Below are 57,671 nucleotides of genomic sequence, written 5' to 3' on the forward strand. Positions count from 1 at the left end.
GCAATACAGCACACCGCACCCAGCGTGCTCAGCAGCAGCCACTTCTCCCAAAGCTCGCTGATGATGTTATCGGCAAACACGGTATCGAACTGCGCCACCTTCAGCGTCTCATCCAGGCGTTGCAGGCGCGCATCATTCTGCCCATCGAGTGCGCCATAGTAGAGAATATGCAGCGGCGTCATCTGCACCACCTCGCCCTGATCGCCCAGCGTGGCGTTGATCTTGCACAGCCCGCCAATCACCTTGTCGCCAAATCGCGCACGCAGCGTATCGATATGGCGCATGCCATTGAGAATCGGCATGATCAGCGTCTCTGGCCCGACAGACGAGGCGATATCTTCGATCGCCTGCTCCAGACCAAAGCTTTTCACCGTCAGGATAATCAGGTCGAACTGACCCTCAAGTTTACCGGTTAGCGCCAGCTGTGGCTGAAGCACTTCCGTGCCACCCGGCGTTTTCAGCACCAGGCCCGTTTGCTGCAGTTGCTGAAAACGGCGCTCGCGCACCAGAAAAGTCACATCACGTCCTGCTTGCGCCAGACGTGCACCGAAATACCCGCCGGTGGCACCGGCGCCGACAACCAGAATGCGCATGGTTAGATTTCCCGTTGAGAGTGAAACCCTTACCATAAATCGCAGCGGCGAGGGTTTCCAGCCATCAAATGTTTAATTTTGCACAGATTGCGGCAGCAGCGCGTTGGGCAGGTCTTGATAACAGACCGGGCGCAGGAAGCGTTGAATCGCCGTGGCACCGACCGAGGTAGTACGGCTATCACTGGTTGCGGGGAAGGGGCCGCCATGCACCATGGCATAACCCACGTCCACGCCGGTTGGGAAACCATTCGCGAGAATGCGTCCAGCGCGTTGCTCCAGCAGCGGCAGCAAGCTGGCAGCCAGCCTCTGATCTTGCTGTTCCAAATGTAGCGTAATAGTGAGTTGCCCCTGCAGTGCCTGCAGCGCGGCGAACATTTCCTCCTGATCGGCACAGCGCACCAGCAACGATACCGGGCCAAATACCTCATTTTGCATGCGAGGTTCCTGGATAAAATCGCGTGCACTGGCGGTAAACAAATGCGGTTGTCCCTGATTCGGGCCCTGTTTTTCTTGCCCGTTCGCCAGCCGCTCAACACCCGCTAATGCACTCAGCACAGCAGTATGCTGTTCGCAGGCATCAGCGATGGCGGGCGTTAACATCGTCGCGCTGGGTTTTAATCGCAAGGCGTTGCTGGCGTGCTGCACAAAGCGGTCAAAGTCTTCGCCTTCACAGGCCAGCACCACGCCAGGATTGGTGCAGAACTGGCCGCAGCCCAGCGTCAGCGAATCGATAAACCCCTGCGCGAGTTTTTCTGCACGTTGTTGTAATGCGCCGGGCAGCAATAACATCGGGTTGATGCTGCTCATTTCGGCATAGAGCGGAACCGGGCGTGGACGCTGTTGTGCCTGCTGCAATAGCGCCAGGCCACCCTGGCGTGAACCGGTAAAGCCCACGGCACAGATTGCGGGATGTTGTACCAGCGCGCTGCCACTTTGCACTGAAGTGCCGTGCAGCATTGAAAATACGCCTGCTGGCAGTTCAGATTGCAGTACGGCCTGGCTGATGGCTCGTGCCACTAGTTCACTGGTTCCGGGATGTGCCGGATGGGCCTTCACCACCACCGGGCAGCCAGCGGCCAGTGCAGATGCGGTATCGCCACCGGCCACCGAAAACGCCAGCGGGAAATTACTGGCACCGAACACGGCCACCGGCCCCAGGGCAACCTGGCGTTGACGCAGATCAGGGCGAGGCAGGGGCCGGCGATCAGGCAGCGCGGGTTCGATAATGGCCCCCTGAAATGCACCTTGCTCTACCACATCGGCAAACAGATTAAGCTGGCCAATGGTGCGCCCGCGTTCGCCTTCAATGCGGGCGCGCGGTAAGGCTGTTTCCTGCATCGCGCGTTCTATCAGTTCATCACCCAGTGCCGCGATATTTTCGCCAATCTGGCGCAAGAAACGGGCACGCACGGCGAGGTCGCGCTGGCTGTAAGGGATAAAAGCTGCCGCAGCCAATCGGCAGGCCGCGTCGATTTGTTCCTCATCGGCTTCATAGAAGTCCGGGACCAACGCCTGATTTAATGTGGGATCGAAAGCCTTAAAAGCGTGGGCGCCGCCGCGCTGGCGTTGTGTACCAATAAAGAGTACTCCACTGAGCATCATGCATCCTCCTCTGTTAAAGATTCCACCAGGCAGCGAGTTGCACTATTCGGGCTGTGCAGGAAGATCGCCACGGCGGGTTGTGATTGAAGCTGAGGCCGCCGGGCGAGAGGGTGTCCATCCCAGCTCCAGCGATATCTTGTTAGCCATTTCCATTACCAAGCCTGAAAGACCTTCCAGACGTGCCAGCGGCAGACGCTCAGCTGCACCGGATACGCTGATCGCCGCGAAAACCTGGCCGTTAGCTGCGCGCACCGGTGCGCCGATGCAGTGCACATTCAGTTCGTTCTCTTGCAAGTCCAGCGCGTAGCCGCGTTCGCGAATACGCGCCAGTTCTGCTTCCAGCGCCTCGCCATCGGTAATGGTGTAAGCCGTGCGCTGTGGCAACGAATCGGCGATGATTTTGCGAATCAACCGGGGTGACTGCCAGGCCAGGAACGCCTTGCCCACGCTGGTGCAGTGCACCAATGCCGCTTCAATCCGGGTAATGGTGGTATTGCCGGTGCTGGTCATCTCCTGGCGTTCGACAAACGCCATCTGTGCACCATCGAAAATGCACATGTGCGTGCTTTCGCCGGTAATCAACTGCAGTTGCGCGGCATAAGGACGCGCATGGCTATCAAGATCCAGGTTTTGAATCACCAAATTTCCCAGCTGAAACAGCTTCATGCCCAGCTTGTAAGTTTCGCGTTTGCCGTTCTGTTCCAGCAGGCCAATATCACGCAATGACGACACCAACCGGTGCGTTGTCGCGCGCGGTAATCCGGTGCGTGTGGCAATTTCCGCCGGGGTTAAATTGGCGTCACGCTGTGAAAAACACTCCAGAATTTGCAGGACCTTGGTCAGGCTTTTAATCGATGCCTGATTCAGTTTCTCCGCCTCGGTTCCGCTATTTGTACTCATACCCACCTCTAGATCAGCAACAGTGAAGCGTGCTTCGTGCACTCGCTCAGTTCACAGTATTCCGATATTCCGGCTCTTATACTGAGACACTTGCGCCAGAATAGCGCCTTTTAGTGAGCCTGCCATCCTCAAGTTGATTGCTATTCGGTTTTAATCTCATAATGTGGGATATGCTTGTTAATATGTTTGCATTAATCCTCATTGTAAAGTGGGTGTCTGTTCGCCTTCCCAATCAACTCAATCATCATTAATGACTCTCAATGTGAAATTAATCGATATATTTCAAGTTGTTGAGATTTGAGGGTGGACAGGTGATAGTTAATGAGTTGAATGAAATTTGATCTTGATATGTGATCTTAATTCCACAATGAGAGATTTGGTGTTGATCAATATTTCATTGTCTCACATTAATTGATTACCGCGAGTCGTTCTCGCTTTAATCAGCGTCTTGAGAGACAGGAGCAGAAAATGAGTCAGCAGATTGCAAGCCAGGCTAAAGAACTGAAAGCTAAACTGCGCGGCGTCTTGCCGCCAATTACCATGCCCTTCAACGCCGAAGGTGAGTTGGTGCGTGGCGGCCTGAAACAGCAGATCGACTTCATCATCAACTCGGGTGCCAGTGCGATAGTGGTGGGCGGCAGTACAGGGGAAGGCCACACGCTCTCTGATGAAGAGTTTCGCCAGGCCATGACCGAAGCCTATGAGGCCAACAATGGCCGCGTGCCTTTCGTCGCCGGGTTGATTGTTAACAGCACCCGCCAGGCGATTGCACGCGTGAAAATGCTGGAAGGGATGAAGCTGGATGCGCTGCAGGTTACGCCAGTGCACTACCTGTTCAAGCCCGATGATGACGCCACCGTGCGTCATTTCCGCGAAATTTACGAAGCGACGCAAACGCCAATTCTGATTTACAACGTCATCCCCTGGAATTACCTGAGTCTCGATCTGATGAATCGCATCATGGATGAAGTCCCTGGCGTAGTGGGGATGAAACAGAGCGGGGGAGATCTGAAGTCCGTTTCTGATCTGCTGCTGCGCTGTCCAGAGAAGATTATCGTCAGCGGCGTGGATGCGCTGCTGTATCCCGGCTTTGCCATCGGTTGCCAGGGGGCTATCTCCGCATTGACCAGTGCGGTGCCCTCGGTGGTTGCCCGCATGTTTAAAGCGGTGGAAGAGAATGACCACGCCACGGCGCGCGACATCCATTTCCGTCTGAGCGATTTATGGAGCCAGTTACCGCATGACAATCTTCCTGCCTGCGTGAAATACATCCAAAGCTTGCAAGGGGTTCCGCTGTATCAGCCACGTCCACCGATGCATCCGGTCAGCGAGGCGCTCAAATCCAATATTAAAGCGGCGTTCGACCGTCTGATGCGCTGATTTGCACCCCCGCACAGCGGGACATTATAAAAAAATCACGCCACGACCCGCCGAAAACGGGCGTGGCGGAGGTGCAGAAAGATGAAATTTGACCACAACCCTACACTCGAACGTGATGCGGCCTCGGCACCACGGGAAATGCCACGTGAGGTGGTGCGACCAAAACACCATCTGCGCTGGGCAATCATAGGCATCATTATTCTGTTAACCATTACCAACTATCTCGATCGCGGCAATTTGTCGGTCGCGGCGCCGCAAATCATGCAGGATCTCGGTATCAGCCACGCAATGATGGGGGTCATTCTCTCAGCGTTCGTCTGGCCCTACGCGATTATGAACCTGCCTACCGGCTGGGCAGTGGACCGTTTTGGCGTCAAAGTCCTGTTGGCACTGGCCGCGGGATTATGGTCGCTGGTGGCGATTCTCACCGGCTTTGCCCGTAACGTCGGCACCTTTATTGGCCTGCGTATTGCGCTAGGCGTCAGTGAAGCGCCGCTGTTTCCCGGCGCGTTAAAAGCCACGGACACCTGGTTCCCGGACCGGGAAAAAGCCGCGGCAACCAGTGCTTATATTGCGGCAACGCAGGTGGGGTTAGCGCTGGCTCCGCCGATTTCAACCCTGTTAATGGCGGCCTTTGGTTGGCCGGCGATGTTTATCATTATGGGTTTGATCGGTTTCGTGGCCCTCATCGGCTGGCTGGTGCTGTATCGCGAACCTGAAAAACATCCGTGGTTGCATAAAGATGAGTTGCGCTATATCCGGGAAGGACAGGCCACGGCGCAACAGGCGGCAGACGCGCCACGTGTCACGGTACGCGAGTGGGGCGGGCTTTTCAGGCATGCTTCGGTCTGGTACATGGTGATCGGTGGTTTCTGTCTACAGTATGTTTTCTGGTTTTACATCGGTTGGTTGCCCACCTATCTGCAACAGGCGCAGGGTTTTACCCTGAGCCGCGCGGGCTGGCTCTCCGCGTTACCCTATATTGCCGGTGGCGTGGCGGTGTTGATCGGCGGGAGGTTCTCCGATCGTCTGGTGCGCAAAGGGTTCGATCCTTTTAACGCCCGTCGCTATACCATTGCCGGTGCCGCATTGCTGACGGCGGGCGCGATGTTTATCACCGCGTTGGTGGATGGGGCGGCGCTGGCGGTGATCATGCTGACCTTAGGGATGTTCACTTATAGCCTGTCGTCCGGTAACTACTGGACGCTGGCGGCAGAAGTGGTTACCACCAAAAAATGGGTGGCTTCCGTAGGCAGTATTCAGAATTTTGGCGGCTTTCTTGGCGGGGCGTTTGCGCCCGTGGTCACCGGGATTGTTGTGGATCATTTTGGCGGATTTGTGCCGGCTTTGATGCTGGCGGGATTTATGGCGCTGATATCGGCGGGCATGTATGGCCTGGCGTTGCGTCACCGTCTACCGGTCTGACTTTTCAGGAGTGACACCATGGATGCAACATCGCAACTCGCGACGGCGGAAGAGACCCGCGCGCGCCCGGAACTGACTCAACGCCAACTCAGGCTGACGCTGATCTCCTCACTGATTGGCACCGCGTTAGAGTGGTACGATTTTTATCTGTACGGCACGGCGGCGGCATTAATCTTTAATCACTTATTCTTTCCCTCACTGTCACCATTGAGCGGAACGCTGGCGGCTTTTGCCAGCTATGGCGTTGGCTTTCTGGTGCGTCCGATTGGCGGGCTGTTCTGGGGCTATATCGGTGATAAATATGGTCGGCGTCCGGTATTGATCGGCACCCTTATCCTGATGGGCGTCAGCACCACAGCAATTGGCCTGTTGCCGGGCTATGCCAGCATTGGCATTGCCGCGCCGCTGTTGTTGACCTTACTCCGTCTGCTGCAGGGCTTTGGAGCAGGGGCAGAATTCAGTTCGGCGATTACGCTGAATGCCGAGAAAGCACCTGCACATCGTCGTGGTTTTTACGCCAGTTGGTCGGGGGTGGGCATCGGCTGTGGCGTATTGCTGTCGGCCTCTGCGTTTGCCCTGGCGCAACAGCTGCCGCAGGAGGATTTCGTCAGCTGGGGATGGCGCATTCCCTTCCTGCTCAGCATTGTGGCGGTGTTTGTGGGTGGCGCAATACGCCTGTATGTCACGGAATCCCCGGTATTCCGCAAGCTGGCGGCAGAGCAGAAGCTGGAGCGGGCACCCTTTGTTTCGGTGTGGCAAAACCAGCGTCGTCATTTCTTTGTGGCGCTGGGTGCACGCATGGCGGAAAACACCGCCGGTTTCTTCCTGCAGGTGTGGACCATCTCTTATGTCACGCAATCGCTGCACGTCAGCAGTGCCATTCCGGTCGCAGGCGTACTGCTGGGGTCGGGAATAGGCTGTATCACTATCCCGCTGTTCGGTGCACTTTCGGACCGAATCGGCCGCAAACCGGTGTATATCGGGGGAGCATTGCTCTTTGGCCTGGGGATGTTCCCGTACTTTTGGCTGCTGAACAGCGGCAATCCCTGGCTGATCATCGGCGCAATGGTCGTGATGATCTCCCTCGCCAATTACTCGATGTTCTCGGTGCAGGCGGCATGGTTCGCCGAATTGTTTGATGGCAAAACCCGCGTGACTGCGATCTCGATGTCGCGCGAAATCTCCTCGATCTTTGCCGGCGGTTTGGCCCCGATCATCGCCAGTAGCTTGCTGCTCTGGTCCGGTGGCCACTATGGCGCGGTGGCGTCCTACATGATTGTTTTAAGCATCATCACCGTTGTTTCCGTGTGGCTGGGTCCGGAGACCCGCGGTTGCCGCCTCGACTAAACCTCAATCCTACGTCGGGAGTTCAGCATGCACTCACAACCATTGACCGCCCACGCGGCGGTCAGTCGCACCGCCACGCGCGGAGAAATGCGTAAAATCGTCACGGCCAGTGTGATGGGTACCATTATTGAGTACTACGACTTCACGCTCTACACCACCGCGACCGCGCTGGTGTTCAACAAAATTTTCTTTCCCGGTGAATCACCGCTGGTAGGCAGCCTGGCGGCCTTTGCGACTTATTTTGTTGGCTACTGCGCACGTCCTTTAGGTGGCGTGCTGTTCGGCCATTTTGGCGATCGCATTGGCCGTAAGTTCGCGTTAATGATGACGCTGATCATCATGGGCCTCGGCACCTTCCTGATTGGTTTGATCCCGCCTTACGCACAGATTGGCGTGTGGGCACCGATTGCGCTGGTGGTATTACGCTGTCTGCAAGGCATTGGCATTGGCGGTGAATATGGCGGCGGGATGACCATGGTGGTCGAACACGCCCCGCCTGAACGGCGTGGCTTTTACAGTTCACTGGTGCATATCGGCGTACCTGCGGGTTTTCTGTTGCCGATAATTTTTATCACCGTGCTCAATGTGGCGCTGGATGAGGCCGATTTTCTCAGCTGGGGTTGGCGTGTGCCGTTCCTGCTCAGCGTGGTGCTGTTAGGGGTAGGGATGTTTATTCGCAGCCAGATTGAGGAAACGCCGGCTTTCAAACGCATGAAGCGTGACGGAACACAGGCAAAAGTGCCGGTGCTGGAGGCGCTGCGCCATCACACCCGCGATGTGGTGCTGGGCATTGGTGCCAAAATTGCTGAAAGCGGACTGTTCAACATCTATGCGGTATTCGCCATTAGCTACTGCGTCAACGTGCTGGGCATGAAGAGTCAAATCATCCTGTACGGCATTCTGCTGGCCTGCTTGCTGGAGTGTTTCACCTTACCGCTGTTTGGTCGTATGGCCGATCGCTATGGTAAAAAACGCGTTTATATTGGCGGCATGATGGCGCAGGCCATACTGGCATGGCCTTTTATGCTGATGTTAGCCAGCGGGCAACTTCCCCTGATTTATCTCGCTATCGCACTGGGCTTAGCGCTAGGGCACGGCAGCACCTTTGGCGCTCAGGGAGCCTTCTTCTCGTCGCTGTTTCCGGCGCGGGTTCGCTATAGCGGTTTGTCCTTAGTCCAGCAGATCGGGCCGATTCTCGGCGGCGGATTATCACCGATGATCGCCACGGCGCTGCTGGTCAGCGGCGAGGGCTACGGCTGGGTAATTGGCTATATGGTGTTTATGGCACTGCTCTCGGCGTTCAGTGCCTGGCGGTTGCGGGATGCGAAGATGGAGTGAACAGATTGTGCGAAAAAGGCTCAAACTGTTCGTGTTTACTCGTACAATAGGTCTATGCTGTTGCGCAGCGGCGGGCAATGGTGCTCGCCCACTTTTTCAGTCGAACAGACTAAGGACGCATCATGCCCCGACCCCTACCTATCGAACGTTATCGCAACATCGGCATCTCCGCGCACATCGATGCCGGTAAAACCACCACCACTGAGCGCATCCTGTTTTACACCGGAATGAGCCATAAGTTAGGTGAAGTGCACGATGGCGCGGCAACCACCGACTGGATGGCACAGGAGCAGGAGCGTGGTATTACCATTACCTCGGCAGCGGTGAGCTGCTTCTGGCCGGGTATGGATGGCAGCTTTACGCCGCACCGCATCAATATCATCGACACCCCCGGACACGTGGATTTCACCATCGAAGTGGAGCGGTCCATGCGCGTGCTGGACGGTGCCGTGATGGTGTATGACGCCGTCGGTGGCGTGCAGCCACAGTCGGAAACCGTATGGCGTCAGGCCAACAAGTACCACGTGCCGCGCATTGCCTTCGTCAACAAGATGGACCGCCAGGGTGCGGACTTCTTCCGCGTGGTGCAGATGATGAAAGATCGCCTGCATGCCAATCCGGTGCCGATTGTGATTCCGATTGGCGCAGAAGATCACTTCAGCGGTGTGGTGGACCTCAACAAGATGCGCGCTATCTACTGGGATGATGCCAGCCAGGGCATGACCTTCAGCTACGCACCAATTCCAGAGGAGCTGCAGGCGCTGGCGGCCGAATGGCGTGAAAACATGGTGGCGGCAGCGGCGGAAGCCAGTGAAGCCTTAATGGATCGTTATCTGGAGCAGGGCGATCTCAGCGAAGAAGAGGTGATTGCGGGGCTGCGTCAGCGCACGCTGGTGGGTGAGATCCAGCCGATGCTGTGTGGCAGTGCCTTTAAGAACAAAGGCGTGCAGCGCATGCTGGATGCGGTGATTGAGCTGATGCCCTCACCACTCGATGTGCCACCGGTGGCCGGTGTGAATGAGAAGGGTGAGCACGATGAACGTCATGCGGATGATGATGAGCCGTTCTCTGCACTGGCGTTCAAACTGATGAGCGATCCCTACGTGGGCCAGCTCACCTTCGTGCGCGTCTATTCTGGCGTGCTGCGCAAGGGTGACAGCGTGTGGAATGCAGTGAAAGGGCGTAAAGAGCGTATCGGCCGAATTGTGCAGATGCAGGCCAACGATCGCATCGAAATCGAAGAAATTCGTGCCGGTGATATTGCTGCCTGTGTGGGATTAAAAGAGGTCACCACCGGTGAAACCCTGTGTGATCCCAATGCGGTGATCACCCTGGAACGCATGGAGTTCCCGGACCCGGTGATTTCATTGTCGATCGAGCCGAAAACCAAGAGCGATCAGGAAAAGATGGGCCTGGCGTTGCAGCGGTTAGCGGCAGAAGATCCGTCGTTCCGCCTGCACACTGATGAGGAGTCAGGCCAGACCATCATCTCGGGTATGGGCGAGTTACATCTGGAGATCATTGTTGACCGCATGAAGCGTGAGTTTGGCGTGGAAGCCAACATTGGTCGCCCGCAGGTCACCTATCGCGAAACCATCCGCAAAACGGTACGCGATGTGGAAGGCAAGTTTGTGCGTCAATCGGGCGGTAAAGGCCAGTATGGTCACGTGGTGTTGACGCTGGAACCGCAGGCTGCCGGTGCCGGTTTTACCTTTGAAGATGCCACCAAAGGCGGGGTGGTGCCGCGCGAGTTTATTCCTTCGGTGGAGAAGGGAATTCGTGAAGCGCTGAACAGTGGCGTGCTGGCGGGTTATCCGGTGGTGGATCTTAAAGCCACGCTGACGTTCGGTTCCTACCATGAGGTGGACTCCTCGGAAATGGCCTTCCGCATGGCGGCGATTTTTGGTTTTAAAGCCGCAGCTAAACAGGCCGATCCGGTGATTCTTGAACCGGTGATGCAGGTGGAAGTGGAAACGCCAGAGGAGTATGCAGGTGGTGTGATGGGTGACCTGTCATCGCGTCGCGGTACGCTGCAAGGCATGGACGAGCGCTTTGGTGCGCGTATCATCCGTGCCGAAGTGCCGCTGTCAGAGATGTTTGGCTACGCCACCACGCTGCGATCCATGTCTCAAGGTCGCGCGACCTACAGCATGGAGTTCGCGCATTACGCCGAAGCGCCACGCAATGTGGCCGAGGGGATTATTGCCGCGCGTGCGGTGTGATTTTTTGGGCGGCAGGGATGCCGCCACAAAATATCATTTCAGATATCGATCCGTAGGGTGCGCATTCATGCGCACAGGGTTTTAGGTCGCCATAAATGGCGACCCTACGAGCGTTGAAGCGTAATTTATTTCGTTTGTTTCCTTTAAACCATTTCATCACATCGATAGCCAATATTGTCGTTTTACATTTATTTATCCGAATTTTAATAATTCAGCGGGAAATATAAATCAAGCCGGTATGCGGCTATTTAAAATAACACCTGCAATCACCAAGGATAATATGAAAGCGAACGCAATTACTCTGGCTCTGGGTTTCGCCTGCCTGCTGGGCAATGCCGTTGCTGCCGATAAACCGGTTAGCGGCGGTAGTCTGACGGTCGGTGTCGAAACTGAACCCACCACCTTCAACCCGCAACTTAACGGGCAGGACAAAGCCGAAATCACGCTGCGCAACTTCTGGGAATCGCTGCTGGCCCGCCGTCCAGACGGCAGTTTTGTGCCGTGGCTGGCGGAGAGCTATCAAGCCAGCGAGGATGGTAAAACCTTGCGCTTCAATCTGCGCCGCGATGTGACGTTCTCCAACGGCGAAAAGCTGGATGCCAACGCCGTGGCCGAAAACTTTCGCCAAACTCAGGTGGCGCAGTACTGCGCCGGTACCAGCCTGTGCCTGATGGGATCGCACATCGACAAGATTGAAACGCCCGACGATCACACGGTGGTGATTACACTGAAATCGGTCTATTCACCGTTCCTCTCCTTCGCGGCGGGGCTGCAAATCCTTTCCCCCTCCAGTTGGAAATCATCGCAGCTAAAATCGGGTGGCACGGAGATTGCCGGTACCGGGCCGTTTATCCTGCAAAGTTACGAGAAGGGCCAGCAGGTTACTTTTGTGAAGAACCCGAATTACCACTGGGCACCGGCCACCGCGAAACATCAGGGACCGGCCTATCTCGATCGTGTCACCTATCGTTTCTTGCCGGAATCCTCGGTGCGCACCGGGGCGTTGCTCTCCGGTCAGGTGGATGCGATTGAAGGCATTTCCGGTAACGACGCGGGTGAATTCAAGGACAACCCTGATTTTACCTACCAGCACGCGCTCAATACTGGTACCCCGTACTCACTATTCCTCAACGTCGAATACGGCCCCACACAGGATGTCAAAGTGCGCCAGGCCTTGTTGCAGGGGCTGGAGATCGATCCGCTGCTGAAATCGGTGTATCGCGGCGAGCGTACCCGTGCCTGGGGCATCACGTCACCGATTGACCCGCTGTATAACAATGAGCTGGAAGGGAAGTACGGCAACAACCCTGCTGCCGCTAACAAACTGCTGGATGAAGCGGGTTGGCAAACCCGAGACAGTGAGGGCTATCGCACCAAAAACGGTGAGCGCTTGCGCATTGAGTTGATTCAGGCGCAGGCCACCGTACGCGACCAGCGAGATGTGTTGTTGCAGGCGATTCAGGCACAGGCGCGTCAACGGTTAGGAATCGATCTCAAACTCAACTATGTGGATTCCGGTACCTATGTGGACGTGCGTAAAAGCGGCAAGTTTGGCACCATCGCTAACTCCAACACACCGACCGACGGCGTGGATATTGAAAACCACTACCGCCCCATTGCGCAGGGCGGAGCGATTAATTACAGCCGCGTCAATGATGCCAGTATCAATGGGCTGTTGGATCAAGCCGCCGCGACGCTGGATTTGAAGCAGCGCCGCCAGTATTACAGTGAGTTGCAGCAACGCGCTTTACCGCAGTTGGCGTTGGCGGTTCCACTGTATGAACCGGAAGATCAGCTTGCCACCGCCAGTTACGTGCATGGTTATGGTTTCCGCAGTAATAAGCATATGCCGGAAAGCGTTTACGATGTGTGGTTGAGTCAACATTAATATCGCCAGGTGCGCATAAATGCGCACCCTACGAAAATCATACGAACGTATTGTAGGGTCGTCATTGATGACGACCTTTATTTAATTTTCGCTTATGCGATTCCCACAATGAACAAATCCATTGCCACTATTCTCGTTTTACTTTATTTCGGCGGATTTCAATAATTCCCTGCAGATAAATTCAGGAAACCCGCAGATGAGCCAATCTATTCAAATTGCTAAACCGGACGATGCAGACGAAATTTTTGCCCTGTTGCAACGCGCTTACGCATCGCTGGTGGCGTTGGATGTGCATTTCACCATCTCTCAAGGCAACGTCGAGCAGGTTCGTCGCGTCATTGAACAGGAGACGGTACTGGTGCTGCGCAAATGGAAACGGGCTGTGGCGACGGTGACCGTTCGTTTCCCCTGGCAGCAAGAAACCGATGCGCCCTCGTCGCTGCCGTTTATCCACTGGTTTGCCGTCGATCCAGACTACAAAGGTCAAGGCTATGGCCGCGAGATCATCAGCTATGCCGAAGAGACGCTGCTGAAAGAAACGCTTAAAGCGCCTGGCGTGTATCTGGCCACGGCGACTAAACATCCCTGGCTCAGTGAGCTTTACCTGCGTCGCGGCTATCAGCCGTTTTATCACCGCACCAATGCGTTGGGCGAAGCGCTGGTATTCCTGAAAAAGGAATTCAACACGCAGCCCATCGCCAACATTGCCTGATTCACATCATCAAAAACAACAGGGACATTATGAAAGCGAATTCAATCACGCTGGCGCTGGGGCTGGCGTGCCTGCTGAGTACGTTAAACACCTTCGCTGCAGAGCAACCGCGCAGTGGCGGGTCGCTGACCTATGGCGTAGAAACCGAACCAGCACCGTTAAACCCGCAGTTGAATGGGCAATCTAAAGCCGAAGTCACCCTGCGTAATGTCTGGGAATCACTACTGGCACGACGCACCGATGGCAGTTTTGTTCCCTGGCTGGCCACGGGCTATGAAGTGAGCCCGGATGGCAAAATTTATCGTTTCACGCTGCGTCGTGACGTCACTTTCTCCAACGGCGAGAAGCTGGATGCCAACGCGGTAGCGGAGAACTTTCGCCATGTACAGGACCCAAAATATTGCGCAGGAACCAGTATCTGTGGACTGAGTGCCCGCATTGCCAGCGTGGAGACGCCCGACAATAGCACGGTGGTGATTACCCTGAAGCAAGGTTACGCGCCTTTCCTCTCTTTTGCCGCAAAGTTGCAGATTCTGGCACCGGCCAGTTGGCACTCACCCCAGCTCAAGGCGGGCGGTAAAGAGATCGCGGGAACCGGGCCTTTCATCATCGAGAGTTACGAAAAGGGTCAGCAGCTGACACTGGTGCGCAATCCGCATTACCACTGGGCACCGGCCACCGCACATCACCAGGGCCCGGCGTATCTGGATCGCGTGACCTACCGCTTCCTGCCAGAGTCCTCGGTGCGCACCGGTGCATTGTTGTCTGGGCAGTTGGACGTGATTGAAGGCATCTCCGGCAACGATGCCAGCGCCTTCAAAGACAACCCGGATTTTACCTATCAACATGCCTTGAACACCGGCACACCCTATTCGTTGTTTCTGAATGTGGAATATGGCCCCACGCAAGATGTGAAGGTGCGCCAGGCGTTGTTACAGGGGCTGGATATCGATCCGTTGCTGAAGTCGGTGTATCGCGGCGAGCGTACCCGCGCATGGGGGATCACCTCACCGGTTGACCCACTTTACAACAACGATTTGGAAGGCCAGTACGGCAACAACCCCACGGCGGCGAATAAGCTGCTGGACGAGGCGGGATGGCAAACGCGAGACAGCGAAGGTTTTCGCATCAAAGACGGCCAGCGCCTGAGTATTGAAGTGATTCAAGCCCAGGCCACGGTGCGCGATCAGCGTGATGTGTTGTTGCAGGCGATTCAGGCCCAGGCACGGCAACGACTCGGCGTCGAGATCAAACTGCGTTATGTCGATTCCGGCACCTATGCCGAGGTGCGCAACAGCGGTCACTTTGGTTCGATCGCCAACTCCAATACGGAAACCGACGGCATCGATATTGAAAACCACTATCGCCCGGTTAATGCCGGTGGCGCGATTAACTACAGCCGGGTCAACAGCCCTGAAATCAACGGCTGGTTAGATCAGGCCGCCGCCACGCTGGATATCAATCAACGTCGCAAATTCTACAGCCAGCTTCAGCATTACGCGTTAGCAGAGCAGGCGCTGGCGATCCCGTTGTATGAGCCGGAAGACCAGATTGCCACCGCCCGCTATGTGCACGGCGCAGGTTTTCGCAGCTACAAACAGATGCCGGAAAACGCATACGACATCTGGCTAAGTGACCATTAATCAGGAGGCGAAGATGAGTCTGGAAAGCATCGTCACCCGCACACCGCGGCCTCGGAAGCCCGCTCTGTGGCGCAGTGAACTGTCGCGTCGTATTGTCGGTCGCCTGTTCGGCGGCGTATTGGTGCTATGGGCCGCCGTGTCGCTCGCGTTTCTTGGTGTGCATCTGGCACCCGGTGACATTGTCAGTTTGCTGATTGGTGAGCAGCTGCGAACCCCGGCAATTGAAGCCGCGATCCGTGCCGAGTGGGGGCTGAATGAACCGCTGTGGTGGCAATATTTGCACTACCTGTGGCGCGTGCTGCATGGCGACTTTGGGCGCTCCTACATGCTTAACACCGAGGTGAGCCATTTGTTGTCCACCCAACTGTGGCCCACCATCAAGTTAACCCTGGCAGCACTGGTGGTGAGCATTCTGTTTGCGGTCGCGATGGCAGTGGCAACCGCACATCGCCGCATCGGTCGTCGTGTCGCCAACAGCGTTGAGCTGCTGCTGGCTTCCACGCCGTCCTTTTGGATGGGCATCGTGCTGCTGTTTATCTTCAGTTTCACCTTGCGCTGGTTCCCGGTGGCCGGGGATCGCTCACTGTCATCACTGGTGCTCCCGGCGCTGGCTTTAGGCATGGCGCAGGGTGCGGTGATGGCGCAGTTGCTGCGGCGCGAACTGGAGCGGGCGCTGGATGCCCCCTTTACGTTGACACTGCGTGCGTGGGGCGTGGGGGAAACCACGATTCGCCTGCGTCATGCGCTGCGCCATGCGGCCTTACCGGCTGTGACGTTAACCGGCTGGCTGGTGGGTGGCCTGCTCAGCGGTGCGGTGATCACTGAACAAGTGTTTGGTCGTCCTGGTCTCGGTAAACTCACTGTGGATGCGGTGCTGGCGAAGGATCTACCGGTGGTGCTGGCGGTAGCCATCCTGTCAGCACTGATTTACGTGGTGATGAGCACCCTGGTCGATATCTTGTCGCTGTGGATCGATCCTCGCCTGCGTGGGGAGAGCAAATCATGATCGCTACACTGCAACGTCTGCCGACAGCACTGCCTGGCGCTGTGTGGCTGGCGATTCTCTATCTGCTTTTACTGGCGACAGCGGTAATCGCACCGGGCGTCCTCACTCATAACGATCCGCTTCTGGCCGATCCGGTTAATGCACAACTACCGCCATCGGCCGCGCACTGGCTCGGTACCGATCAACTGGGGCGTGATCTGCTTACGCGTGTGATTTACGGCAGCCGTTATTCCCTGTTAATCAGTGTGGCGGCGATGGCGCTGGCCGTGCTGTTTGGCACCCTGCTGGGGTTGATTGCTGCCCTGGCGCGCGGCGTGGTTGATGAATTGCTGAGCCGTGCGGTGGATGTGATTTCGGCTTTCCCCGATCTGCTGCTGGCACTGATGCTGATCGCCTTTACCGGGCCGGGTACCAATAACTTGATTATTGCCCTCGGTGTGGCCTCGGTGCCGCGTTTTGCCCGCGTGGTGCGAGCGCAAACCTACACCGTCATGACCTCTGGTTACGTTGAACAGGCGCGGACGTTTGGACTTTCAAGATTCACGTTAATCACCCGCCATATTCTGCCGCACGCCATTGCACAGGTTCCGGCCTTAGCCACGCTGGGTTTGGGTACTGCCATCATCGGCACCGCGGGTTTGAGCTTCCTCGGCATGGGGCCGCAGCCGCCGACCGCCGAATGGGGCCTGATGCTGGCCGAAGGGCGCAACTATCTGCGTAACGCCTGGTGGATTGCGGTGTGGCCAGGCGTGTTTATCACCCTGACGGTGATTGCCGTGAATACGCTTGGCCGGCACTGGCAGGCTCGTTTTGAAGGAAGAAACGCATGAGCCAGCCGTTTATTGATATCCAGAATCTCAGCATCCGTTTTGGGGCGCAGCAGGTGGTGAAGAATCTCTCTCTGCAAGTGTGGCCGGGTGAATCGGTGGCGTTGGTGGGCGAATCGGGATCGGGAAAAACCCTGACCGCCCGCAGTTTGCTGGGGTTACTGCCCGAAGGTGCGGTGCTCACCGCCGACCGTTTCAACATTGATGGTCGGGATATGCGTGATGCCAGGCGCGGTGACTGGCAGGCACTGCGCGGGCGTCGCATTGGCTATGTGCTGCAGGATGCGCTGGTCTCACTCGATCCATTGCGCCGTATCGGACATCAGCTAACCGATGCGTTACGTGCTGCCGGGCATCGCGAGGGATTGCAGGAAAAAAGTCTGGCATTACTGAAATCCGCCGGTATCCCCGATGCGGAAAGTCGGCTGGCGCGTTATCCGCATCAACTCTCTGGCGGCCAGCGGCAACGTGCACTGATCGCCACTGCGCTGGCGGGTAGCCCGACGCTGTTGATTGCCGATGAGCCCACCACCGCGCTGGATATGACGGTGCAGCGCCAGATCCTGCAACTGCTGGCACAACGCCGCCGTGACGGCCATGGCTTGCTGCTGATCAGTCACGATCTGGCGGTGGTGGCGGAACTGGCGGATCGCGTGCTGGTGATGCGTGATGGCGAAGTGATGGAGCAGGGACACAGCGGGCCGCTGCTGCAACGTCCGCAACATGCCTGGACGCAACGGCTGCTGCGGGCGGTGCCGACACCGGCTACACGCGGGCTGCGTCTGGGTGCCGCTGAACCGACGCCGTTACCGCCGCGCCCAACGCCGGGCCACGCGCCCCTGCTTGAGGGCATCAACCTGAACAAAGCCTACGGTGAACGTCTGGTGTTGAACAACATCAACTTCACTTTGCATGCGGGGGAAACCCTGGGTGTGGTCGGAGAGTCCGGATCGGGCAAAACCTCGCTGGTGAAAGTGGTGATGGGTTTGACGGAACCGGATAGCGGTACGTTACGGCTGGAAGGTGAGCGTTGGGATCGCCTGCCCGAGAAAGCGCGCCGTGCCCGTCGTGCCCGATTGCAGTTGATTGCGCAGGATCCGTTCAGCTCCTTCGACCCGCGCTACACGGTGGAAAAAATTATCGGCGAAAGCCTCGATAGCGTGGGCATTTATGGCGATGCGCGGCGTCAACGTGTGCGTCAGTTGCTGGATGAAGTGCAGCTTGGCGATCGCTTCTTGCAACGTTATCCGCAGCAACTTTCAGGTGGTCAGCGTCAACGTGTAGCCATTGCCCGCGCGTTTGCCCCCAATCCCGCGCTGCTGGTGGCCGATGAGCCGGTGAGTGCCCTGGATGTGTCGGTACAGGCGCAGGTGCTGGATCTGCTGGCCGAGATGCAAGCCGAGCACGGCACGGCGCTGCTGTTTATTTCTCACGATCTGGGCGTGATCCAACATCTGGCGGATCGCGTACTGGTGATGCAAAACGGTCAGATAGTTGAGAGCGGAGACCTGACGCAGGTGTTTGCCGCGCCTCAGCATCCGTGGACGCAAAAACTGTTACAGGCGCTGCCGGTGATCCCCGACTGGCAGCCCGCACACGCATAAAAAGGAGCATGAGATGAGTCAGACACAACGCCAGCTGCGGCTGGGAGCGATTATTCAGGGCGTATCCGGCAATATGTCGGCATGGCGTCATCCCGATGCGATAGCGGATGCCAGCATCAATGTCGATTATGTGCTGGATCTGGCGCGCAAAGCGGAGCAGGCGAAAATCGATTTCCTCTTTGTTGCGGACGGGCTGTACATCACAGCACAATCGATCCCGCATTTCCTGAACCGATTCGAGCCCATTACCTTGTTGTCGGCACTGTCATTGGTGACGCAGAAAATCGGTTTAGTCGCCACGCTCTCCACCTCGTACAGCGAACCCTTTACCGTGGCCCGTCAGTTTGCCAGCCTCGATCAGTTGAGCGGTGGCCGGGTGGGCTGGAATGTCGTCACGTCTCCGCTGGAAGGGTCGGCAAAAAACTTCTCGCGTGATACACATCCTGAACATGATGAACGTTATCGTGTTGCCAGCGAATATCTTCAGGTGACGAAAGGATTGTGGGATTCATGGGAAGAAGATGCTTTTGTGCGTGATAAAGCCAGCGGTCAATTTTTTGATCATGACAAGCTGCATACGCTGAATCACAAGGGCAAATACTTTGCGGTGCAGGGGCCGTTAAATGTGGGTCGTTCACCGCAAGGACGACCGATCGTGTTCCAGGCGGGCGCCTCTGAAGCGGGTAAAGCCTTTGCGGCGGAAGCCGCGGATGCCATCTACACCCGTCAGGAGACGTTAGCAGAGGCGCGTGAATTCCGTGAAGATGTGCGCCGTCGTCTGGTCGCTCGCGGCCGTGATGCCGATGAAATCCGCGTGTTCCAGGGTATTAGCGTGATTATTGGCGATAGCGAGGAGGATGCAGAACGTCGCTATCAGCAGACTGCCGAGTTGGTCACCATCGATAAAGCGCTGGAGTATCTGGGGCGTTATTTCGAACATCACGATTTCAGTCAGTATCCTCTGGACGCACCGTTCCCGGATATTGGCGACTTGGGTGAGAACAGCTTCCGCAGTACGACGGACAAAATTAAACAGAACGCTCGTGAGCGCGGTTTAACCTTACGTCAGGTCGCGCTGGAAGAAGCCACGCCGCGCCCCAGTTTCCTCGGCACTGCCGAGCAGGTTGCTGACGGTTTAGCGCAGTGGTTCCTGGAAGGCGGCACGGATGGTTTTATCGTACGCGGCGGTACGCCAACCGCATTTGATGATTTCGTGGTGCAGGTGATTCCACTGTTGCAGGCGCGCGGGATTTATCGCACCGAATATGAGGGCGATACCTTGCGGGAAAATCTGGGGTTAGCCACGCCAGAAAACCAGTTCGCCGCCCAGCGCCGCCAGCAGGTGGCGTGACATGTTGGTCGCCAGAAATGGCGACCTTAAAGCACAGTTACACCATATTCCGCCGCCTGATCCTCCCAGGCTTGCACCTCATCGTAAAACGCCCGTTCAGGTACTGCGAATCCGCTAATCAAACTCTGCACCATCAGCGGCTGGTACTGTTTAGCCGAGGTCAGTTCGTTCAGCGCACTGCGCAACTGCTCAAGCGTAGTCGCATCCGTTTTGGCCGAGGTGATCAGCGGTAGCGCGGCACACAGTGGCGTTTCGCCAATGATCTCCAGCCCACTCAGTTCTGCAGGATAATGCGCACGCAACAGCGCCCAGGTGATGCAGTCAATCGCCGCCACGTCCGCGCGATTGTCGCGCAGCGCCGCCAGCGACTGACGGTGGCTGCCACTCAGCTGCGTTTCACTAAAGAAGGTACCATCTTGCGCCAGCGGCGCGACCAGGTAACGCAATGCGTTGTAACCTGAGTGCGAATCAACACTGTTGCCCACCGCGCGGCGGCCACGGAAATCGCTGAGACTGAGGTTTTCATCTTCCTGACGTGCCACCAGCCAACTGCGGTAGCGCAATCCCTCACAGCCTTGTGCGCTGGACTGAAACGCGCCGACCAACTGCACATCGGGCAGTAACGCCACCAATGGATAGCCGCAGGTTTGACTCAGCAGCAGATTCTCATCGCGCCAGTGGGGTAACAGGTCGGAGTGCCATTCGACCTCAGCCTGCACGCCGCGTTGCGCCAGCAGCGTCGTTAGCGCTGAGGTCAGGCCGAGCGTCGTCGGGTGATGGATATCGTACATCGGTAAAGAGATGATCGGCATGCTGTGCATCCTTGTGCGTTCCCGGATGGGCGTTGACGTTGACCGGCTGGCGCCAAAAGCGCGTTAACCACTCGCCATAACCGGCGACGCGAAAACCCTGGTTGCGCTGATGATAGCCTTCGCGATACAGCAGATAGACTTTACGCAACCCGTACCACGGCAATCCGGGCAGATCGTGATGTACAGAATGATAGTTGAGATTCAGGAACAGCAAGCGCCATGGCCATGCGGCTTCGTTATTCACCGAGCGTGCCAGCGGCGCGTCTTCGGCGCGATGTTCATAGAAAGATCGCACTTTGGTGAGCGCCAGTGCGGGGTAACTCACGGCAGTAACAAACCACAGTGGTGAGAATCCTTGCTGCTGCATCCAGTAAAACAGGCCCGCCAGCAAGGTCAAGTGAATCAACCACATGGCAATGTCTGCCCGCGCTCGTGCCTGCACCAGGGTCTTCATCGTGGCCGCGATATCCAGCAGCGGCCCCAGCATTAACCGTCCGGGAAAAGTATTGCGGAGGTGAACTACGCGTTGTTGCCAGGGCTTGAGTTGTGCCCAACGTTCAGGGGACAAGTAATAGGTTTCTGGATCTTCATCCGGCTCGGTCAGGGTGTGATTGCGATGGTGCGCCAGATGCGAATCGCGATATAAACCATAGGGATACCACACCGCCAGCGGCAAGGTCCCCAGCAGCTGATTGAAACGCGGGTAGCGCGTGGGATGGCCGTGGATCAGTTCATGCTGCAGCGACATGTACCAGGTCGTCAGTACGATCAGCAGCAGGGTGGAGGCGAACAGTCCCAGCGTTTGCCAGAACATCACGCAGGCAAACCAGCCGCTATACACGGTGATGATCAAAAACCAAGTGGGCAACTCACTGCGCCACAGCCAGCTACGCGTCAGTTGATGCACCACGGCGCGTTGTTGTCCGTTGATATAGTCATTAGCCATGAAGATGAATAAACCCAGGATGCGCTGAAATTACCTGCACGATGCGGCAACCCTGTTCGCGACACAAAGACCGTGTTTTTATGACTTATGCAAAAAAGTTGATGAAGCGCGCGAAAACTATTGGCTATCAGTCACCTCACGCCTGGCGTAACCTCTCTCCATCGAAACTTAATCTAATACGTGCGGGCGAGTCAGGCCCACGAGGAGAAATTCACCATGAAAAAAATTGGCTTCTTATCCTTTGGTCACTGGACCCCGTCTTCACAGTCTGCCACTCGTTCCGCGCAGGATGTGTTATTGCAGTCCATCGATTTAGCCGTCGCCGCTGAAGAGCTGGGTGCTGATGGGGCTTACTATCGCGTTCACCACTTTGCGCGTCAGCTAAGTTCACCTTTCCCGCTGCTTGCGGCGGTGGGGGCAAAAACCAATCGCATCGAAATCGGTACTGGCGTGATCGACATGCGTTATGAAAACCCGCTGTATATGGCGGAGGATGCCGGTGCGGCAGACTTGATCTCCAACGGGCGTCTGCAGCTCGGTTTAAGCCGTGGCTCCCCAGAGCAGGTGATTGAAGGTTATCGTTACTTTGGTTTTAACCCGAAAGAGGGCGAAACCGATGCCGATATGGGCCGTCGTCACACCGAAGAGTTGCTGGAAGTGCTGCGCGGTGAAGGTTTTGCTAAACCGAATCCACAGCCGATGTTCCCAAACCCGCCGGGTCTGCTACGTCTGGAGCCATTCTCGGAAGGGCTGCGTGAGCGTATCTGGTGGGGCTCAGGTTCAAATGCCACTTCGGTGTGGGCAGCGCAGCAGGGCATGAATCTGCAAAGCTCAACGTTGAAAGATGATGAAACTGGCGAGCCGTTCCACATCCAGCAGGCGAAACAGATTCGTGCATACCGCGAAGCATGGGCAGCAGCAGGTCACCAGCGCACGCCGCGTGTGTCCGTCAGCCGCAGTATCTTTGCGCTGACTAATGACATCGACCGTGCTTACTTTGGTCGTAGTGGACAAGATCAGGATTCCGTGGGCTTCCTCGATGAGAAAACCCGCGCCATCTTTGGTCGTAGCTACGCCGCTGAGCCTGAGCAACTGATCAAACAGCTGGCGCAGGACGAAGCGATTGCCGAAGCGGATACGCTGCTGCTCACCATCCCGAACCAGCTGGGCGTGGATTACTGTGCGCATGTGATGGAAAGCATTCTGACTCATGTCGCGCCGGAATTAGGCTGGCGTTAATCTTCGCAGGGCGTGCCAGGCACGCCCGCTAATTCATGGGATATTTTAAAAATTCGGGCAGTGCTTCCATTTGTTGTGCATACGCGTGCAAATGGGGATAAGCCTGTGCATCCACCACGTTCGGCACCACCAGTTGCATAAAACTCCATACGACAGCGCTGGTAATCGCCACTTGGTCCAGTTTAAGCGCTCTCCCCTCCATCGCTGCATTCCATAACGCGCAATTCGCGAGCAATTGCTGCGTCACACGCTCTATCCACGGTTGGTGCCACTTATCTTCCGGACGCAAGCGATGTTCATACACGTGCTGCACGGCTTTTTCACTGGCGGCGAGTGCCAATCCCAGTAGTTGGCTATCCTCGGCCAGCGCCGTTTCATCAGAAGGGTATAGGCGATGCCTGGGCTGAACGCGGGTTTCCAGATAGTGCAAAATGAGCGTGGAATCCATCAGTACGGTGTCGTTATCCAGCACCAGTGTGGGTGCTTTAACGGCAGGATTGATTGCAGCAAATCGTGCGTAATCACCAAATACTGAGAGGGGTTGATGCTCAAATGCCATGCCGTAAGCTTCCAGAGAAATGGCGACTCTTCTGACGTAGGGTGAATCCAGCATGCCAATCAGTTTCATCAAAACTCCTTGTTAATCCAGCAAAGTAAGATGTCCAACATTAACGGGCTGATAGCACGACGACCAGCGACGACTTATTAGTAAATTTGTTAGTAAAACTTACATCAGCTATGGCAGGCTGTGGCGAGATATGGTCGATCAGGAATTTGAGTATGTCGGATTTCCCCCCTGTTGCGATGCTGCGTGCCTTTGAATCTGTGGCAAGATTAGGCAGTCTGACTCTCGCTGCGAGTGAACTCAGTGTGACGCATTCAGCAATCAGCCAGCAGATAAAGGCATTAGAAGGGCTGTTAGGCGTGCGCTTGTTTACCCGCCAGGTTCGCGGGGTACAAATCAACGAGGAAGGCCGCCTTTATGCGCTGCAAATCCGCGAAGCCCTGGCCCGTATTGCTGATGCCACACGGCAAGTTCAGGTTAAACCCAGACGGGCGGAATTATCGCTTTCGATGGTCCCTTCATTTGCCAGCCACTGGCTAATACCCAGATTAACGGGCTTCCAGGCACAATTTCCCCATATATACTTACGGCTGCAGGCCAGCCTTAGTGTGAGTGATGTTCAGCAGGAAGGCACTGATATTGCGATTCGGATGGGTAAGGGAGAATGGGCGGGTCTGCTAAGCCAGAAGCTATTTAGCGATCGCCTGATTGTGGTGGCGGCGCCTCACTTCAATGGAGGTGATCTACCTCGAACTCCTCAACAAATCGCGGCCAGTGAAATTCTTTTCACGCTTGAATCATGGAACGACTGGTGTGAAGCCGCTGGGCTGCAGCAATCTATTACGCCGCGCGGTTTGGTGATAAATGATTCCAATCTGATTATTCAGGCAGTCCGCTTGGGGCAAGGTATTGCTCTGGAACGTCTTTCATTGGTTCATGATGCGTTACAGCGCGGTGAGTTGGTGCAGTTAAGCCCTGTCAGCGTTGACTACACGTGGCCCTACTGGCTGGTAACCCGAAAGGATCGCTCGACATCACCGGAAGAAGCAGCCTTTATAACATGGCTGGAGAAGGAGGTAATAAGGTATCAGGGAATGTTGAATTCATAACCCCAATAACTCTTAATATTGCATTTTAGAGTTATTGGGGTTATTTTGTTGTTTTCAGGACGCATCAGGGCAACGACATGGATAGCAGGTCATTAATGGCTGAGATTAAAGCTGATGGATGGGAGCTGATTCGAGTTAACGGTAGCCACCACCATTTTGTGCATCCCTCCAAGAAGGGCTTGGTAACAATTCCTCACCCCAAAAAAGATTTGCCCATTAAAACGGTGAAAAGTATTCGCAAACAGGCCGGGCTGATCGTCCACTAATTTGAGAGAGGTAAACCATGTTCTATCCGATTGCGATTGAAGCGGGTGATGAAAACACGGCGTATGGTGTAACGGTGCCCGATTTGCCAGGTTGTTTTTCCGCAGGTGACACGCTGGAAGAAGCGGTGAAAAATGCGAAAGAGGCGATCATTGGTCATCTGGAACTGATGGTTGAGTTAGAGCAAGATATCCCAGCAGTGTCAGAATTAAAAAGCGTGATGAAAGATCCGGCTTTTTCCGGCTATGTTTGGGTGTTAGTGGAAGTCGATGTGACGCGCATTCTCGGTGGTTCGGAGAAAATTAATGTGACGTTACCGAAGTTGCTGATTGATCGTATCGACCGCTGTGTTGCTACTCATCCCGAGTTTAAAACTCGCTCAGGTTTTCTCGCTCAGGTCGCACTGGAGCGCATTGCAAAAACCCGCTGATTAGGGCCTCGTACGATATTTTCTTTAGGCCGCCCCTACAGACCACGATGACCTCATGTAGGGGCGCCATTGATGGCGACCGCGTCCCTTATTTTACGCCCAACTCCCACCATAACTTGTCCAGCGCGTAGTAGCGATCGCGCTCGCTTTCGGGCTGGTTCAGGTCACGCTTCCAGGGTTTGGCCAAAATGAAATGCAGGTTTTTCACTTCATCCTCACGCCACATCGCGCTGTGCTGGAACGGCAACGTTTTCAGCGCATTATAGATATAGGGCAATGGCAGCCAACGGTTCTCAAAGACCTCGTTCAACAAATCCTGCTCTGAAAACGGATAACGGCGCAAATCGTCTATTGCCGCGACTTTCTGCTGCAGCCACGCGAACACGCCCTGATCCGGTTTAAGCACCAGAAAACCGCCGTTGAGATACCGATCCAGCGTTGCAGGTGCCGCTTCACCACGATCTTGCCAGGTGTAATGGCAATTATCGGGCTGCCAACTGGCGGGATAGCTGGCGATCTGATTGGGATTGCAGCGGCAAGCGTGACAGGCCGCCAGAGCGTTATCACCCAAATCCAGGGTAAAGAGTTCGTCCATATTGCGCAGCACCAGCATGTCGGCATCCAAAAACACTACCCGATCGCAGCCGGTGAGTTCCCAGGCACGCAGCTTGCTCCACACTTCACCGAATTGCGCCGAAGCATAATGCTGTTCCAGTTCTGAGTCAGGCATTAAAGGCTCAACCGGATGAATCACACAGCCTAACGCTTGCAAGTCTTCGCGGGTGGCAACATCAATCGCGTCGGTGACCATCACAATCAGTGGCCACTGCGTTTCGCTGCGCTTTAGTGAACGATGAAGCGCTTTCACGCCAATAAAGTAGTCTGGCTGCGTCAGCAGCGTTACCCAGGCAAACATAATTTCTCTCCCCGTACCCTTCATACTTCAAATTGCAGGTGCGTTGGCTGCGTGCATTCACCTCAGTCACTTACTTCAGTAAGCTCCTGAGGATTCATGCACTTGCCGCCTTCCTGAAATTCGAATTATTTTGGCTATCAACATTTAATCAAACAAAGCCGTGACATAGTCATTGCTGAAACGGTGCTGTGGATCGAGCCGATCGCGCACTGCACGGAAAGCATCCCACTGTGGGTAGATCGCCCGCCAGCTGTAACGCTGTGGATCGTAGTATTTGCCCCAGTGTGGACGTCCACCTTCCGCCGCCAGCAGTTTTTCCACTTCCGTCAGAAAATGCAGGCCATCTTGTGACAGTGAACCGTCATCTGCGTAATAGACCACAAAGCCAAAGAAGCAGGTCGGCTGCGCATAGGCAGGGCTGAGCCAGGCGTCAGACGCGCCGGTACAACGCAGAATGATGGGATAATGCATATGCGGATGATTCTTTGCGTACCAGGCTTTAATTTTGCTGATGATTGCGGGTGTTCTTTCCAGTGGGACACCGATCTCCACGTTGATTTGCGGCACCGCGATACCACGACAAAACAGCTGGTAGATATCGCCGCTCACATCGGTGAAGTCACGGAAGCGGGTAACAGTACGAAACTGCTTACCGCCTTTACCCTCGATTTGCGTGTCACGGTGCATCTGCGCCAGCGTTTGATCGATAGTGTCGTTGAGGCTGCTGTCGGTCTCATCACCGTGTTCAATCACCTCACGCTGATTGGCATACCATGTCTCCGCGTTCTGAGGACTTGCCGGATTCGCGTTCCACACGTGCATCAGGTTGTCATCCACAAACCACCAGGCTTTGCTCAATTCATACTGTTGATTCCAGTGCAGCAAATCCTGCTCCAGCGAATCAGCGGAAGTGGCGAATTTGTGACAGGTAAACAGACTAAACGGGCGGGTACGCAGCGTGATCGCAGTCACCAGACCCAATGCACCCAGCGAAGTTTGTGCGGCGGAGAAATCGTCATCCTCCCGATGAAATACGCGTAGGCTGCCGTCGGCCAACACCATGCGGATAGCGAGCGCTTCATCCGCCAGTGAGCTTTGCCCCAGTCCCTGGCCGTGCGTACCCGTGGCCATGGCACCGGCCAGCGTTTGCACTGCGATGACGCCGGGGGAGGAAGCCAGCATGCGATCCATTGCGGTCAGCGTGTCATAAACCGCTTGTAGAGGCGTGCCCGCGGCAAAGGTCACGCTTTCAGCATCCTGCGCCAGCAGGCCACTAAAATGGCTGAGATCGATCAACACATCGTCAGGATTAACACACAGCATGCGACCCGGAGACAAACGGCTGCCCGTGACGCGCACTTTGCCTTTTGTACTCTGCATCAATTGCTGCAGTTCAGCTTCATTTTGCGGCTGAAAAACCTGGCTGCGCTGCCCCACCACGGTGTTCTGCGCCCAGTTCCACAGTTTGCTGTCACGCTCGGTGTTTTGCGTGTTGCGAAGGGGGTAAAGGAGGGGATCTTTGTTCACTACGGCGTTCCTTAGACTGAGGTCTGTGACGGTCCCAAGGCTTTAAGCGTAGACCATCACAGCACTGCCCATGTCTAAGGCGCTTTGCGGATGTAGCGCATGGTGGCTGTGACAGCCAGTTGGCGGTTACGGCGGATGCTGTCCTCTTCCGTGTCTTCTGGCGTAAACAGGAAATGGAAGGTGTAACGGTTGGCCACATGGTGCACACAAATACTGCTGAGTAAGCGGTGCACGTCAACCGTGTTGAGGCCATCGATAAAGATGCCTTGCTGCTGCCCGCGTGTCAGGATGTCATCCAGCAGATCGAGGGTACTTTTGTTCAGCGCTTTAATGCGTTCTGAGTGCACAATGTAGCGGCCGCGCAACAGGTTCTCGGTACACACCAGGCGCATAAAGTCTTGATGCGTAGCATGATAATCAAAGCTGGCTTCCACCAGTTTTATCATCGCCTGTTCAGGTTCCATTTTGGCAAGATTCAGCCCTGTTTCATGCTCGCGGATCGCCTGGTAAACCTGCTCCAGAACTTCGATGTACAACTTCTCTTTATTAACGAAGTGATAAACCACCATACGTTTGGTGGTTTGTGCGAGCTCAGCGATCTGCTCAAGACGTGCGCCCTGCATGCCAAACTCGGCAAATGTCTTTAAGGCACCCGCTAAGATGCGTTTTTTTAGCCCTTCAGGGTCATTTTTACGTTTAGGGGTGGTGTCCGACATAGCGCTCAATATCAATCCAATCAAAACATCATGGTATCACAGCCAGATTGTCGCTTGTGGCGATGCGAGCGGCTGCGTGTCTTTATTCATTTAAGGAATAGCTTTTCCAGATAAATCATAATGCAGGAATAAGCATCTGCGTATACTGCGGCTAACTGTTCATCACGACAGTGTACTTTGACGACCGCAATGATAACTATCAGGAAATACTTTATGCACACACGCCTGGCTTCTGCCAAAAATAAATTCTTGTTATCCGCTGGCGCTTTCCTGCTGGCCAGCACGGTTTTAGCGCCACTCTCGCTGGCCCACGCCGCAGATAAAACCTCAGTAAAAGTCGGCATCATGAGTGGTGAAGATGAGGACGTCTGGCGCGAAGTGATTAAACAAGCTGCCGCCAAAGGATTGACGGTGAAAACGGTGGTGTTCAACGACTACAACCAGCCGAATGAAGCCCTGCAAAATGGTGAGGTGGACGCGAATGCCTTCCAGCATCAGCCGTTCTTAAACAATCAGATCAAGGTTAATCATTACGACATCGTGCGCGTGGGAGACACCGCCGTGTGGCCGATTGGCCTTTATTCGAAAAAAGTGAAAAGTGCGGCGGAACTCAAAGATGGTGCGGTGATTGGCGTACCGAATGATCCCTCAAACGAAGCGCGTGGGCTGGTGCTGTTGCAACAGCAAGGTTTGATTAAGCTGAAACCGGGGGTCGGTATTGCCGCGACCACCGCCGATATCACCGCCAACCCCCACCATCTGCAAATCAAAGAACTGGATTCCGGCATCATCGGTCGTTCGGTTCCCGATCTGGATGCTGCGGTGGTGAACACGGATTGGGCGCTGAAAAGTGGCCTGACGGCTGGCGATCGCATCGCGCAGGAGCCGGTGAAAGACAACCCATACAATAACTTTATCGCGGTGAAGAAAGAGAATGTCTCTGCACCGTGGGTGAAAACGTTGGTGTCTTCTTATCAGAATGACGCCGTGAAATCCGTGTTTAACAAGGTTTACAAGGGCACGGGCGAAACGGCCTGGTAAGGAAAGAGCATGACGATATTCTCAGGGGCCGAAACGCCTTTCCACGCCGTGGCGCGTGGCGTGGTGGAAAATGCGCAAGACCGTGAAAGCGCTACGCGAGACGACGTTAGTGTGGTGCGTTTACAGGGCGTTTCCCGCCGGTTTGGGCAAACCCAGGCGCTGCGTGACGTCTCGCTGACAGTACAAAAAGGCGAAATTCTGGGCTTGATTGGCCGCAGCGGCGCGGGCAAATCCACGCTGATTCGTTGTCTGAATGGGCTGGAGCAACCTGATGAAGGCGTCATCGAAATTGAAGGCCGGAACATTACCGGCCTGTCGGAAAAACAGCTGCAAACTGTGCGCAGCCGCGTGGGCATGGTGTTCCAGCACTTCAATCTGTTGTCAGCGAAAACCGTAGCGCAAAACGTGGCGTTGCCGTTGAAGATTGCCGGTCTGGATAAAGTGCAACGTCATCGGCGCGTGGCTGAATTGCTCGAACTGGTGGGATTGACGGATAAGGCGCAACACTACCCGGCGGCGCTGTCAGGGGGACAGAAACAGCGTGTCGGCATTGCCCGTGCACTGGCGGCCAGTCCGGCACTGTTGCTGTGCGATGAAGCGACCTCGGCGCTTGATCCAGAAACCACCCGTTCGATTCTGGCCTTGCTGAAGTCGCTGAATCAAAAACTCGGCATCACCATTCTGCTTATCACCCATGAGATGGAAGTGATCAAATCGGTGGCGCATCGTGTCGCGGTGATTAATGCCGGTGAGATCGTCGAACAAGGCCCGGTGTGGCAGGTGTTTGCCCATCCGCAGTCAGATCTCACCCGTTCCTTGCTGCGTGGCTTGCTACCACAGCTGCCGGAGGCGCTTGCCGCGCGTATCAGCGCGCAAAAACAGGGGGAGGCTATCTATAGCGTGCATTATGCCGGTGAAGATGCGCAGGGCGATCTGCTGACCCGCTTTGCCACCGCGCTACCTGGCAAATTCCGTCTGTTACAGGGTGGCATCGACCATATTCAGCACTATGCCGTGGTGCGCTTCTTTATTGCGTTTCCGGCGAGCAACACGGCCGATGAACAACAGATTCTTAGCTGGCTGCATACGCAGCAGGCACAAGTGGAGTTAGTGGGCTATGTCGCCAGTGATGATTGATTTACTGCTCAATGCGTTGGGCGAAACGGTATTGATGACGGCCATTTCCGGGCTGTTCTCGCTGGTGGCCGGTCTGCCGTTAGGGTTGATTCTTGTAATGACCAGTGTGGGCGGGATTGCGGAGCATCGAGGCATCAACCGCGTGCTGGGGCTGATCATCAATGGCTTCCGTTCCCTACCGTTTATTATTCTGCTGGTGGCACTGATTCCGTTTACCCGGTTTTTGGTGGGCACTTCACTGGGCACCTGGGCGGCCATTGTGCCGTTGTCGATTACCGCAACGCCTTATTTTGCGCGCGTGGCGGAAGTATCGTTGCGTGATGTCGATCGCGGGCTGATTGATGCTGTGCGCGCCATGGGGGCCAGCAAACTGCGCATTGTATGGGATGTGCTGATACCGGAAGCGCTGCCCGGCATTCTCTCTGGTTTTGTCGTGACGCTGGTGGCCTTGATTGGCGCTTCAGCGATGGCGGGGGCGATCGGTGCAGGCGGTCTGGGCGATCTGGCGATCCGATATGGCTACCAGCGCTTTGAAACCTCAGTAATGATTGCGGTGATCGCGGTGTTGATTGTGTTGGTGTGCGGTATTCAGTGGCTGGGCGATCGGCTGGTGCAACGTATCGACAGACGGCACTAGCAGGTCGCGCGATAAATCGCGCCGCTACCGTCATGTGCATGGCATGCCGATGTCGGCGGCGGGCGGTTCACGTCTGTTGTAGCGGCGCAATTTATTGCGCAGATAACCCGCCCCCTGGTTGTGCATTTTCCCGCAATCCTTATCACTATTTCTTTTTAAACATCAGCAGCTAACGCGCTTAGAGTGATGGCAACGTCTTGCCTTGCCTCAGGAGAATCCGTTATGCCGCTGAACACACTTCAGCTCACGCTTGAAAGTCATCTCGAACAACACAGCGCCGACTATATCGCCGTGGCCCAATCAATTTTTGCCAGGCCGGAAACCGGTAACAATGAATACTTTGCCAGTGAGCAACTGACCAACTTACTCAGCGCTCAGGGATTTGAGGTCACCCGACATGTTGCCGGCCATGAAACCGCCTTTCACGCGGTGAAGGCCAGCAGTAAACCGGGACCGACCATCGCCTTTCTCGCTGAATACGATGCGTTAATCGGTATTGGCCATGCCTGCGGTCACAACCTGATTGGCACCACCAGCGTGGCCGCGGCGATCGCCTTGTCTCAGGTGCTGGATCAGACCGGTGGCCGCGTCGTGGTGCTGGGTACGCCAGCAGAAGAGGGCGGCTTAGCGGGGCCGGGCGGGCCCAAAGGCAACGTGAAGAAGCGTTTCGTTGAGGCCGGGTTACTGGAGGATGTGGATGCGGCGCTGATGGTGCATCCCGCTGGCAAAACGCGTCTCACGGAAGCCACACTGGCAAACAACCATCTTTACTTCCATTTCTATGGCAAACCCTCGCATGCCGCCAGTGCGCCGCATGAAGGGATCAACGCGCTGGATGCACTGGTGCTGCTCTATAACGGCATCAGCGTCCTGCGCCAGCAACTGCCCGATGGTGTGCGTGTGCACGGCATTATCACCGATGGCGGCCAGGCCCCCAATGTGATCCCAGAATACGCGGCAGCGCACTACTACATCCGTGCCGATAGCCGTGAGCAGGTGGAAGCAATTGAGCCACGCCTGCGCGCGATTGCAGAAGGCGTGGCGCTGGCCACCGGAACACGTGTGGAGATTGATCATCAAATTGGTCCACGTGATTTCAAACGCAATCCAGCGCTGGATGCGCTGCTGCTGGAAGCGTTGCGTGCAGCCGGTGAAGAGGTAGATCTGTCGCCACAACGCAATAAAGTCTCGACCGATGCCGGGGATATCAGCCACGCGGTGCCGACTGCGCACCCTTGGCTAAAGATCGGCCCCGACGATCTGATTTTCCATACCGTGCCGTTCCGGGAAGCGGCCAATTCTGAACGCGGTTATCAGGCATTGCTGATCGGTGCGCGCACGCTGGCCCGCACCGGATTACGTCTGCTTATTGATGCCGATACGCTTCACGCCGTTAAAGCCGATTTTGTGCGCCAGGCCTAAAGGGGATCGTTATGTCACAAACTCATCGTAGAAAATTGAAAACTTTAGTCGGTGCCAGCAGCGTGATTTCAGCGGGCAATGACATCCAGCCGGGCGTGGGGATCGCGCGCGCCATCGAGCTGGCGAAAATCGCCGAGCGCGAGAAAATTACCGGGCTGTTCACCGCAGATTTGTTGCAGGCCGATCCGGTGGGCTTAGCTGGCACCACCGGCACCCAGGACCCATTGATTGCCCTGGCCGCGTTAAGCCAGGTGACATCGCAGATTGGCTTGATTGCCACCGTCAGCACCAGCTGGTTGCATCCCTATCATTTAGCGCGTCAGGTTGGCACCCTGGACCATATCAGCGGCGGCCGTGCGGGATGGAACGCTGTGACCTCATCAGTCGGTGAAGAGAACTTCGGTGAAAGCCAGCTGCCGCCTCCGCAGGAGCGCTATGCGCGCGCCACCGAGTTTATTGAAGTGATGAATGCCCTGTATGACGCCAACGAACGTGCAGCGGTGCAGCGCACGGCCAGCGGTGGTATCCGCCTCGATCACCAAAAGCTGCATCCCATTCACTATCGGGGCGACTTCTTCCAGGTGGCCGGTCCACTCAATGTGCCGCCACCGCCGCAGCGACGTCCTGTGCAGTTTCAGGCCGGGCAATCCGAGGCGGGGGTGACGCTGGGCGCACGCTATGCTGAGGTGATTTACACTTCGCAGCCTACCTTCGAGGCGGCACAGCAATTTGTCGCGGATGTTCAGCAGCGTGCACGTCGTTTTGGCCGCGAACAGAATCCCCCTCTGATCATGAACTCATTTCACGCCATCATTGGCGACAGTGAGGCGGATGTGGCGCGTCGGTTACGGGATAAACACGAGAAAATTAACTACGAGCAGGGCAGGCTGCGCGTAGCGGATATGCTGGGCGGGGAAGTCGATCTGCGTGAAGTGCCGCTGGACCAACCGTTACCCGGCACGTTAATTCCGCAGTTGGAACAGGTACATCGGCGCCAGGGACGTGCCGCCATCTTCCGGCAGTATGCACTGGAAGGTTTGACATTGCGTGAGTTGATCATCAAAGCCGAAGAGACCGGGCACTGGTTTGTTGCCGGTACGCCGGAACAGCTTGTCGATGCCATTGAACAGCGCTACCACGCGGGCGTATTAGATGTGATCTCATTGCACGGCTTGGGTAATCCCGATCAGCAAGATTTACTACTGAATGGCTTGCTGCCCGAACTGCGCCGCCGCAATTTGCTGGATACCGACTATCAAGGTAATGACTTCCGCAGCAGCCTGGAGCTGGCTCCGCTACCTAAAGTCACCGACTAACATCGCTTGCTTTAAGAAGGCCCTTCCAGAACAGCGGGAAGGGCTTTTTTTTGGAAACCTGCTCCACAAATCATTTCAGAACAGATGCCCTCTGGGCAATACCCGACCACACTGCCTATCGCATTGAACCTATATAGCATTTGACCTATATCGATGAGGGCGTATCATGTGGCAGATAATAACAACAGACACTTTTGATCAATGGTTAATGACGCCAGGCGACACGGATCGAGCATGTGTCATCGCGGCAATGTTGGTTTTACGGCAGGCAGGGGCTGGATTAAGCAGGCCTTATGCAGACACAATTAAAGGTTCGCGCTACAGCAATATGAAAGAGTTGCGTGTACAGAGCAAAGGCAGTCCCATTCGGGCTTTTTATGCTTTTGATCCATGGCGAAAAGGTATTTTGCTTTGCGCTGGTCATAAGGCTGGCAATGAAAAACGATTTTATAAAGAGATGATTACACAAGCAGATCAAGAGTTTACTCAACATCTCAATCGCAGCGAATTTAAGGAGTAATGTGATGGGCAGAACACTCGAACAGATTCTTACGGCTGAAAAACCTGAAGTGGTCGCGGATGCCAACGTCATTGCTGAAGACATTCTGCTGAATATACATCTTGCAGAGCTACGCGAACGTGTAAGCAAAACGCAGGTGGAAATGGCACAGGCGCTAAACATCAAACAACCAACGGTGGCTGGAATGGAAAAACCAGGGCGCGATCTCAAACTTTCCACTCTAAAACGTTATGTTGAAGCAGCTGGTGGCAAGCTCCGCCTGGATGTTGAACTGCCTGACGGGTCGCATTTTGAGTTTGTTGTTTAGCGATTATCACCACAAAACATCTCATTAGGCTGAGTTTGTGACGGGACTATGTATTAGCCAACACGATTACTACTGCCAAGAAAGGCCTTCCCAAAAGACAAAACCCCGCTCAGGTTTCCCTGAGCGGGGTTTTTGAATTTGGCTCCTCTGACTGGACTCGAACCAGTGACATACGGATTAACAGTCCGCCGTTCTACCGACTGAACTACAGAGGAATCGTGTGAACGAGGCGCATATTAGCGATGCCGATCTGCGTTGTCAAAGCCCTATCGCACACTTCTGGTTTAAGTGCGCGTAAAAGCAGCGGAATGCTGCTTTTCTGCCTTGAATGTGCAGATTTCAAACTGCCAACAAGATCTCACTTTAAGCGCATTTCCTTTGAGATGTTAGAGGCGTGTCAAAGTTTTGTTATTTGCCGATTTTAAAACAATCATTTCAGTGCTTTTATGATGAAAATTTCAAATGATGATCAGATGAAACAAATGAACTGCTTATCATCACGGGCGAAACGAGTTTCCAGTCCTGAAACATCATTTTGAAAATAACTTGTTGATAAGGAAGATGTTGCAACAAGGAGCTGTACGGAATCGATAGCGTTAGACCAGAAGCCTTACCTCTACAACCAGATAAATAACGCCAGCGACGTTGAGTGAATGTAAAAAATTTTTTTCATTCGTCGTATCAGCCAACTGCGCATGTTAACGAATAAGAAGGGTTACCCATGAAATTCAAAAAAGCGTTAGTGACTTCCCTGTTAGCTTGCATGTTACCTGCCGCAGTAATGGCGAAAGACCTTCAGGTGGGCGTTTCAATGGCGCTGTTTGATGACAACTTCCTCACGATTCTGCGTACCGGTATGCAGAAAGAGATGACCAAAGATGGCATTAAAGGCCAGGTAGAAGATGCCAAAGGCGACGTTTCACAGCAGCTGCAACAGGTACAGAACTTCATTGGTCAGGGTGTTGACGCCATCATCGTCAACCCGGTTGATACCAACGCCGTTAAACCGGTGATGGATGCGGCAACCAAAGCGGGCATTCCACTGATCTTCGTGAACCGTAAACCAGCGGGCGAACTGACTGACAAAATGGCCTATGTCGGTTCGGATTCTGAACTGGCGGGGCGTTTACAGATGGAAGCATTAGCCAAAGCAATGAACGGCAAAGGCAACGTCGCGATTCTGATGGGCGACCTCGCTAACGAATCCACCCGTGACCGTACCAAAGGGGTTGAAGCGGTGGTCGCTAAATACCCAGGCATTAAAGTGGTACAGAAACAGACCGCCAAATTCACCCGTAACGACGCGGTGGATGTGGTGAGTAACTGGCTCACCGCCGGTGATGATATCCAGGCGATTGCGTCTAACAACGATGAGATGGCCATCGGTGCCCTGCAGGCGCTGGGTAAAAACCCGAACCACATCCTGATTGCTGGCGTGGATGGCACACCGGATGCCTTGCAGATGCTGAAGAACGGCAAGATGGTTGCCACCGTGTTCCAGGATGCGAAAGGTCAGGGTGAAGGTGCAGTTCAGGCAGCGATTAAACTGGCGAATGGCGAGAAAGTGGAAAAGATCATCAACATCCCTTACCAGCTGATCACCAAAGACAACATGGCGCAGTTCGAATCTCGTAACCAGAAATAATCGTTCCCGACTCAGCCGTACGGAGGTGATGTATGACCGCATTTGCGCTTGAAGCCGAAGGCATCAGCAAGTTCTTCCCCGGAGTGAAGGCACTCGACAATGTCTCATTGCGAATTAAACCGGGGTCGGTACATGCCCTGATGGGTGAAAATGGCGCGGGCAAATCCACTTTAATGAAATGCCTGATCGGGATGTATCGTCCCGATAAGGGCACCATCCGCATTAAAGGGGAGCCAGTTCAGTTTCAGGACACCATGGACGCGTTGCGTTCTGGGATCTCGATGATCCACCAGGAGCTGAATCTGGTGCCTTATATGACTGTGGCCGAGAACATCTGGCTTGGTCGCGAACCGATGAAGTACGGCTTTGTTGACCATGCGTTGCTGAATAAGCAAACGCAGGAACTGCTCAACAAACTTAACATCCGCCTCAAGGCGGATCGCATGGTCGGTGAACTGAGTATCGCCGCCCAGCAGATGGTGGAAATTGCCAAAGCGGTGTCGTGGAACTCTGACATTGTGATTATGGATGAACCGACCTCGGCACTGACGGAAACTGAAGTGGCGCATCTGTTTACCATCATCCGTGACCTGCGCGAGCAGGGTAAAGCCATCATTTATATCAGTCACAAAATGGATGAGATTTTCACCATTACTGACGAAATCAGCATCTTCCGTGACGGCACATGGGTGGGTAGCAACAACACCACTGAATTTACCCGCCAGTCGCTGATTACCCAGATGGTGGGACGCGAACTCACGCAACTGTTCCCGAAATTCAACGGTGAAATCGGTGGAGACGTGCTGACGGTGCGTAACCTCACCTGCAAAGATCGTTTCACCGACATTAACTTCACGGTACGCAAAGGCGAGATCCTTGGCGTGGCGGGTTTAGTCGGCGCGGGACGCAGTGAAGTGATGGAAAGCTTATTCGGTATGGAAAGCTTCGACAGCGGGGAAGTGCTGATCGATGGCGTGCCAGTGAAGATTGATTCGCCGTCAACGGCGATTGAAAAGGGTATGGCCTTCCTGACGGAAGACCGTAAAAAATCCGGGCTGTTCCTGGTGTTGTCGGTGATGGAGAACATGAGCATCGTCAACATGCCGGATTACGTCAGTAAAGCTGGTTTCGTTAGCCACATGAAGATGGCGCAGGACTGCATGGAGCAGATCCGCAAACTCAATATTAAAACGCCGACCATGGATCAGATCATCAACAACCTCAGTGGCGGTAATCAGCAGAAGGTGCTGATTGCGCGTTGGCTGCTGGCACAACCGAAGATCCTGATCCTCGACGAACCGACACGCGGTATTGATGTCGGGGCAAAAGCCGAGATTTATCGCTTAATCAGCGAACTGGCAAACCGGGGTGTCGCCATCATTATGGTGTCCTCTGAACTGCCTGAAATTCTTGGTATGAGCGACCGCGTGATGGTGATGCACGGCGGGCGTATAACTGGCATCCTCGATAAAGAAGAGGCCAATCAGGAAACCATTTTGTCGTTGGCATCCGAGTGAGGCGCGAGACATCTATGAGTAACGTAAAAATTACGGCCCCGCAGGCCGCAGAATCGACTTCCTTCTTTGGCAACCTGCGCCATAAGTTGCCGAAAGATACCGGCATCTTTGTGGTGATGTTAGGGATTGCTTTGATTTTCGAAATTGCAGGCTGGTACGTCCGTGACCAATCTTTCCTGCTCAACACCAACCGCCTGGTTCTGATCGTTCTACAGGTGGCCATTATCGGGATTATCGCGGTGGGGGTGACGCAAGTCATCATCACCACCGGTATCGATCTGTCATCCGGTTCGGTCATCGCACTGACCGCGGTGGTCGCGGCCAGTCTGGCGCAAACCTCGGACAGCTTGTCACCGATGTATCCGTCATTAGTTAACCTGCCAGCCGTGATTCCGATTGTGGCCGGTATTGGTGTGGGTTTATTGTGTGGTGTAATGAACGGTTTCCTGATTACGAAAACCGGGATTCCTCCTTTCATTGCCACACTAGGCATGATGGTGTCGGCACGTGGTCTGGCGCAGTATTATACCCAGGGTAACCCGATCAGCTTCCTGTCAGATGGTTTCACCTCCATCGGCCAGGGCGCAATGCCGGTGATTATCTTCCTGGTGGTGGCCTTCCTGTTCCACATTGCCCTGAAACATACGCGCTACGGCAAATATGTCTATGCGATTGGCGGAAACATGACGTCGGCCAAAGTATCCGGTATCAACGTCAACAAATACCTGATCATCGTTTACACCATCGCCGGTGCGCTCTCTGGTTTAGCAGGTGTGGTGCTGGCGGCACGTGTCAGTAGCGGCCAGTCAAGCATGGGTATGGCCTATGAACTGGATGCGATTGCCGCAGCGGTTATCGGCGGTAGCAGCCTGATGGGCGGCGTAGGGCGCATCACTGGTACGCTGATTGGTGCGGTGATCCTGGGTCTGATTAAGAGCGGGTTCACCTTTGTGGGTGTCGATGCCTACGTGCAGGACATCATTAAGGGCATCATTATCGTAGCGGCAGTTTCCATCGATATGCACAGAAACCGCAAGAAACGCTAATACGCTTCATACTTCGCACTTTAGCTGCGTTGGCTACGCTCGTTTACCCTGGTCACATAGTGAACTATGCTCCCAGGGCTAAACGAGCTTGCCGCCTTGTTGCAGCGCGAATGACTTTGCGTATCGGGATACGCTTCATACTTCGCACTTTAGCTGCGTTGGCTACGCCCGTTTACCCTGGTCACATAGTGAACTATGCTCCCAGGGCTAAACGAGCTTGCCGCCTTGCTACAGCGCGAATTATTTTGCGTATCGGTATGTGATGAACACATTGTAAATCTCTTTCGCACGCTTCCCTCTCTCTCACAATAAGTTTTCCCACTGGTTGATCCTGTTCTTTTCCCCGCGTTTGCTTTCGATTTGCCCCTTTCTGCTCATTTTTTGCCACATCTGCACCATACCAGCGCTGTTGGTCATCACTTTTTTGCACATCTGATACGCAGTTTGTGCACCAATAGAGTGCAAGGTGGGTTCTTTTTAAACACCTCGGGTCATGCATTGAGCTTATTAACTCCTTCGAGGTAATCAGAAAGGCTTATTTTCCGGGCCGTTAGGAATAATCTGGATAGCCTTTTTTGCGTGCGGAATAAACCTGGCCTGCATATTGCAACTTCATGAACACAAGCCAGCAGGCTGAGACACCCATATTTGGGCATTCGGGGATTGACGGAGGCAATATGAACTTAAGACGACTGAAGTACTTTGTAAAAATCGTCGATATCGGCAGCCTGACTCAGGCAGCAGAAGTGTTGCACATCGCGCAGCCTGCGCTTAGCCAGCAAGTTGCAACGCTGGAAAATGAACTCGATCAGCAACTGCTGATCCGCACCAAACGCGGCGTCACGCCAACCGAAGCCGGTAAAATTCTTTATGCTCATGCCCGCACAATTTTACGTCAGTGTGAGCAGGCGCAGACCGCAGTGATTAATGCCGGTCAGGCACTGAATGGTCAGGTATCCATTGGCTTGGCACCGGGTACGGCGGCATCGTCTTTGACTATGCCTCTGCTGCAAACCGTGCGTGAGCAATTCCCCGATGTGCTGGTCTATCTGCATGAAAACAGCGGCACTTCATTAAATGAAAAAGTGATGAACGGCCAGCTGGATATGGCGGTGCTGTACGATCGTGCGCCGACGGCAGGCATCAACAGTATTCCTTTGATGAAAGAAGAACTCTATCTGGTGGGCGCGACGGCTTGTCCGGGAGCCACCGTCGATCTGGCTGATGTCGCGCAGATGAATCTGTTTCTGCCACGTGATTACAGCGCCGTGCGTAAACGTGTTGATGAAGCCTTTTCTCTGCGCCGCCTGAGCGCGAAAATTATCGGTGAGATTGAGTCAATCTCTACGCTGACAGCCGCCGTTTCCAGCGGTATGGGCGTGACCGTGCTGCCAGAGTCAGCGGCTCGTGCGCTGGTAAGTTCAACTCATGCGTGGATGGCGCGTATTAACAGCCCGTCACTGAATCTGCCTTTGTCATTGAACATCTCTGCACGTTTACCACTCTCACCATCCGCACAAGCGGTGAAAAATATTCTGCTGTCATTGCTGAATAAGCCGATGACCGAAGAACGCGAGTTGATGTTAGTGGGTTAAGTGTCGAAATACTGGCTGTAAATTGTAGCGGCGCAATTTATTGCGTAATGCATGTCAGTTAAGCGGCAGACGATAACGCCGTCTGAGACCGCACCGGGGCTGGCGGTCCTCGCGCCGCTACGCGGTACCTTCACTTCACTCGTCTGCCTTACGGACCGGTGCCGATGGAACATCCATGTTCCAGCGCCACCTTTCGCCCGCGTCCTGCGGGCTCTCCTGGCATACTCGCTCAGCTCAGCGCTGCGGAATGCCAGCCCCGGAGCGGCCCCAGCCGGCTCATTAGCTTCAATGCGCGTTGTCAAAAAGGGCACATTGTCTGAGGCTATGACGCCTCTGCTGCCCCCTCAGGGCTATCCGCAGCGCTGAGACTTTTACGTTGGGCCAGGAGCCCCACGCGGGGAGGCGTGGGGCAGTTCGCGGCCGACCATGGATGGTCATCCGCGAACGGTCCGTCCGGCACGACGTGGAAGTCGAAGGTACCGCTTTAGCGGCGCGAGGACGGCCCAGAGGGGGCAGTAGTGGCGGCAGAGCCCGCACGGAAAAGAAAGGCCGCTTATCAATAAACAGCCTGAGTACTTAACTGACGAGCATTACGCAATTTATTGCGCGGTAAATTGCGCCGCTGCCGATATGGATTAAGCGCAGGCCTTAGCGAGCCCGTAAACACCTCCCCTTATTACTATTCCGCATAACACACCGTTTTTTATTATTTGTTGCAATCACACCAACTTCATAACATGGACGAAACAGGGCAGGAAACAGGAGAAAGGGTGTGAATTTCCAGCAACTTAAAATTATACGCGAAGCGGCACGTTGCGAATTCAACCTGACAGAAGTGGCGAATACGCTTTTTACCTCGCAATCCGGGGTCAGTCGCCATATTCGCGATCTGGAAGATGAACTCGGTGTCGAGATCTTCATTCGTCGCGGCAAGCGACTGTTAGGGATGACCGAACCGGGCAAGGCGCTGTTAACCATTGCTGAACGCATCCTCGATGAAGCCGGAAAGGTGCGTCGCCTGGCGGATGTGTTTACCAATGAGACCAGCGGCGTGTTAACCATCGCCACCACGCACACCCAGGCGCGCTATAGCTTGCCACGGGTGATCAAAGCGTTTCGTCAGCTCTACCCGAATGTGCGTCTGGAGTTGAATCAGGGTTCGCCGCAGGAGATTGTCACCATGCTGCTGGCCGGTGAAGCGGATATTGGCATTGCCTCCGAGCAACTGGTGAATAACAGCAGCCTTGCGGCCTTCCCATGGTTCAGCTGGCATCACTCATTGCTGGTGCCGCACGACCACGAGTTGCTGCAGCATCAGCCGGTGACGCTGGCCAGCCTGAGCCGCCATCCATTAATCACCTATCGGCAAGGAATTACCGGTCGTTCACGTGTGGATCGCGCTTTCCAGGCGGCTGGCATCAAACCCGATATCGTCCTCAGCGCACAGGACTCGGACGTGGTGAAAACCTACGTTGAGTTAGGGCTGGGTGTCGGTATTCTGGCTGACCAGGCTTGTGACATTTACGACGGTGAAGATTTAGTGAAAATCGATACGCATCACCTGTTCGATGCCAACACCGTGTGGCTCGGTTTGAAGCGCGGTCAGCTGCAGCGCAACTATGTTTGGCAGTTTCTTGAGTTATGTAATGCCAATCTGTCGCTGGAGGAGATCAAACGTCAGGCGCTCTCTTACGAAAGCGAAGCCGAGCCGGCCATCGATTTCCAGATTTAACCTGTCAGGTCGTCATTCGTGGCGACCTGATACAGCATAAAATTTCTTTTCCCGCCGCAAAACACACACCTGCTTTGATTCCATCCCCCAGAAAAACATCCTGCGCTGTCACGTCACGATAAAGTGAAATGAACAGGACACAGGGGATGAACATGTCGCGAATTCAGTTGAAAGATGCAGAGTTATTGCGCCAGCAGGCGTTGTTTGGCGGATGCTGGCAGGATGCGCACGCGGGGGCCACGCTGCCGGTTATCGATCCCGCCACCCAGCAGCAGATTGCCACCATTCCCGCCTTGGGTGCGGCTGAAACCGAGCAGGCGATAGATTATGCTGAGTCGGTGCGCGTCAGTTGGGGTAAAACCCCTAATGCCACCCGTGCGGCGCTGCTGGAAAAATGGCATCAGCTGATTATCGACAACGCCGATGATTTGGCGATCATCATGACCGCCGAACAGGGCAAACCGCTGGCAGAAGCCAAAGGTGAAGTGCTCTACGGGGCCAGCTTTGTGAAGTGGTTTGCCGAAGAAGCGCGTCGTATCTACGGTGACACCATCCCGGCACCGAGTGAAGATCGTCGCATTCTGGTATTAAAGCAGCCAGTGGGTGTCGCAGCGGCGATAACACCGTGGAATTTCCCGATTGCAATGATCACCCGTAAAGTGGCCCCTGCGCTGGCCGCAGGCTGTCCGATCATCGTCAAGCCTTCTGAACTCACTCCTCTCTCTGCACTGGCACTGGCGGTGCTGGCAGAGCGAGCGGGCTTCCCTTCCGGCGTGTTGCAAGTGCTGACCGGGCTACCGACAGAGATCGGCAGTGCACTCACGGCCAGCCGTACGGTGCGCAAAATCTCCTTTACCGGTTCAACCCGTGTAGGTCAGCTGTTGATGCAACAAAGTGCCGATAGCATCAAGCGCCTCAGTCTGGAACTGGGTGGCAATGCGCCACTGATAGTGTTTGATGACGCCGATCTGGATGTCACCATCCCAGGCGTGATGGCGAGTAAGTTCCGCAATGCCGGACAGACCTGTGTCTGCGCCAACCGCATTCTGGTGCAGCGCGGCATCTACGAACGTTTCAGTGAAAAACTGCTGGCAGCGGTTGCTACCCTAAAAGTCGGTGATGGCTTTGAGCCGGGCAGCACCCTGGGTCCGCTGATTAACGATCGTGCCGTCGAGAAGGTTAACAGTCATATTGATGATGCGCTCAGTCAGGGGGCAACCTTGTTGCACGGCGGCATCGGTGCGCCAAACGGCACTTTTGTCGAGCCAACGGTGTTGGGCAATGTCACCAGCACTATGCGTATTGCGCATGAAGAAACCTTTGGTCCGGTGGCACCGTTATTTGTTTTCGATACCGAAGAAGAAGCGATTCGCATGGCGAATGACACGCCTTACGGCTTGGGTGCGTATTTCTTCACCGAGAATATACGGCGTGCCTGGCGCGTGGCGGAGTCTCTGGAATTTGGCATGGTCGGTTTTAATACCGGTGCCATTTCATTAGATGCGGCTCCTTTCGGTGGAATTAAATTATCCGGATTAGGGCGCGAAGGATCGCGCTATGGAATTGAAGAGTATCTGGAGCAGAAAACATTTCATATGGGGAGCCTGTAAATATCGGTCGCCATAAATGACGACCCTACAGTAGGGCGCGCATTAATGCGCACCAAAATAAAAACAGCGCCGATGGCCTCAGGTTAACGGCGCTTTTTGTTTTGTGCGCGCCGTCATACTTTTCCCACCCATCCCCGTTTTAGTGCAAGTTTCATGCGAGCTGCACCGCTGCGATGCACGAATTTTGTGAAGTAAATCATCTGTTTATTCCTTCGGCAATTCCGCAAAATTTCGCTCAACAATACGGCAGAAAATTTTTTTGGCGTGTTTTTTACGCATTTTTATTTTTCACTGGGCTGGCATACTTTCTGCATTAGCTTATTAACGTGACAGATAAATGTGGTGCAAATCGTTAATTGGCGCACATGTGATGGGTGTAACAAATAAGGAATTTTCCATGTTAAGTTTCGACCCTGAAAAAGTTTCTCTTCCTTTAGGCCATTATATTGGTGGCCAGCATGTCACCACACAAGGTGCGCGCTTCGCCGTGAAACGCCCGTCCGATGGCAAAGTCTATGCCGAGCTGAGTGAAGCGCAGGCAGAAGACGTGGATCGCGCCGTGACACTTGCCCATCACACCCTGAAAACCAGCGGCTGGCGCAGTTGCTCACCGCGTGAACGTGGCAGGGTGTTACGTCGCTGGGCAGATCTGATTGAAAACGACCTGCTGCTGGCACAACTGGAAGCGCTGGGTTCGACGCGCCCAATCAGCGATGTCGTGCAGCATGAAATTCCGTTCACGGCGGAAGCTATCCGTTTCTACGCCGAGTGTGCAGATAAATACAGTGGCGACCTGTTCCCGACGCAAGAGAGCAGTCTCGGCATGTTGGTTTCAGAGCCGTATGGCGTGATTGGCGCGATTACGCCATGGAATTTTCCGCTGTCGATGGCGTCCTGGAAATGCGGCCCGGCATTGGCAGCAGGTAATGCGGTGGTGCTGAAGCCATCCGAACTGACGCCATACTCCACGGTGCGTATGGCGGAGTTGGCGGTGCAGGCCGGATTACCCGCCGGCGTACTCAACATTGTGCAAGGTAGCGGGGCGGTAACGGGCAGCGCGCTGGTAACACACCCGCTGGTACGCAAGGTTTCCTTTACCGGATCAACCGTGACAGGCGCACGCATTATGAGCGACGCCGCGCAGCACGGCATGAAGCCTGTGACGCTGGAGCTGGGGGGCAAAAGCCCGCAATTAGTCTTCGATGATGCAGGCGATATTGATGTGCTGGCGCAACGTATTTTACGTGGTTTCACCGCGAACGGCGGTCAGGCATGTGTGGCAGGCACCCGCCTGATTGTACAGCGTGCTATCGCCCAGCCTCTACTGGAACGTTTAGTGTCCCTGTGCCAACAGCCGCGTCCAGGTATGACCTGGCAGGACAGCAGCCGCTACGCGCCATTAATCGATGAACGCCAGGGTAACAAGGTGGCTTCGGTGATTGCCGAAGCCAAAGCGCAGGGCGCGGAAGTGCTGGTGGGTGGCGAGCGCTTTGCGGATACCGACGGCGGTTGGTTCTGGCAGCCTACGCTGTTGTGCGGTGTGGCGGCAGACAACCCGGCGGTACAGCAGGAGATTTTCGGCCCGGTACTCACTGTGCAGGAGTTCGACAGCGAAGAAGAGGGTCTGGCGTTAGCGGCGCATGAAACCTATGGCCTGTGCGCAGGGGTGCATACCCTCAGCCTGCCGCGTGCGATGCGGGCGATGCGGGCCATTGAATCGGGCACCGTATGGATCAACCGCTATGGCCGCTCCGGCGATTTTATTATTCCCACCGGTGGCTTCCTGGGCTCCGGTATTGGCAAGGATCTGGGACGTCAGGCATTTCAGGCCTGCCAGCGCCAGAAGAGTGTATTAATCGATTTCTAAATTCACGTATCAGATAACGACGAGGTCGCGTCATGGCACTGTTTAAACCGAAATTCATCACCTTTGATTGCTACGGCACCCTGATTAATTTTGATATGGCAGGAGCAGCAGAGCGCTGCTTCAAAGATCGCGTGTCAGCGCAGCAGATGCTGGCATTCACCACGGATTTCGCCATCTACCGCCGCGATGAAGTCTTGGGTGCGTGGAAACCTTATTACGACGTGGTCAGCGATGCGCTGCAGCGCACCTGTAAAAAATGGGGCGTGCAGTGGAGCCAGGCTGACAGTGATTTTATCTATACCGATTGCGCCACCTGGGGACCGCATCCTGATGTCCCTGCCGGGCTGGCAAAAGTGGCGAAAGAGTTCCCACTGGTGCTGCTGACCAACTCCATGAACGATTTGATCCCGCATCACGTGCCGCGTCTCGGTGCGCCGATCCACATGACCATCACCGCTGAAGAAGTGGGTGCGTACAAGCCGCAGATGAAAGGCTTCGAATACATGCTGGATAAGCTGAACTGCGGACCAGAGGATATTCTCCACGTTTCCTCCAGCCTGCGTTACGACCTGATGACCTGCTATGACATGGGCATCAAGAACAAGGTGTGGGTCAACCGTGGCCACGATCCGGCCAATCCAGCTTACGAATATACCGAGATCAAAGATATCGGCGGTCTGCCCGCTGTGGTTGGACTCTAAGCCCGGAGGCGGCGATGAAACTCGAATCATTCTGGCAAGACACGGCACCTGCTTTCACCGGTGCCGCCAGTGGCGCACTGCCCGCCGTCGCGGATGTGGTGGTGATTGGCGGTGGCTTTACCGGCGTCTCGACGGCACTCAATCTGGCGCGCAGCGGCATCAACGTGGTGCTACTGGAGCGTGGCGAAGTGATGAGTCAGGCCTCGGCGCGTAACGGTGGCCACTGCAACACCGGCGTGGCGCAGAACTTTGCCTCGCTGGTCGAGAGCCAGGGCATCGAGCAGGCCAGCCGCTTTTATCGTGCGTATGACGATGCGGTGAGCTATGTCGAACAGCTGGTGCGAGAAGAGCAGATTGATTGCGATTTCCGCCTGTGCGGCAAATTGAAGTTGGCCAGCAAAGCGTCGCATTTCCCCGGCCTGCGCAGTGCGTGGCAGCTGATGCGTGACACCGTGGACCCGGAAATCGAGCTGATCAGTCAGGATGAGATTCGTCGTGAAGTGGGCAGTGACAGCTTCCATGGCGGTTTGCTGCAGAAACGCGGCGGCCAGATGCACATGGGCAAGTTTGGTATTGGCCTGGCGAATGCGGCTGCGCAGGCCGGCGTGAAAATCTTCCCGCACCATGCGGTGACAGGCTTAACGCGGCTGGACGGCTACCGACATCGCGTCACCACCGCCAAAGGCGAAATTATTGCCGAAAAAGTGATGATGGCGACTGGCGTCTCCAACGAAGGACCTTTCCCTTGGTTCCAGCGCCGTATAGTGCCGGTCGGCAGCTTTATCGTGGTGACAGAACCGCTGGGTGACGCCTTGATCGAGCAGATATTGCCAAAGGACCGTACTTACGTCACCTCACTGAATATCGGCAACTATTTCCGTACCACTGCCGATCGTCGCCTGGTATTCGGTGGTCGTGCGCGTTTTGCCGTCAGCAATCCAACCTCTGATACCCGCAGCGGTGAAGTGTTGCGTGCCGCGATGACCGCGCTGTTCCCTCAACTGGGCAAAGCGCGCATCGACTACTGCTGGGGCGGCATGGTGGATATGACCGCCGATCGGCTGCCCCATGCCGGTGAGCACGAAGGGGTGTTCTATTCACTCGGTTACAGCGGTCACGGCACGCAGATGTCGGTGTGGATGGGCCGTGTGATGGCGGACTTACTGGCCGAAAAACGTAACGAAAATCCCTGGCAGCGCGACGCATGGCCTGCGCTGCCAGGTTACCACGGGAAACCCTGGTTTTTGCCTCTCGCAGGGCTGTATTACAAGGCTAAGGATCGGCTCTCCTGATCGCTGGTTAAGGCAACACGCGCGATAAATCGCGCCGCTACGGTTGGGTGGTAGGGGCGTGACTTTGTGCGCAGAAAGTTAGCGATATGCATTGAAACCGTAGCGGCGCAATTTATTGCGCAATGCATGGCGTTAGCCGCAGCCAGTGATAATTGATGAATCATACAACTTTTCATATTGAGGGTGTGCAGATGAGTAAATTCGATAAAGAGTCTGACGCTGTGAATCCGGCCCTGACACGCATGCTGACCGAAGGGTCCATGTCGCGTCGTGGCCTGATGAAGTTGTTGTCTGCCGGTGCAGTGATGAGCAGCGGCTTAATCGGTTTTCCGCAGATGAGTTTTGCGGCAGAAACGCCGGTCAAAGGCGGCAAAATGCGTGCCGCCATGTCCAATGCTTCAGCAACGGATACGCTTGACCCGGCCAAAGGCAACAACAGCGGTGATTACACCCGTCAGTTTATGGTTTATAGCGGCTTAACTGAGCTGGACAAAAATCTGGCGGCGCAGCCTGCGTTGGCAGAATCGATTGAATCCAGTGATGGCATCACCTGGCACATCAAACTGCGTAAAGGTGTGACCTTCCACGACGGCAAACCGCTCACGGCCAAAGACGTCATTTACTCATTGAGCCGCCACAAAGATCCGGCTGTCGCCTCCAATGCCTTTAAGCTGGCCGATCAGTTCAAAACTTTCACCGCCGTTAATGACAACGAAATCACGCTGGAACTGAGCAGTGCAAACTTCGACGTGCCTTTCATGCTGGCGAGCGCACCGTTCCTGATCGTGCAGGATGGCACCAAAGACTTCAGTAAAGGCATTGGTACCGGACCATTCAAACTGAAAGAGTTCTCGCCCGGCGTGCGTTCTGTCGGTGTCAAAAACCCGAACTACTACAAGCCTGGCCTGCCTTACTTGGACGAGGTCGAACTGCTGGGCGTGACCGATCAGGCGGCGCGTGTTAACGCCTTGATGTCTGGCGATCTGCATGTGGTTTCGACCCTCAGCGCCGCGGACTGCAAGCGCATCAAAGCCACCAGTGACTTCGCGGTACTGGAGAGCAAATCAGGGATGTATACCAACCTGATTATTCGTACCGACATGAAGCCAGGCAGTAATGAAGATTTCGTGCTGGCGATGAAGTATCTGCAACCGCGCGACATTATCGTGAAAACGGTCCTGCAGGGCTATGGCGATGTCAGTAACGATACGCCAGTCCCGCCGTGGCATCCGCTGTATAACGCCGATTTGAAACCGCGTCCGCTTGATGTCGAAAAAGCCAAATTCCACATCGAAAAAGCCGGTATGAAAGGCGCCACGGTGGAGATTATCACCACGCCAAATATTGAGGGCGCGGTGGAAGGTGGTCAGTTGATTCAGCAAGTTGCGCGTAATTCGGGCCTGAAGATCAACGTGCGCCGCGTGCCGTATGACGGTTACTGGTCAACCCACTGGACCAAAGATCCTGTGGGTTACGGCTCAATCAACCCGCGCCCAACGCTGGACATGTTGTTCTCGCAGTTCTACCTCTCCAGCGCCGCAAACAATGAGTCAGGCTGGAAGAACCCACAGTTTGATCAGCTGGTGGTGGCTGCGCGTGGTGAGCGCGATCAGGGCAAGCGCAAGCAGATGTACGGCGATATGCAGAAGCTGATTTACGACCACTGCGGCACCATTATCCCGACCTTTATCAGTAGCACTGACGGCTACAGCAAGAAAGTCGGCGGTATTGAGGCCTGGCCTAGCGGCATGATGATGGGCTATCGCTTCCATGAGTTCGCCTGGCTGAAAGCCTGATTTTTCACCCGTAAGAGGAGGTCGCCGATGAACCGATACATGTTGTTCCTGATTGCCCGGCGCGTAGGTGCCGGCATCCTGACCTTGCTTATCGTCTCGGCGGTGGTGTTTTTTATCACCAGTCTGCTGCCTGGCGACGCCGCGCAGATGATTCTGGGGCAGAACGCCACGCCGGAAACGGTGGCGGCGTTACGCCAGCAGTTGGGGCTCGACCAGCCGTTGCTGGTGCGTTACTTCAGCTGGTTAGGAGGCATGCTGCACGGCGATTTCGGTACCTCGTTCGCCAGCCATCTCCCGGTCACGCAGTTGGTGGCTCAGCGCATTCCGGCCACGTTCGAGCTGGCGGCGATCACCACGGTGATTTGTGTGCCGCTGGCGTTGGTGATCGGTATTGTCGCTGCGATGAAACGGGGATCGGCGCTGGATCGTTTCCTGGTGATCAGCACCATGGCAACGGTGGCGGTGCCGGAGTTTCTGGTGGCGACGGTGGCGGTGTTGATCTTTGCGGTGAAACTGCATTGGGTGTCAGCGATGTCGTTTGGCAGCCCGGATATGGATCTGGTCAGCTACCTGAAAGCTTATGCGCTGCCGGTGATGACACTGTGTTGCGTGCTGGTGGCGCAGATGGCACGCATGACGCGTTCAGCGATTATCAACCAGCTCGACAGTCCCTATCTCGAAATGGCGCTGCTGAAAGGGGTGTCGCCGTTGCGCGCAGTACTGCGCCATGCGCTGCCAAATGCGGTGGGGCCGATTGCCAACGCGATTTCGCTGAGTCTGTCGTATCTGTTTGGCGGCGTGATCATCATCGAATCGATTTTTAGCTACCCAGGCCTCGCCAGTGCGCTGGTGGATGCGGTCAGTAACCGCGATCTCCCGGTGGTGCAGCTGTGCGTGATGATGTTCGCCGCCTGTTATCTGGTACTGCTGCTGATCGCGGACGTGCTGACCATCGCCTTTAACCCGAAATGGAGGAGCTGATGAATAACTTACTGCTTCCTGTACGTCTCTTTCAGTCGCTCTCGGTGTCGGGTCGTATTGGCTTATTGATCTCACTGTTCTGGGTAGCGATGGCGCTGTTCGGTAACCAGCTGGCACCGCATAACATCGACGATATTGGCGGTGGCCCGATGTTGGGCGGGATGACGACCGATAATCTGCTGGGAACGGATTACCTCGGTCGCGACATCCTGAGCCGTATTCTGTACGGCGCAAAATTCTCGATTGGTCTGGCACTCACTGCCGCGTTGGGTGCCAGCCTGATCGGCACCTTGCTGGCGTTACTGGCGGCGGTAGCGGGGCGCTGGCTGGAGGAGCTGCTGGGCCGCATTAACGATGCGATGCTGGTGCTGCCGGGCAAAGTGCTGTCACTGATGATTGTGGCGGTATTTGGTTCGTCGCTGCCGATGCTGATTCTCACCGCAACCTTTACCTACTGGCCGGGCGCGTTTCGTATCGCCTTTGCCATGGCCAGCAGTCTGCGCAATATGGATTATGTCCGGGCCTCGCGCTTGCGGGGTGAAAGCCGCTGGTACGTCGCGATCCACGACATCCTGCCCAATATGGTGCATCCGATGTTGACCGACTTCGGTCTGCGTTTTGTCTACATCGTACTGCTGTTGAGCGGCTTGAGTTTCCTCGGGCTGGGTGTTCAACCGCCGTACGCCGACTGGGGCACACTGGTGCGTGAAAACCTGCAGGGGCTGTTCAACGGCTCGCCTGCGGTGCTCATGCCTGCGGTGGCGATTGCCAGCCTGACCATTGGTGCCAACCTGTTTATCGACAGCCTACAGCAGATGCGCCCGCTGACGCTGGCGAAGGAGGGAGCATGAACGTGACACCCCATACCGCCATGCCGGTAATTTCAGTAGAAAATCTGCGAGTTACCGCAGAGACCGACAAAGGTGAAGAGATTGATTTGGTCTCTGATATCCGTTTTACCGTGCAAAAAGGCGAAGTGCTGGCGCTGATTGGTGAGTCAGGTTCCGGGAAAACCACCATCGCCATGGCCTTGATGGGCTATGCGCGCCATGGTTGCCGCATTGCTGACGGCAACATTCACATGGCGGGCACCGATGTGCGCAGCTTGTCGCCCGGCCAGCTAAGGGAATTTCGTGGCAACAAGGTGGCTTATATCGCTCAGAGTGCGGCGGCTTCTTTCAACCCCGGCATGCGTATTCTTGACCAGGTGATAGAGCCGGTGGTGATCCACGGCACCATGAAGCGCAAAGCGGCAAAAGAGAAGGCGATAGCGCTGTTTCGTGAACTGGCGTTACCCAATCCAGACACCATTGGCGATCGCTTCCCGCATCAGGTTTCAGGTGGGCAGTTACAACGCCTGATGACCGCGATGGCGCTGATTGGCGATCCTGATGTGGTGATCCTCGACGAACCGACCACCGCACTGGATGTCACCACACAAGTTGAAGTGCTGAAAGCGTTTCGCCGCGTGGTGGCGCAGCGTGGCGTGACGGCGATTTATGTCAGTCACGATTTGGCCGTGGTGGCGCAGATGGCCGACCGTATTCTGGTGCTGCTGCGCGGAAAAATGGCCGAATACGGCACCACCGAAACCTTGATTGGTGCACCGCAGGCAGAATACACCCAGCTGTTGATGGATGCGGCACGTCAGAAAGAGCGTGAAAGTAGCTGGACCTGTGCCGAAGCGGATGTGCTGCCGCTGATGGAAGTGCGCGATCTCAGCGCGGGTTATGGCCCGCGTGACAAAGAGGGTAAGCCGAAAACGCTGATTCTCGAAGACATCAACCTGAAGCTGTGGAAAGGGCAGGCGATTGGCATTATCGGCGAATCGGGTTCGGGTAAAACCACGCTGGCACATGCGATTGCCGGACTGAATGCGCCGAGTCACGGTCACATTCTGTTTAATGGTCACTATATCAATGGCGACATGCACAAGCGTCCGGATAACGAGCTGCGGCGTATTCAGTATGTGTTCCAGATGGCCGATACCGCGTTGAACCCGGCGCACAGCGTTGAGCGTATCCTTTCACGCCCGCTGGCGCTGTTCCACGGCTTGAAAGGGGCCGATCTGCAGCGCCGCCTGCATCAACTGCTGGATCTGGTCAAACTGCCGCGTACCGTTTTGTGGCGACGCCCGTGGGCGCTGTCAGGGGGGCAGAAGCAGCGTGTCAATCTGGCACGCGCGTTGGCGGCAGAGCCTGACTTAATTCTGTGTGATGAAGTGACCTCAGCGCTGGATACCGTGGTGGCAGCAGCGGTGCTGGATCTGATCAGTGAACTGCGCCGCGAATTGGGACTGTCGGTGCTGTTTATCAGCCACGATATGCACGCGGTACGCGCCGTATGTGACGATATCGTGGTGATGAAATCGGGCCGTATTGTCACGCAAATCGCCCGCGCGGATTACGACAAGCCCACCAGTGAGCTCTATTTCGAACGTTTGAAACGGGCGGTGCCAGAGTTGCGTCAAGGCTGGCTGGATGAGCATGAAGAAGTGCTGAAGGCGGAGTAGGTGCGCCAGCACCGGCATCTGCTTAACCCGTGCGCAAAATGCGCACCCTACGATCTTATGTCGGGTCGCCATGAATGTGCACCCGAAATACCGTAGGGTCGCCATAAATGGGCACCATTAATACTGTAGGGTCGCCATGAATGTGCACCCCTAATACCGTAGGGTCGCCATTTATGGCGACCGTCTCTAAAAGATAATGAGGTCGTTACCCTATGCCTGCACCGATTCGTTATGTACAGGACAGTGCAAATTTCCCGGAATCCGCCGATGTGGTGGTGATCGGTGCCGGTATTGCCGGTTCAGCCGCCACCTGGGAGCTGGCGAAACAGGGACTCAAGGTGGTGTTGATCGAAAAAGGCTTAGTCGGTGCAGAACAGTCGAGCCGCAACTGGGGCTGGTGCCGACAGCAAAACCGTGATGAGCGCGAACTCCCGCTGATCATCTATGCCCTGCAGCGCTGGGGTGAGCTGGCTGCCGAAACCGGTGAGGAGCTGGGTTTTCGTCGCAGTGGGCTGGTGTACGCCACGCGTGTTGAATCAGATATTGCCGCCTGGGATAAGTGGAACCAGATGGCGAAAAACTACGGCGTAAAAAGCGACATTCTTACCGCCGCGCAGGCCAAAGCCATGACGCCGGGCAGCACTACCGCGTGGCTCGGTGGCGTTTCATCGCCCACCGATGGCCACGCTGAGCCGCGTCTGGCCGCTCCGGGATTGGTCATCGGCGCACAGCGTCTCGGTGCCTTGGTGTTTCAGCAGTGTGCAGTACGTGGGCTGGATATTGCGGCGGGTGCGGTCAGCGGCGTCTGGACTGAGCGCGGCCTGATTAAAACCACGCGCGTGATTTGCGCAGCAGGGGCATGGACCTCGATGTTCTGCCGTCGCCATGGTATCGACCTGCCGCTCGGTAACGTAATCGGTACGGCGTTTCGCACGCAGCCGATCGACCAAGCGATCGGTATGCCGCTCTATACCCCCGGTTTTGCCTGTCGTCCGCAGATGGATGGCAGTTACACGGTGGCGGTTTCCGGACGAGGTCGTCTGGAGCCGGGTGCCCAGGGTATTCGCTACGCGCGTCAGTTCTATCCCACCTTTAAGAGTCGGCGTAAGAACCTTAAAGTGAACCTCGGCTTCAAACCCTTTTTCACCGGACCAGAAGCGTTGGGAGGATGGGCATTCGACCGTGAATCGCCGTTTGAGCGCATGCGCATTCTCGATCCTGCAGCGGATGCCAGCATCGTGCAGGAAGGGTTAGCCGCGATGCGTAAAGAGTATCCGGCTCTCGCCAACCTTAAACTGGCGCAGGCGTGGGGCGGCATGATTGACAGCACTCCAGACGCTATCCCCGTGATCTCCACGGTGGCCAAATTACCGGGGCTGGTGCTGTCCGCTGGCTACAGTGCGCATGGCTTTGGTATCGGACCTGGGGCAGGTCGGTTGGCGGCCGATCTCGCGACCCACAACACACCGGTGGTCGATCCGACCCCGTATCGTTATTCCCGCCTGGTGGACGGCAGCGGCCTTGATGCGCCAGGCATGATGTAAGGAGCAGAACATGAGCATCAGATTACGTGCCATGACGCAGGACGATATTGAACATGGCTATGCCATCACACAGCAATTGAAGTGGCCGCATCGCCGCGAAGACTGGCAGCAGGCGCTGGCATTAGGTGAAGGCGTGGTTGCCGAAGAACAGGGTAAATTTGTCGGTAGTGCCTTTGGCTGGCGCTGGGGCGATAGCGCCGCCACCATTGGTCTGGTGGTGGTGAACCCTGACTGCCAGGGGCGCGGTATCGGTAAGCAACTGATGCTGGCAGTGATGGAGAAATTCCCGGATTGCTGCATTCGCCTGCACGCGACTGAAATGGGTCAGGGACTGTATGAAAAGCTCGGTTTTGTGGTTACCGGTGCTATTCAGCAGCACCAGACGCGCGAACTGGCGGCTGAGCCGGCCGTCAACCTGCCGACCGGCCTCACGCTGCGCAACGTGCAAGTGGGGGATGCGGAAGGGCTGACTGAACTGGACCATCAGGCACACGGGATGTGGCGAGCGCGGTTGATCAATACCTTGATCGCCGAGCACCAGACGGTGTTACTGCAGGATGCGCAACAGCGGATACATGGCTTTGCCAGCCTGCGCCGTTTTGGTCATGGCTGGGCGATTGGTCCGGTGATTGCACTGAATGTGGACGTCGCACAGGCGCTGGTGTCCGCCCTGATGCAGGGCTTACGCGGCGAGTTTGTTCGGATCGATACCGACAGTGCGTTGCCGCTGGCGAGCTGGCTGGAAAGTATTGGGTTGGTCAAAGTGGATGCACCTACCACCATGTATCGGGGAATGCCGTGGTCACCGCAGGCCGGTGAGATGCAGGCGTTTGGGTTGATGACCCAGGCGATGGCCTGATGCATATCGTCTATAAATCCGAAGCGACACGCGGCGCACACTGGCAGCGTTGGCTGGCCAAATATGCACCGGATGTGCAGATGCATATCTGGCCGGATGTGGGTGACGCAGAGCAGGTTGAACTGCTGGTTGCCTGGCAGCCGCCCGAAGATGTGATGGCAACCTTCCCGAATCTGAAAGCACTGCTGTCCGTAGGTGCGGGCGCAGATCAGTTCGATCTCAGCCAGCTTCCCGCTGAGTTACCGGTGGTGCGCATGATCGAACCGGGACTGACGCAAGGCATGGTGGAGTACGTCACCTTTGCTGTGCTGGGGCTGCATCGTGATATGCCGCGCTATTTCCAGCAGCAGCGTGCTGCGCAGTGGCAAACCCATCCGATTCGTACCGCAAATCAACGGCGGGTAGGGGTGATGGGCTTAGGGGAACTCGGCCAGGCATCCTTACAGCAGTTGGTTTCTTTAGGCTTTGACTGCGCCGGCTGGAGCCGCACGCCGCGTGACATCGCGGGGGTTCGCTGCTGGCATGGTGCAAATCAATTGGGCGAGTTTCTCGCCCACAGCGATATTCTGGTGTGCCTGCTGCCGCTCACGGAGTCCACGCGCGGTTTACTCAATGCTGAACTGTTTGCGCAGTTACCCAAAGGGGCGGCACTGGTGCAGGTGGGGCGTGGCCCGCAACTGGTTGATGACCATCTCCTCACGGCGCTGGACAGCGGGCAGCTGAGTGCGGCGGTGATCGATGTCACCGACCCCGAACCTTTACCGCCGGAACACCCATTCTGGCAGCATCCTGCCATCTGGCTGACACCGCACATTGCCAGCCAGACGCAAATCGATAGTGCAGTGGCGGCACTGCTGGATAATCTGCGCCGCTATCAACGCGGCGAACCGATGGTCGGCCTTATCGATCGCAAACGGGGATATTAAGATGCAGCTGGAACAGTTAGTCGCTCTGCGACGGGATTTGCACGCCCATCCCGAGCTGGGATATCAGGAAACACGCACCAGCAACCTCGTAGCGCAATGGCTCGAGGAGCACGGCATTGAGGTGCAGCGCGGTCTGGGCAAAACCGGTGTAGTCGGTGTGCTCAAGCGCGGTACGAGTTCGCGCATGATCGGTCTGCGTGCCGATATGGATGCACTGCCGATGCAGGATAACGGCACCCAAGCCTGGAAAAGTGTGCATGCCAATGTCTGCCACGCCTGTGGCCATGACGGTCATACCGTGATGTTGCTGGGTGCGGCGATCCAGCTGGCACAGCAGGGGGATTTTGACGGCACGCTGGTGTTTATTTTCCAGCCCGCCGAAGAGGGTTTAGCGGGCGCGAAGGCGATGATCGACGATGGCCTGTTCCAGCAGTTTCCCTGTGATGCGGTGTTTGCCCTGCACAACTGGCCAGAATTGCCGCTGGGCGAGATACAGACGCGACCAGGTGCGATCATGGCGGCGGCCGACCGTTTCGATATCACCGTTAAAGGGGGTGGCGGACATGCCGCGCAGCCGCACCTGACGCGCGACACCCTGCTGGCCACCAGTGAACTGGTGGTGCAACTCAACACACTGGTGGCACGCGCACTAGATCCTTGCGAACCGGGCCTGTTGACCGTCACGCGCATGCAGGGCGGTTTCTCACACAACATGATTCCCGCGGAAGCCAGCATCACCGGCACGGTCAGAACCTTTAGCCCTGCCGCGCAGGACATCATTGAAACGCGCCTGCGTGAGATGGCGCAGCATGTCACGGCGGCACACGGCTTACAGGCGGAGGTGAGCTATCTGCGCTATTACCCGGCCACCGTGAATAACAGTGATGTGGCACAGCTGGCTCTGGAGGCACTGGACGCAGCCGGTATGCCCGCACAGCAGGCAAAACAACCGGCTCTCACTTCGGAAGATTTTGCCTTTATGTTGCAGGCCAGGCCCGGTGCTTACCTGTGGTTAGGGTCGGCACCCAGCCAGCCTTTGCACCACTCCTCTTACGACTTTAACGATGCAGTAATCCCGCACGGTATTCAGGCACTGACGGCGATTGCCCGCCATGCGCTGCGTGCAGAATTTCCCGGCTGATTGACAGAAGATTTTGACAGGAAATGCCGCTGCAGTAGTGATTACAGCAGCGTGAGAAACCAACGGGTTGCGATACTTGAGCCAACCGAACGTTATGTGGATGAGGGTTTTGAGAATGCAGAATGTCATGGCGGAGCAGCAAACGTATACCGATAACGGCTTGTT

At 55.6% G+C, this 57,671-nt stretch carries 50 protein-coding genes and 1 tRNA gene (2 of these 51 running past the window's edge); 41 read left to right on the forward strand and 10 right to left on the reverse strand.

Annotated features, from left to right (window positions below):
• The 3 genes from LK04_RS06350 to LK04_RS06360 all read right to left on the reverse strand — a co-directional run.
• On the reverse strand, positions 1 to 593 hold the 5' portion of the coding sequence (locus tag LK04_RS06350) for a ketopantoate reductase family protein (protein ID WP_039327899.1). 322 nt of this gene lie to the left of the window's left edge; the window shows 593 of its 915 coding nt (coding positions 1-593); the start codon lies at positions 591 to 593; its stop codon lies off the left edge, out of view.
• A 72-nt stretch (positions 594 to 665) separates the two neighbouring features.
• Positions 666 to 2,195 (reverse strand): aldehyde dehydrogenase (NADP(+)), encoded by a 1,530-nt coding sequence (locus tag LK04_RS06355; RefSeq protein WP_039327901.1) that lies wholly within the window; start codon positions 2,193 to 2,195, stop codon positions 666 to 668.
• A 42-nt stretch (positions 2,196 to 2,237) separates the two neighbouring features.
• The gene (locus tag LK04_RS06360; RefSeq protein ID WP_071885766.1) at positions 2,238 to 3,095 is read right to left on the reverse strand and encodes an IclR family transcriptional regulator; all 858 of its coding nucleotides are present in this window, start codon (positions 3,093 to 3,095) and stop codon (positions 2,238 to 2,240) included.
• A 468-nt stretch (positions 3,096 to 3,563) separates the two neighbouring features.
• On the opposite strand from LK04_RS06360, the gene LK04_RS06365 reads away from it, so the two are divergent.
• The 12 genes from LK04_RS06365 to LK04_RS06420 all read left to right on the forward strand — a co-directional run bounded on the left by LK04_RS06365 (position 3,564) and on the right by LK04_RS06420 (position 19,838).
• On the forward strand, positions 3,564 to 4,475 hold the full coding sequence (locus tag LK04_RS06365) for a dihydrodipicolinate synthase family protein (RefSeq protein ID WP_052205889.1): 912 nt from the start codon (positions 3,564 to 3,566) through the stop codon (positions 4,473 to 4,475).
• An 81-nt stretch (positions 4,476 to 4,556) separates the two neighbouring features.
• Positions 4,557 to 5,900, forward strand: coding sequence for an MFS transporter (locus LK04_RS06370; protein WP_059109777.1), 1,344 nt, complete (start codon positions 4,557 to 4,559; stop codon positions 5,898 to 5,900).
• Between the two features lie 18 nt (positions 5,901 to 5,918).
• Entirely contained in the window at positions 5,919 to 7,247 is a 1,329-nt protein-coding gene (locus LK04_RS06375; RefSeq protein WP_059109778.1) for an MFS transporter, read from the forward strand.
• A gap of 27 nt (positions 7,248 to 7,274) precedes the next feature.
• Positions 7,275 to 8,585 (forward strand): MFS transporter, encoded by a 1,311-nt coding sequence (locus LK04_RS06380; RefSeq protein ID WP_082678716.1) that lies wholly within the window; start codon positions 7,275 to 7,277, stop codon positions 8,583 to 8,585.
• Positions 8,586 to 8,707: 122 nt separating this feature from the next.
• Complete coding sequence (fusA, locus tag LK04_RS06385) at positions 8,708 to 10,807, forward strand: elongation factor G (RefSeq protein WP_059109779.1); 2,100 nt, start codon at positions 8,708 to 8,710, stop codon at positions 10,805 to 10,807.
• A 280-nt stretch (positions 10,808 to 11,087) separates the two neighbouring features.
• The gene (locus tag LK04_RS06390) at positions 11,088 to 12,695 is read left to right on the forward strand and encodes an ABC transporter substrate-binding protein (RefSeq protein WP_039335129.1); all 1,608 of its coding nucleotides are present in this window, start codon (positions 11,088 to 11,090) and stop codon (positions 12,693 to 12,695) included.
• Positions 12,696 to 12,891: 196 nt separating this feature from the next.
• Positions 12,892 to 13,407 carry a GNAT family N-acetyltransferase gene (locus tag LK04_RS06395; RefSeq protein WP_039335127.1) on the forward strand — a complete coding sequence of 172 codons (516 nt, stop codon included), beginning with the start codon at positions 12,892 to 12,894 and terminating at the stop codon, positions 13,405 to 13,407.
• A 29-nt stretch (positions 13,408 to 13,436) separates the two neighbouring features.
• The gene (locus LK04_RS06400) at positions 13,437 to 15,050 is read left to right on the forward strand and encodes an ABC transporter substrate-binding protein (RefSeq protein ID WP_039335125.1); all 1,614 of its coding nucleotides are present in this window, start codon (positions 13,437 to 13,439) and stop codon (positions 15,048 to 15,050) included.
• A gap of 13 nt (positions 15,051 to 15,063) precedes the next feature.
• Positions 15,064 to 16,056 (forward strand): ABC transporter permease, encoded by a 993-nt coding sequence (locus LK04_RS06405; protein WP_039335123.1) that lies wholly within the window; start codon positions 15,064 to 15,066, stop codon positions 16,054 to 16,056.
• Complete coding sequence (locus LK04_RS06410; RefSeq protein ID WP_039335121.1) at positions 16,053 to 16,886, forward strand: ABC transporter permease; 834 nt, start codon at positions 16,053 to 16,055, stop codon at positions 16,884 to 16,886. Before LK04_RS06405 ends, LK04_RS06410 begins: the two co-directional genes overlap by 4 nt.
• On the forward strand, positions 16,883 to 18,487 hold the full coding sequence (locus LK04_RS06415) for a dipeptide ABC transporter ATP-binding protein (RefSeq protein WP_039335117.1): 1,605 nt from the start codon (positions 16,883 to 16,885) through the stop codon (positions 18,485 to 18,487). The genes LK04_RS06410 and LK04_RS06415 overlap by 4 nt, the downstream gene beginning before the upstream one ends.
• 13 nt (positions 18,488 to 18,500) lie before the next feature.
• Positions 18,501 to 19,838, forward strand: coding sequence for an LLM class flavin-dependent oxidoreductase (locus tag LK04_RS06420; RefSeq protein ID WP_039335115.1), 1,338 nt, complete (start codon positions 18,501 to 18,503; stop codon positions 19,836 to 19,838).
• Positions 19,839 to 19,864: 26 nt separating this feature from the next.
• On the opposite strand, the gene LK04_RS06425 is transcribed toward LK04_RS06420, so the two are convergent.
• Entirely contained in the window at positions 19,865 to 20,650 is a 786-nt protein-coding gene (locus LK04_RS06425) for a phosphate/phosphite/phosphonate ABC transporter substrate-binding protein (protein ID WP_418903645.1), read from the reverse strand.
• Positions 20,547 to 21,596: a fatty acid desaturase gene (locus LK04_RS06430; RefSeq protein ID WP_039335133.1), complete on the reverse strand. Its 1,050-nt coding sequence runs from the start codon at positions 21,594 to 21,596 to the stop codon at positions 20,547 to 20,549. The genes LK04_RS06425 and LK04_RS06430 overlap by 104 nt, the downstream gene beginning before the upstream one ends.
• Positions 21,597 to 21,812: 216 nt before the next feature.
• Between LK04_RS06430 and LK04_RS06435 the strand changes: the two genes are divergently transcribed.
• Positions 21,813 to 22,835: an LLM class flavin-dependent oxidoreductase gene (locus tag LK04_RS06435; protein ID WP_039335111.1), complete on the forward strand. Its 1,023-nt coding sequence runs from the start codon at positions 21,813 to 21,815 to the stop codon at positions 22,833 to 22,835.
• A 28-nt stretch (positions 22,836 to 22,863) separates the two neighbouring features.
• On the opposite strand, the gene LK04_RS06440 is transcribed toward LK04_RS06435, so the two are convergent.
• Complete coding sequence (locus LK04_RS06440) at positions 22,864 to 23,463, reverse strand: glutathione S-transferase family protein (RefSeq protein ID WP_039335109.1); 600 nt, start codon at positions 23,461 to 23,463, stop codon at positions 22,864 to 22,866.
• 152 nt (positions 23,464 to 23,615) lie between these two features.
• Between LK04_RS06440 and LK04_RS06445 the strand changes: the two genes are divergently transcribed.
• From LK04_RS06445 to LK04_RS06455, 3 genes are all read left to right on the forward strand, one after another.
• Positions 23,616 to 24,509, forward strand: a complete 894-nt coding sequence (locus LK04_RS06445; protein WP_039335107.1) for a LysR substrate-binding domain-containing protein — start codon at positions 23,616 to 23,618, stop codon at positions 24,507 to 24,509.
• Positions 24,510 to 24,586: 77 nt separating this feature from the next.
• The gene (locus LK04_RS06450) at positions 24,587 to 24,775 is read left to right on the forward strand and encodes a type II toxin-antitoxin system HicA family toxin (protein WP_039335104.1); all 189 of its coding nucleotides are present in this window, start codon (positions 24,587 to 24,589) and stop codon (positions 24,773 to 24,775) included.
• A 17-nt stretch (positions 24,776 to 24,792) separates the two neighbouring features.
• The gene (locus tag LK04_RS06455; RefSeq protein ID WP_039335103.1) at positions 24,793 to 25,203 is read left to right on the forward strand and encodes a type II toxin-antitoxin system HicB family antitoxin; all 411 of its coding nucleotides are present in this window, start codon (positions 24,793 to 24,795) and stop codon (positions 25,201 to 25,203) included.
• Positions 25,204 to 25,291: 88 nt separating this feature from the next.
• On the opposite strand, the gene LK04_RS06460 is transcribed toward LK04_RS06455, so the two are convergent.
• From LK04_RS06460 to LK04_RS06470, 3 genes are all read right to left on the reverse strand, one after another.
• Entirely contained in the window at positions 25,292 to 26,119 is an 828-nt protein-coding gene (locus tag LK04_RS06460; protein ID WP_039335100.1) for a glycosyltransferase family 8 protein, read from the reverse strand.
• Positions 26,120 to 26,263: 144 nt separating this feature from the next.
• The gene (locus tag LK04_RS06465) at positions 26,264 to 27,646 is read right to left on the reverse strand and encodes a D-arabinono-1,4-lactone oxidase (RefSeq protein WP_039329060.1); all 1,383 of its coding nucleotides are present in this window, start codon (positions 27,644 to 27,646) and stop codon (positions 26,264 to 26,266) included.
• 74 nt (positions 27,647 to 27,720) lie between these two features.
• Positions 27,721 to 28,362 carry a TetR family transcriptional regulator gene (locus tag LK04_RS06470; RefSeq protein WP_039329059.1) on the reverse strand — a complete coding sequence of 214 codons (642 nt, stop codon included), beginning with the start codon at positions 28,360 to 28,362 and terminating at the stop codon, positions 27,721 to 27,723.
• Between the two features lie 213 nt (positions 28,363 to 28,575).
• Between LK04_RS06470 and LK04_RS06475 the strand changes: the two genes are divergently transcribed.
• The 7 genes from LK04_RS06475 (at position 28,576) to LK04_RS06505 (ending at position 34,742) form a co-directional block, all read left to right on the forward strand.
• Positions 28,576 to 29,403, forward strand: a complete 828-nt coding sequence (locus LK04_RS06475; RefSeq protein WP_039329057.1) for a MetQ/NlpA family ABC transporter substrate-binding protein — start codon at positions 28,576 to 28,578, stop codon at positions 29,401 to 29,403.
• Positions 29,404 to 29,412: 9 nt separating this feature from the next.
• Positions 29,413 to 30,540 (forward strand): methionine ABC transporter ATP-binding protein, encoded by a 1,128-nt coding sequence (locus LK04_RS06480; protein WP_081998071.1) that lies wholly within the window; start codon positions 29,413 to 29,415, stop codon positions 30,538 to 30,540.
• Positions 30,521 to 31,177 (forward strand): methionine ABC transporter permease, encoded by a 657-nt coding sequence (locus LK04_RS06485; protein ID WP_039329056.1) that lies wholly within the window; start codon positions 30,521 to 30,523, stop codon positions 31,175 to 31,177. The genes LK04_RS06480 and LK04_RS06485 overlap by 20 nt, the downstream gene beginning before the upstream one ends.
• A 222-nt stretch (positions 31,178 to 31,399) precedes the next feature.
• Positions 31,400 to 32,599, forward strand: coding sequence for a M20 family metallopeptidase (locus LK04_RS06490; protein WP_039329055.1), 1,200 nt, complete (start codon positions 31,400 to 31,402; stop codon positions 32,597 to 32,599).
• Between the two features lie 11 nt (positions 32,600 to 32,610).
• Positions 32,611 to 33,915, forward strand: coding sequence for an NtaA/DmoA family FMN-dependent monooxygenase (locus LK04_RS06495; protein ID WP_039329054.1), 1,305 nt, complete (start codon positions 32,611 to 32,613; stop codon positions 33,913 to 33,915).
• A 166-nt stretch (positions 33,916 to 34,081) separates the two neighbouring features.
• Positions 34,082 to 34,435, forward strand: coding sequence for a type II toxin-antitoxin system RelE/ParE family toxin (locus LK04_RS06500; RefSeq protein WP_039329053.1), 354 nt, complete (start codon positions 34,082 to 34,084; stop codon positions 34,433 to 34,435).
• A 4-nt stretch (positions 34,436 to 34,439) separates the two neighbouring features.
• Positions 34,440 to 34,742, forward strand: a complete 303-nt coding sequence (locus tag LK04_RS06505; protein WP_039329052.1) for a helix-turn-helix domain-containing protein — start codon at positions 34,440 to 34,442, stop codon at positions 34,740 to 34,742.
• A 139-nt stretch (positions 34,743 to 34,881) separates the two neighbouring features.
• On the opposite strand, the gene LK04_RS06510 is transcribed toward LK04_RS06505, so the two are convergent.
• Positions 34,882 to 34,957, reverse strand: a tRNA-Asn gene (locus LK04_RS06510).
• A 506-nt stretch (positions 34,958 to 35,463) separates the two neighbouring features.
• Here LK04_RS06510 and LK04_RS06515 point away from each other — a divergent pair.
• From LK04_RS06515 to gabT, 18 genes are all read left to right on the forward strand, one after another.
• Positions 35,464 to 36,387, forward strand: coding sequence for a sugar ABC transporter substrate-binding protein (locus LK04_RS06515; protein ID WP_039329051.1), 924 nt, complete (start codon positions 35,464 to 35,466; stop codon positions 36,385 to 36,387).
• Positions 36,388 to 36,419: 32 nt separating this feature from the next.
• Positions 36,420 to 37,904 (forward strand): sugar ABC transporter ATP-binding protein, encoded by a 1,485-nt coding sequence (locus LK04_RS06520; protein WP_039329050.1) that lies wholly within the window; start codon positions 36,420 to 36,422, stop codon positions 37,902 to 37,904.
• A gap of 14 nt (positions 37,905 to 37,918) precedes the next feature.
• On the forward strand, positions 37,919 to 38,950 hold the full coding sequence (locus tag LK04_RS06525; protein WP_039329049.1) for an ABC transporter permease: 1,032 nt from the start codon (positions 37,919 to 37,921) through the stop codon (positions 38,948 to 38,950).
• 677 nt (positions 38,951 to 39,627) lie between these two features.
• Positions 39,628 to 40,545, forward strand: coding sequence for a nitrogen assimilation transcriptional regulator NAC (nac, locus tag LK04_RS06530; protein WP_034824624.1), 918 nt, complete (start codon positions 39,628 to 39,630; stop codon positions 40,543 to 40,545).
• Between the two features lie 772 nt (positions 40,546 to 41,317).
• Positions 41,318 to 42,277 (forward strand): HTH-type transcriptional regulator Cbl, encoded by a 960-nt coding sequence (gene cbl, locus LK04_RS06535; RefSeq protein ID WP_039336659.1) that lies wholly within the window; start codon positions 41,318 to 41,320, stop codon positions 42,275 to 42,277.
• Positions 42,278 to 42,429: 152 nt separating this feature from the next.
• Positions 42,430 to 43,887: an NAD-dependent succinate-semialdehyde dehydrogenase gene (locus LK04_RS06540; protein WP_039336675.1), complete on the forward strand. Its 1,458-nt coding sequence runs from the start codon at positions 42,430 to 42,432 to the stop codon at positions 43,885 to 43,887.
• Between the two features lie 397 nt (positions 43,888 to 44,284).
• Complete coding sequence (locus LK04_RS06545) at positions 44,285 to 45,754, forward strand: aldehyde dehydrogenase family protein (RefSeq protein ID WP_039336661.1); 1,470 nt, start codon at positions 44,285 to 44,287, stop codon at positions 45,752 to 45,754.
• A gap of 32 nt (positions 45,755 to 45,786) precedes the next feature.
• Positions 45,787 to 46,455: a haloacid dehalogenase type II gene (locus LK04_RS06550; protein ID WP_039336663.1), complete on the forward strand. Its 669-nt coding sequence runs from the start codon at positions 45,787 to 45,789 to the stop codon at positions 46,453 to 46,455.
• Positions 46,456 to 46,469: 14 nt separating this feature from the next.
• Entirely contained in the window at positions 46,470 to 47,747 is a 1,278-nt protein-coding gene (locus LK04_RS06555) for an NAD(P)/FAD-dependent oxidoreductase (protein ID WP_039336665.1), read from the forward strand.
• 191 nt (positions 47,748 to 47,938) lie between these two features.
• Positions 47,939 to 49,543, forward strand: a complete 1,605-nt coding sequence (locus LK04_RS06560; RefSeq protein ID WP_039336667.1) for an ABC transporter substrate-binding protein — start codon at positions 47,939 to 47,941, stop codon at positions 49,541 to 49,543.
• Positions 49,544 to 49,570: 27 nt separating this feature from the next.
• Positions 49,571 to 50,524, forward strand: a complete 954-nt coding sequence (locus LK04_RS06565; protein WP_039336669.1) for an ABC transporter permease — start codon at positions 49,571 to 49,573, stop codon at positions 50,522 to 50,524.
• Entirely contained in the window at positions 50,524 to 51,375 is an 852-nt protein-coding gene (locus LK04_RS06570; RefSeq protein ID WP_039336671.1) for an ABC transporter permease, read from the forward strand. Before LK04_RS06565 ends, LK04_RS06570 begins: the two co-directional genes overlap by 1 nt.
• Positions 51,372 to 53,036 carry an ABC transporter ATP-binding protein gene (locus LK04_RS06575; protein WP_039336673.1) on the forward strand — a complete coding sequence of 555 codons (1,665 nt, stop codon included), beginning with the start codon at positions 51,372 to 51,374 and terminating at the stop codon, positions 53,034 to 53,036. The genes LK04_RS06570 and LK04_RS06575 overlap by 4 nt, the downstream gene beginning before the upstream one ends.
• Before the next feature lie 212 nt (positions 53,037 to 53,248).
• Positions 53,249 to 54,580 carry an NAD(P)/FAD-dependent oxidoreductase gene (locus LK04_RS06580; RefSeq protein WP_059109780.1) on the forward strand — a complete coding sequence of 444 codons (1,332 nt, stop codon included), beginning with the start codon at positions 53,249 to 53,251 and terminating at the stop codon, positions 54,578 to 54,580.
• 10 nt (positions 54,581 to 54,590) lie between these two features.
• The gene (locus LK04_RS06585; RefSeq protein WP_039332198.1) at positions 54,591 to 55,439 is read left to right on the forward strand and encodes a GNAT family N-acetyltransferase; all 849 of its coding nucleotides are present in this window, start codon (positions 54,591 to 54,593) and stop codon (positions 55,437 to 55,439) included.
• Positions 55,439 to 56,365, forward strand: coding sequence for a 2-hydroxyacid dehydrogenase (locus LK04_RS06590; protein ID WP_039332196.1), 927 nt, complete (start codon positions 55,439 to 55,441; stop codon positions 56,363 to 56,365). Before LK04_RS06585 ends, LK04_RS06590 begins: the two co-directional genes overlap by 1 nt.
• Before the next feature lie 7 nt (positions 56,366 to 56,372).
• On the forward strand, positions 56,373 to 57,506 hold the full coding sequence (locus LK04_RS06595; RefSeq protein WP_197063328.1) for a M20 aminoacylase family protein: 1,134 nt from the start codon (positions 56,373 to 56,375) through the stop codon (positions 57,504 to 57,506).
• A 115-nt stretch (positions 57,507 to 57,621) separates the two neighbouring features.
• Positions 57,622 to 57,671: the 5' portion of a 4-aminobutyrate--2-oxoglutarate transaminase gene (gene gabT, locus LK04_RS06600; RefSeq protein WP_039332193.1), read on the forward strand. The gene runs 1,267 nt beyond the window's last position; only the first 50 of its 1,317 coding nucleotides appear in the window; the start codon lies at positions 57,622 to 57,624; its stop codon lies beyond the right edge, outside the window.

Source organism: Pantoea vagans (assembly GCF_001506165.1).
GTDB classification, from domain to species: domain Bacteria; phylum Pseudomonadota; class Gammaproteobacteria; order Enterobacterales; family Enterobacteriaceae; genus Pantoea; species Pantoea vagans_C.

Bases quoted from the DNA above. Each gene is read 5' to 3' on its own strand.
- LK04_RS06355 (WP_039327901.1), bottom strand. From the start codon at position 2,195: ATGATGCTCAGTGGAGTACTCTTTATTGGTACACAACGCCAGCGCGGC.
- LK04_RS06360 (WP_071885766.1), bottom strand. From the start codon at position 3,095: ATGAGTACAAATAGCGGAACCGAGGCGGAGAAACTGAATCAGGCATCG.
- LK04_RS06365 (WP_052205889.1), top strand. From the start codon at position 3,564: ATGAGTCAGCAGATTGCAAGCCAGGCTAAAGAACTGAAAGCTAAACTG.
- LK04_RS06370 (WP_059109777.1), top strand. From the start codon at position 4,557: ATGAAATTTGACCACAACCCTACACTCGAACGTGATGCGGCCTCGGCA.
- LK04_RS06375 (WP_059109778.1), top strand. From the start codon at position 5,919: ATGGATGCAACATCGCAACTCGCGACGGCGGAAGAGACCCGCGCGCGC.
- LK04_RS06380 (WP_082678716.1), top strand. From the start codon at position 7,275: ATGCACTCACAACCATTGACCGCCCACGCGGCGGTCAGTCGCACCGCC.
- fusA (WP_059109779.1), top strand. From the start codon at position 8,708: ATGCCCCGACCCCTACCTATCGAACGTTATCGCAACATCGGCATCTCC.
- LK04_RS06390 (WP_039335129.1), top strand. From the start codon at position 11,088: ATGAAAGCGAACGCAATTACTCTGGCTCTGGGTTTCGCCTGCCTGCTG.
- LK04_RS06395 (WP_039335127.1), top strand. From the start codon at position 12,892: ATGAGCCAATCTATTCAAATTGCTAAACCGGACGATGCAGACGAAATT.
- LK04_RS06400 (WP_039335125.1), top strand. From the start codon at position 13,437: ATGAAAGCGAATTCAATCACGCTGGCGCTGGGGCTGGCGTGCCTGCTG.
- LK04_RS06405 (WP_039335123.1), top strand. From the start codon at position 15,064: ATGAGTCTGGAAAGCATCGTCACCCGCACACCGCGGCCTCGGAAGCCC.
- LK04_RS06410 (WP_039335121.1), top strand. From the start codon at position 16,053: ATGATCGCTACACTGCAACGTCTGCCGACAGCACTGCCTGGCGCTGTG.
- LK04_RS06415 (WP_039335117.1), top strand. From the start codon at position 16,883: ATGAGCCAGCCGTTTATTGATATCCAGAATCTCAGCATCCGTTTTGGG.
- LK04_RS06420 (WP_039335115.1), top strand. From the start codon at position 18,501: ATGAGTCAGACACAACGCCAGCTGCGGCTGGGAGCGATTATTCAGGGC.
- LK04_RS06425 (WP_418903645.1), bottom strand. From the start codon at position 20,650: ATGCCGATCATCTCTTTACCGATGTACGATATCCATCACCCGACGACG.
- LK04_RS06430 (WP_039335133.1), bottom strand. From the start codon at position 21,596: ATGGCTAATGACTATATCAACGGACAACAACGCGCCGTGGTGCATCAA.
- LK04_RS06435 (WP_039335111.1), top strand. From the start codon at position 21,813: ATGAAAAAAATTGGCTTCTTATCCTTTGGTCACTGGACCCCGTCTTCA.
- LK04_RS06440 (WP_039335109.1), bottom strand. From the start codon at position 23,463: ATGAAACTGATTGGCATGCTGGATTCACCCTACGTCAGAAGAGTCGCC.
- LK04_RS06445 (WP_039335107.1), top strand. From the start codon at position 23,616: ATGTCGGATTTCCCCCCTGTTGCGATGCTGCGTGCCTTTGAATCTGTG.
- LK04_RS06450 (WP_039335104.1), top strand. From the start codon at position 24,587: ATGGATAGCAGGTCATTAATGGCTGAGATTAAAGCTGATGGATGGGAG.
- LK04_RS06455 (WP_039335103.1), top strand. From the start codon at position 24,793: ATGTTCTATCCGATTGCGATTGAAGCGGGTGATGAAAACACGGCGTAT.
- LK04_RS06460 (WP_039335100.1), bottom strand. From the start codon at position 26,119: ATGTTTGCCTGGGTAACGCTGCTGACGCAGCCAGACTACTTTATTGGC.
- LK04_RS06470 (WP_039329059.1), bottom strand. From the start codon at position 28,362: ATGTCGGACACCACCCCTAAACGTAAAAATGACCCTGAAGGGCTAAAA.
- LK04_RS06475 (WP_039329057.1), top strand. From the start codon at position 28,576: ATGCACACACGCCTGGCTTCTGCCAAAAATAAATTCTTGTTATCCGCT.
- LK04_RS06480 (WP_081998071.1), top strand. From the start codon at position 29,413: ATGACGATATTCTCAGGGGCCGAAACGCCTTTCCACGCCGTGGCGCGT.
- LK04_RS06485 (WP_039329056.1), top strand. From the start codon at position 30,521: ATGTCGCCAGTGATGATTGATTTACTGCTCAATGCGTTGGGCGAAACG.
- LK04_RS06490 (WP_039329055.1), top strand. From the start codon at position 31,400: ATGCCGCTGAACACACTTCAGCTCACGCTTGAAAGTCATCTCGAACAA.
- LK04_RS06495 (WP_039329054.1), top strand. From the start codon at position 32,611: ATGTCACAAACTCATCGTAGAAAATTGAAAACTTTAGTCGGTGCCAGC.
- LK04_RS06500 (WP_039329053.1), top strand. From the start codon at position 34,082: ATGTGGCAGATAATAACAACAGACACTTTTGATCAATGGTTAATGACG.
- LK04_RS06505 (WP_039329052.1), top strand. From the start codon at position 34,440: ATGGGCAGAACACTCGAACAGATTCTTACGGCTGAAAAACCTGAAGTG.
- LK04_RS06515 (WP_039329051.1), top strand. From the start codon at position 35,464: ATGAAATTCAAAAAAGCGTTAGTGACTTCCCTGTTAGCTTGCATGTTA.
- LK04_RS06520 (WP_039329050.1), top strand. From the start codon at position 36,420: ATGACCGCATTTGCGCTTGAAGCCGAAGGCATCAGCAAGTTCTTCCCC.
- LK04_RS06525 (WP_039329049.1), top strand. From the start codon at position 37,919: ATGAGTAACGTAAAAATTACGGCCCCGCAGGCCGCAGAATCGACTTCC.
- nac (WP_034824624.1), top strand. From the start codon at position 39,628: ATGAACTTAAGACGACTGAAGTACTTTGTAAAAATCGTCGATATCGGC.
- LK04_RS06540 (WP_039336675.1), top strand. From the start codon at position 42,430: ATGTCGCGAATTCAGTTGAAAGATGCAGAGTTATTGCGCCAGCAGGCG.
- LK04_RS06545 (WP_039336661.1), top strand. From the start codon at position 44,285: ATGTTAAGTTTCGACCCTGAAAAAGTTTCTCTTCCTTTAGGCCATTAT.
- LK04_RS06550 (WP_039336663.1), top strand. From the start codon at position 45,787: ATGGCACTGTTTAAACCGAAATTCATCACCTTTGATTGCTACGGCACC.
- LK04_RS06555 (WP_039336665.1), top strand. From the start codon at position 46,470: ATGAAACTCGAATCATTCTGGCAAGACACGGCACCTGCTTTCACCGGT.
- LK04_RS06560 (WP_039336667.1), top strand. From the start codon at position 47,939: ATGAGTAAATTCGATAAAGAGTCTGACGCTGTGAATCCGGCCCTGACA.
- LK04_RS06565 (WP_039336669.1), top strand. From the start codon at position 49,571: ATGAACCGATACATGTTGTTCCTGATTGCCCGGCGCGTAGGTGCCGGC.
- LK04_RS06570 (WP_039336671.1), top strand. From the start codon at position 50,524: ATGAATAACTTACTGCTTCCTGTACGTCTCTTTCAGTCGCTCTCGGTG.
- LK04_RS06575 (WP_039336673.1), top strand. From the start codon at position 51,372: ATGAACGTGACACCCCATACCGCCATGCCGGTAATTTCAGTAGAAAAT.
- LK04_RS06580 (WP_059109780.1), top strand. From the start codon at position 53,249: ATGCCTGCACCGATTCGTTATGTACAGGACAGTGCAAATTTCCCGGAA.
- LK04_RS06585 (WP_039332198.1), top strand. From the start codon at position 54,591: ATGAGCATCAGATTACGTGCCATGACGCAGGACGATATTGAACATGGC.
- LK04_RS06590 (WP_039332196.1), top strand. From the start codon at position 55,439: ATGCATATCGTCTATAAATCCGAAGCGACACGCGGCGCACACTGGCAG.